Source organism: Streptomyces sp. WM6372 (assembly GCF_001279655.1).
In the GTDB taxonomy this organism is placed as follows: Bacteria; Actinomycetota; Actinomycetes; order Streptomycetales; family Streptomycetaceae; genus Streptomyces.
This window is the reverse complement of record NZ_LGDB01000186.1, coordinates 1-57,092: the sequence shown is the minus strand read 5'-3', so window position 1 is coordinate 57,092 and position 57,092 is coordinate 1. Positions and strand designations below refer to the sequence as shown.

Genomic DNA, 57,092 nt, shown 5'->3' with positions numbered 1-57,092 from the left:
CCGGAGTACGCCTGGCAGGCCAGGACGTCGCCCTTGCTCAGGTCGGACGTGTAGTCGTTGCCGGTGAAGCGGCGGATGTGCTTCTTCTTCACCATGCTCTCCACCTGGTCGCACATCCGGTGGAAGTCGGACTCGGTCCACCGGGTGACGTCCACGCCGTTGCCCTGCATCAGCAGGGCGAAGGACTCGTCCAGGCCGGAGAAGAGGGTGACCTTGCCGGCGAGGTCCGGGTGCCACAGGTCCCGGACGGATTTGATCTCCCGGCCCAGCGCCTTGCGGTTGTAGGCGATGCCGGTGATCCCCGACTGCCACGGGACGGTGTGCAGGCGGCCCTCGTCGAAGGCGGGGGACCGCAGCTGCGGGTCCAGGTGGGCGGCCACGTTGGGCTGCGCCGCACGGTCCATCTTCTGGGCCCAGCCCAGGTGGACGAAGCGGGCGGCCATCCAGTCGCTGACCACCACCAGGTCGTGGCCGGTCTCCTGGTGGTTCATCAGGGCCGGGCTGACCTTGCCGAAGAACTCGTCGTTGTCGTTGATCTCCTCGGTGTACCGGACCTCGATGCCGGTCTTCTCCGAGAAGGCGTCCAGCGTGGGCCGGCGCTCCTCGTCCTCGTCGTCGGTGTCGATGTACAGCGGCCAGTTCGAGAAGGCCACCCGCTTGTCCCGGTCGGAGCGGTCCGGTCCTCCCCGCCGGTCCTCGGGGACGAACGCGGCGGGCACACCGCAGCCGGTCAGGGCCGCGAACAGGCCGGCGGCACCGAGGCCGCGCAGCGCCGCGCGGCGGGAGAAGGCGAGTTCAGGCATGGGCAAAGCCTCGGGGAATGGAGGAGGGCGGGCAATAGACACATTGTCTACTGCCCGCCCTCTCAAGCCCCTTCGGTGATCGATGCGATCTCCGCGGAGACGGATCAGCCGTCGAGCGAGGTCATCACGTGCTTGATGCGGGTGTAGTCCTCGAAGCCGTAGGCGGAGAGGTCCTTGCCGTAGCCGGACTTCTTGAAGCCGCCGTGGGGCATCTCGGCGACGAGCGGGATGTGGGTGTTGATCCACACGCAGCCGAAGTCGAGGTTCTTGGACATCCGCATCGCGCGGCCGTGGTCCTTGGTCCACACGGAGGAGGCGAGGGCGAACTCGACGCCGTTCGCGTACTCCAGCGCCTGGGTCTCGTCCGTGAAGGACTGGACGGTGATGACGGGGCCGAAGACCTCGTTCTGGATGATCTCGTCGTCCTGCTTGAGGCCCGAGACCACGGTCGGGGCGTAGAAGTAGCCCTTGTCGCCGACCTGGTGGCCGCCGGCCTCGACCTTGGCGTGCGCCGGGAGGCGCTCGATGAAGCCCGCGACCTGCTTGAGCTGGTTCGGGTTGTTCAGCGGGCCGTAGAGCACGTCCTCGTCGTCCGGGGCGCCGGTCTTGGTGTCGGCAGCGGCCTTGGCGAGGGCGGTCACGAACTCGTCGTGGATGGACTCGTGCACGAGCACACGGGTCGCGGCGGTGCAGTCCTGGCCGGCGTTGAAGTAGCCGGCGACCGCGATGTCCTCGACGGCCTTGGCGATGTCGGCGTCCTCGAAGACGACGACCGGGGCCTTGCCGCCGAGCTCCAGGTGGACGCGCTTGACGTCCTTCGCGGCGCTCTCGGCGACCTGCATGCCGGCGCGCACCGAGCCGGTGATGGAGGCCATCGCCGGGGTGGAGTGCTCGACCATGGCCTTGCCGGTCTCGCGGTCACCGCAGATGACGTTGAAGACGCCCTTGGGCAGGACGGAGTCGATGATCTCGGCCATGAGGACGGTCGAGGCCGGGGTGGTGTCCGAGGGCTTGAGCACCACGGTGTTGCCCGCGGCGATGGCCGGGGCGAACTTCCACACGGCCATCATCATCGGGTAGTTCCACGGCGCGACCTGGGCGCATACGCCGACCGGCTCACGGCGGATGATCGAGGTCATCCCCTCCATGTACTCGCCGGCCGAGCGGCCCTCCAGGAGACGGGCCGCACCCGCGAAGAAGCGGATCTGGTCCACCATCGGCGGCAGCTCCTCGCTGGCCGTGAGGCCCAGCGGCTTGCCGGTGTTCTCCGATTCGGCGGCCACGAGCTCGTCCGCGCGCGCCTCGAAGGCGTCCGCGATCTTGAGCAGGGCCTTCTGGCGCTCCGACGGGGTGGTGTCGCGCCAGCCCGGGAAGGCGGCCGCGGCGGCGGCCATGGCGGCGTCGACATCGGCCTGGCCGGAGAGCGGGGCAGTGGCGTACACCTCGCCCGTGGCGGGGTTGACCACCTCGGTGGTCCGCCCGTCGGCGGCGTCCTTGAACTCTCCGCCGATGTAGTTGCGCAGACGACGCAGTTCGGTGGTCACTCCAGCCACACTCCTGATCACATGTCCAACGATTGAGACGAATCCCAATCCTAGCCCCTAGGCGGACGCTTTCGGCAGGGCCAGACGCCACGAACTACGAAATCAGTGAGATCACGGACCACAAACAACGGATTTCATCGATTCCGTCTTGCGGAACAGACGACTCCTCGTGCACAGTGAGGTCGTGGTCAGTCGAAGCGCAGATTCCAGGAACAGACAACCGTCCCCTTCGGTCGATGCTGTGTCCCTGGCGATCATCGAGCAACTGCAGGAGGACGGTCGCCGTCCCTACGCAGCGATCGGCAAGGCCGTCGGCCTGTCGGAGGCAGCCGTGCGCCAGCGCGTGCAGAAGCTGCTCGACCAGGGCGTCATGCAGATCGTCGCCGTCACCGACCCGCTCACCGTGGGCCTGCGACGCCAGGCCATGGTCGGCATCAACGTCGAGGGAGACCTCGACCCAGTGGCCGACGCACTGACCCAGATGGCCGAGTGCGAGTACGTGGTCATGACCGCGGGCTCGTTCGACCTGATGGTGGAGATCGTCTGCGAGGACGACGACCACCTGCTGGAGACGATCAACAAGAAGATCCGCGCGCTCCCCGGCGTGCGATCAACCGAAAGCTTCGTTTATCTGAAGCTGAAGAAGCAGACCTACATGTGGGGAACTCGATAGCCCGTGAGCCAGGACCTCTCCAAGACCGCGTACGACCACCTGTGGATGCACTTCACCCGCATGTCGTCGTACGAGAACTCCCCCGTCCCCACCATCGTGCGGGGTGAGGGCACCTACATCTTCGACGACAAGGGCAAGCGCTACCTGGACGGTCTCGCCGGACTGTTCGTGGTCAACGCCGGTCACGGCCGCAAGGAACTGGCCGAGGTCGCCTACAAGCAGGCGCAGGAACTCGCGTTCTTCCCCATCTGGTCGTACGCGCACCCCAAGGCCGTGGAGCTCGCCGAGCGCCTCGCCGACTACGCCCCGGGCGACTTGAACAAGGTCTTCTTCACCACCGGTGGCGGCGAGGCCGTCGAGACCGCGTGGAAGCTGGCGAAGCAGTACTTCAAGCTGCAGGGCAAGCACACCAAGTACAAGGTCATCTCCCGCGCGGTCGCCTACCACGGCACCCCGCAGGGCGCCCTGTCCATCACCGGCCTCCCGGCTCTGAAGGCCCCCTTCGAGCCGCTGGTGCCCGGCGCGCACAAGGTGCCGAACACCAACATCTACCGCGCCCCGATCTACGGCGACGACCCCGAGGCCTTCGGCCGCTGGTGCGCCGACCAGATCGAGCAGGAGATCCTGTTCGAGGGCGCCGACACCGTCGCCGCCGTCTTCCTGGAGCCGGTGCAGAACGCCGGCGGCTGCTTCCCGCCGCCGCCCGGGTACTTCCAGCGGGTCCGCGAGATCTGCGACGAGTACGACGTGCTCCTCGTCTCCGACGAGACGATCTGCGCCTTCGGCCGCCTCGGCACGATGTTCGCCTGTGACAAGTTCGGCTACGTGCCCGACATGATCACCTGCGCCAAGGGCATGACCTCGGGCTACTCCCCGATCGGTGCCTGCATCGTCTCGGACCGCATCGCCGAGCCGTTCTACAAGGGCGACAACACCTTCCTGCACGGCTACACGTTCGGCGGACACCCGGTGTCCTCCGCGGTGGCGCTCGCCAACCTCGACATCTTCGACAAGGAAGGCCTCAACCAGCACGTGCTGGACAACGAGGACGCCTTCTTCTCGACGCTGAAGAAGCTGCACGACCTGCCCATCGTCGGCGACGTCCGCGGCAACGGCTTCTTCTACGGCATCGAGCTCGTCAAGGACAAGGTCACCAAGGAGTCCTTCACGGACGAGGAGACCGAGCGCGTGCTCTACGGCTTCCTCTCCAAGGCGCTCTTCGAGAACGGTCTGTACTGCCGGGCCGACGACCGTGGCGACCCGGTCATCCAGCTGGCCCCGCCGCTGATCGCGGACCAGGGCACCTTCGACGAGATCGAGGGCATCCTGCGCTCGGTGCTCACCGAGGCGTGGACCAAGCTCTAGAGCTCGGGACCGGCCAGCGGCAAACGGTCCGAACCACACGGCCCGGATCCCCCGTTCGAGTGAGAACGCGGGGGTCCGGGCCGTGTGCTGTCACCATCCAAGACGTTCATCTCTTTACATCTCAGTGCGGCGCCAGTGACCGAACCGGTTCCGCTTCGTTCCCCCGGACGGAGGTGTACGCCATGGTGGCTCCACCGGACAACGCCCCACCGGACAATGACGTCCTCTGGGCACGGTCCGTTCACTACTCCCACACCGGTTCACCCGGCCTCATCGGGGTCTCGGTGGGCGTCCGCCAGGGCGAGATCCTGGCCCTGACCGGCCCGCGCGGCAGCGGGAAGACCACCCTGCTGCGCTGCCTGTCGGGGCATCTGGTGCCCGACCAGGGCGAGATCTGGTTCAACAGCGTGCCCGTCCACACCATGGGCGCGATGGCCCGCGAACGGCTGCGCCGCGACCGCTTCGGCTGGATCGGCCCCGACCCCGCGCTGCTGCCCGAGCTCAAGGTGTGGGAGAACGCCGCCCTGCCGCTGCTGGTCCTGGGCGCCTCCCACCGCACCGCCAAGGCCGCCGCCTGCGCATGGCTGGACCGGCTCGACATCGGCGCCTTCGCCCGCAAGCGCCCCGGCGCGCTGACCCGCGCCGAGTCCCAGCGGGTCGCCCTCGCCCGGGCCCTGGTCAAGGAGCCCGCGGTCGTCTTCGCCGACGAGCCCACCGCCCCGCTGCACCGCGCCGAGCGCGCCCTGCTGCTCCGTACGCTCACCACCGCGGCCCGCTCGCACGGGATCACCGTGCTGCTGGCCACCCATGACGAGGAGAGCGCGGCCGTCGCCGACCGCCGGGTCGAACTGCTCGACGGGCGGCCCGCCGCGACCGCGGCCGCCGTCAGCGGTGCCACCGGCATGGACGGTGTCGGCGGTGTCGGCGGTCCGCCCGACGAGACCCCGGAGGGCCAGGCCGCGTGCTCGCTCTCCGCCTAGCCCGCGGCTCCCGCCCGGCCGTCCAGCTGCGCCGGCTGCTCGTCGCCGCCGCCGGCGCCGGTACCGGATTCCTCCTGCTGTACGTGCTCGCCGGGGCCACCGCCCGGCCTGCCGGATCGTTCCCGCGCCTGCTGTGGGCCCTGGTCCCGCTCGCCGTCACCGTGCAGTTCGCGGTCGCCGTCGCCCGGACCGACCCCGCGACCCGGCCCCGTGAAGGACTGGACGCCGTCGGGCTGGGCCCCGTACGGCTGCTCCTCGTCGCGGTGGTCTCCACCGCGATCGCCTGCACCCTGGGCAGCGCCCTGGCCCTGGCGGCCTTCCTGCACCTGCGGGGCGAGTTGACGGGGCTGCCCTTCGACGGGGCCGGGGCCGGACTCCTGCACGCCGACCGGCCGCTGCCGGTGGCGGCCGCCCTCACCCTGCTGGCCCTGATCCCGCTGGCCGCCTGCGCCGCCACGGCCCTGGCCCTGCGCCCGCACCCGCCGCTGGCCCTTCAGACCGCCCTGCCCTGGGGCATCGCCCTCACCGCCTGCGGACTGGCGGTCGAGGCGTACGCGGGCCCCGGCGGCGCCGGGATGCCGGCCGGCTGGGCGCTCACCGCCGTCGGGCTCTCCCTCGCCGGCCCCGGAATCGCCTACGCCTGCGGGGCCCTGGTCCAGGCGGTCCGCCCGGGCGCCCTGCGGCTGCTGGCCGGGCGGGCGCTCCAGGAGGAGGCGCCCCGGCTGGGCCGGCCCCTCGGGGTGCTGTGCGCGGTCGGCGCGGGCGCCCTGACCGCCGCGGCCCTGCGCGAGCGGGGCGGCTTCGGCGTCCCGCTCGGCCCGCTGACCGGGCCGGCCTGCGCCCTGGTGGTGCTGTGCGCGGCCGCGACCCTACTCACCCGGGCCGTCGAGGTCCGCCAGGACCGCTCGGCCGTCCGGACGGCCCTGCGCGAGCTGGGCACTCCGCGCGGGGTCCTGCGTACGGCCGCGACGCTGCGCGCCACCGCGCTGGTGGCCGTGTGCGGACCGGTCGTATGGGGTGTGGCACAGCTGACCTCGCTGGCATTGACCCGCTGACAGGGGCAGCCCTTAGGGTGGGCCGAATGGTCAACGGATACATCGACACCGAGATCGAGACGCTCGCCGAATTCGACCGGGTCGCGGCCCGCGGCTCGCTCAGCGGCTACCGGGTCCAGTCGGTCAACCTCCTGGAGCGCACGTTCGCCCTGCTGTCCGCCGACACCTCCGCGGCCGTCTTCCTCGGCTGCGCGATGGAGCCCGACGCCTCGGCGAAGGTGCGCGCGGACGGCGCGCTCGTCTTCCCGCCCGTCCCGGACCTGCCCTTCGACCCGTACCGCGGCCTGCTGTACACCGCCGACGAGCTGTTCGCGGGTCTGTCCGACGGCTACGAGACCACCCCGGACGCCCAGTCGTACGCCTGGTTCCAGGAGACCAAGGCGGACGGCGACGTCTTCTCCTCGATGCTGCGGTCCGTCCACGACGACGCGATCTCCGACGCGCTCGACGAACACCTCGCCGGCGCCCGCGTGGTGGGCGTCATGGGCGGCCACGCGATGGCCCGCGGCGGCCTCGACTACCAGGGCGCGGCGGAGCTCGGGCGGAAGCTGGCCCGGTCCGGACTGACGGTGGCCACCGGCGGCGGCCCGGGCGCGATGGAGGCGGCCAACCTCGGCGCGTACCTGGCGTCCGCCCCCGACGAGGCCCTGGCGGAGGCCCTGGAAATCCTGGCCAAGGCGCCGTCCTTCGTCCCCTCGGTGTCCGACTGGGCGCGGGCGGCCTTCACCGTACGGGACCGCTGGCCCGGCGGCGGCGACTCGGTGGGCATCCCCACCTGGTTCTACGGGCACGAGCCGCCGAACGCCTTCGCCGGCCACATCGCCAAGTACTTCGCGAACGCCACCCGCGAGGACGGGCTGCTCGCCCGGTCGAACGCGGGCGTGGTCTTCCTGCCGGGCGCCGCGGGCACCCTCCAGGAGATATTCGACAACGCGACGCCGAACTACTACGAGTCGCGGGGCGAGCCGACGCCGATGGTGCTGGTCGGACGTACGCACTGGACCGAGCACCTGCCGGCGTGGCCGCTGCTCCAGGCCCTGGCGCGCGGGCGCGCGATGGAGTCGCGGATCGCGCTGGTCGACTCGGTGGACGAAGTGCCCGCCGTGCTCACGGCGATGAACGCGACGGACTGAACGCGACGGACCGGATGAAACAGCGGACGGCCCGAGGCAACTTCCCGGCCCGATCACACGTCTGCCATAGGTAATCAACTCGCAAAACCTGCCAGACGTGAACGGAGCCCTCGGTGCTCATAGGCCTGCTGACCGCGATCGCGGCGTCCATCTGCTACGGCACGGGATCCGTCCTGCAAGCCGTGGGCTCGCGCAGGGCGGCCCGGATGTCCCCGCCCGCCGCGGGGGTGACCGCGCACGGCGGCCCGAACCTCTCGTCCACCGCGAAGGCGGCGATGACGTGGGAGTTCATCGTCGGCACCATCCTGGACTTCGTGGGCTTCGGGCTGGGCGCGCTGGCCGCCCGGCTGCTGCCGCTGTTCCTGTCCCAGACGGTGATCAGCGCCAACCTGGTGATCACGGCCGTGCTCAGCGTGAAGATGCTGGGCATCCGGCTGACCCGCAAGGAATGGACCTCGATCGGCGTCGTCTGCGCGGCGCTGGTCCTGCTGGCGACGGCGGCGGGCCACGAGGGCGGCCACCACGCCCCGATGTCCACGCACTGGTGGCTGTTCGGGGTGACCCTGCTGATCATCGCGGGCGGCACGGTGGCCGTCCACCTCCTGGGTGCCCGGGCGGCGATCCTCGCGGGCCTGCTGTCGGGCCTGGCCTTCGGCGCGCTGGGCGTCGGCGTCCGGATCCTCGACGGCATCGACCCGTTCGACCTCGGCGCCCTGCTCGCCGACCCGGCGCTCTACGCCATCCTGCTGGCCGGCGTCGGCGGCATGTACCTGCACACGGTCGCCCTGCAGATCGGATCGGTGAACGGCGCGACGGCCGCGCTGGTCGTCGGCGAGACGGTCCTGCCGGGCGCGATCGGCGTCCTGTGGCTGGGCGACGCCTCCCGCCCGGGCCTGGCCTGGCTGGCGGTCCTCGGCTTCGTCCTGGCCGTCACGGGCGCGGTGGCGGTCGCCTGGTACGGCAACCACGACGGCGCGGAGGAAGCCCCCGCCGAGGAACCCAGCCCCCGGTCCAGCCCCGCCGGCGTCTGAGGGCGGACACCACGAGGCCCGGGACGCAGCCCCGGGCCCAGGTCGTCTCTTCCGGATCTTGCCGGGTCCGAAAGCGACGACCTAGCCCGCCGGAAGGACGACGACTTCCGCCGGGGTGAAGGACACGGCGACCCGGTCGCCCACGGCCGGCGCCCCGGCCAGCCCGCACTCCGCCTCCAGCACCGGCCCCGCCTCCGGCCTCAGCAGCAGCGCGACATGCGTGCCCCGGAACGTCCGCGACACCACCTCGCAGCGCAGCCCGGCAGCCGTCAGCACCACCCCGGCCGGCCGGATCAGGATCCGCCGCTCCCCCTCCGGCGAACCGGGCGGCACCTGCACCTTCCCCCACGCCGTGGCCGCGGCCCCGCCCACCACCGTCGCCGGGATCACGTTCTCGAAGCCGAGGAACCGCGCCACGAACTCCGAAGCCGGCCGCTGCCACACCTCCAGCGGGGTCCCGGCCTGCGCGATGCGCCCGTCCCGCATCACCACCACCCGGTCGGCCAGGGCGAAGGCCTCCCCCTGGTCGTGCGTGACGGCCAGCACCGTGGTCCCGAGCCGGGAGAACAGCCCCCGCAGCTCCACCACCAGCCGCTCGCGCAGCCCCCGGTCCAGCTGCCCCAGCGGTTCGTCCAGCATCAGCAGCCGCGGCGAAGGGGCCAGCGCCCGGGCCAGGGCCACCCGCTGCTGCTCACCGCCCGACAGCGAGGCCACCGAGCGGCCCTGGGCCCCGGGGAGCCCGACCAGCTCCAGCAACTGCGCGACCTGGGCCTCGTACGCCGCCCGGGCGGAGCCCCGCATGCGCAGCCCGAACGCGACGTTCCCGCCCACGTCCCGGTGCGGGAACAGCTGGTGGTCCTGGAACATGAGGCCGACCCCGCGCCGGTGCGCCGGCACCCGCGCCTGGTCCGCCCCGCCGAGCAGGACCCGCCCCGCCGAGACCGGCTGGAGCCCGGCCACCACCCGCAGCAGCGTGGACTTGCCGCTTCCGCTGGGCCCGAGCACGCATACGATCTCGTGCTCGGCGACCTCCAGGTCGACCGCGTCGACGACGGCGCGCTCGCCGAAGCGGACCGACACCCCGGCCAGTTCGAGCAACGTCATCAGAACTCTCCCGAGGTCTTGTCGGGGCGCAGCCGCTCCAGCACCAGCAGGGACACCGCGCACACCAGCATCAGAATCGTGCTCAGGGCCATCGCCTGCCCGTAGTTCATCTCGCCGGCCCGCCCCAGCAGCCGCGCCACGGCCACCGGCAGCGTCGGACGGTCGGGCCGGGCGATGAAGACGGTCGCGCCGAACTCCCCCAGCGACACGGCGAAGGCGAATCCGGCCGCGATCAGCAGCGCCCGCCGCACCAGCGGCAGGTCCACCTCCCGCCAGGCCCGCAGCGGCGACGCCCCGAGCACGGCAGCGGCCTCGCGCAGCCGCCCGTCCACGGCGCGCAGCACCGGCAGCATGGTCCGTACGACGAACGGCACGCCCACCAGCGCCTGCGCGAGCGGCACCAGGATCCACGAGGTCCGCAGATCCAGCGGCGGCTCGTCCAGGGTGATCAGGAACCCGAAGCCGACCGTCACCGCCGACACCCCCAGCGGGAGCATCAGCAGCGCGTCGAACCCGCGCACGAACCGGCCCGCGCGCCGGGTCAGTGCCGCGGCCGCGAGCCCCCCGATCAGCAGGGCGATGGCGGTGGCGGCGAGCGCGTACTGGAGGGAGTTCCAGATGGCCTCCAGCGGGGGCACCAGGAACGTTCCGCCGCCCGCGCCCACGTCCTGGAGCGCCCGGTAGAAGCCGAACCCGTACCCGCCGGGCGCATCGAGGGAGCGCTCCACCAGCACCGCCAGCGGGGCCACGATCAGCAGCGCCACCGTCAGCAGCACCCCGCCCAGCAGGGCGCGCTGGCCCGGACCGCTCGGCCGGTGCGCGGTCCGCGCCGGATCGACCAGCCGCAGGGCGGTCTCCCGCCGGCGCACGGTCCAGGCGTGGACGCCGAGGATCAGGCCGACCGCCACGAACTGGACCATCGTGAGGACGGCGGCCGTCGGCAGGTCCAGCAGCTGCGCGGTCTGCCGGTAGACCTCCACTTCCAAGGTGGCGTACGAGGGCCCGCCGAGGATCTGCACGACGCCGAAGGAGGTGAACGTGAACAGGAACACCATCAGCGAGGCCGCGGCCACCGCCGGCCCGAGCGCGGGCAGGGTCACCCGCCGCCAGGCGGCGAACCGCCCGGCGCCCAGCACCCGGGCGGCCTCCTCCTGGCGCGGGTCCAGCTGCGCCCAGAGCCCGCCGACCGTCCGTACGACGACGGCGTAGTTGAAGAAGACGTGCGCGAGCAGGATCGCCCACACGGTGGTGTCCAGCCGGACGCCCCACAGCTCGTCCAGCAGTCCGCCCCGCCCGACCAGCGCCAGGAAGGCGGTGCCGACCACCACCGTCGGCAGCACGAACGGGACCGTGACCAGCGCCCGCAGCAGCTGTTTGCCGGGGAACTCGAAGCGCGCGAAGACGTACGCGCCGGGGAGCGCGATCAGGAGCGTGAGCGCCGTGGACGCGAACGCCTGCCAGGTGGTGAACCAGAGCACGTCGGCGATGTCGGGCCGGGTCAGCACCTCGCCGATCCGGCCGAACTGCCAGCCCTCGTCGGTCTTGATCCCGCGGCCGACGATCGCGGCCACGGGGTAGGCGAAGAACAGCCCGAAGAAGGCGAGCGGTACGGCCATCAGCAGGAGCCGGACGGCCGTACCGCGCGCGCCCTCCTTCACGGGAGTGCTCTCGCGTCCTACTTCACGACGAGCGAGGACCATGCCTTGACCCACTGCTCACGGTTCTTGGCGATCGTCTCGGGAGCCACGTTCTCGGGCTTCTCGATGACCACGCCGTGCTTCGTGAACAGCTCCGGCAGCTTCGCGTCCTTGACCACCGGGTTCACGAACATCTGGAGCGGCATGTCCTCCTGGAACTTCTTGCTCACCAGGAAGTCGAGGAGCGCCTTGCCGCCCGCCTCGTTCTTCGCGCCCTTGAGCAGGCCCGCGAACTCGACCTGCCGGAAGCAGGTGCCGGTGGCCACGCCCGTGGGGGCCTCGGCCGGCTGGGGCTCCCCGTACAGGACCTCGACCGGCGGGCTGGAGGCGTACGAGACGACCAGCGGCCGGTCGCCCTTGGCCTTCTTGCCGCCCGCCGAACCGGAGAAGCGCTCGTTGTAGGCCTGCTCCCAGCCGTCGACGACCTCGACGCCATTGGCCTTGAGCTTGCTCCAGTAGTCCTTCCAGCCGTCCTCCCCGTACTTGCCGACGGAGGCGAGCAGGAAGCCGAGGCCCGGCGAGGAGGTCGCCGCGTTCTCGGTGACCAGCAGGTTCTTGTACTCCGGCTTGACCAGGTCGTCCAGCGTCTGCGGCGGGGCGAGCTTCTTGTCGGCGAAGTACGCCTTGTCGTAGTTGACGCAGATGTCGCCGGAGTCGATCGGGGTGACCCGGTGCTCCTTGTCGAGCACGTACTCGGGCTTCACGTCGGCCAGGCCCTTGGCCTCGTACGGCGTGAAGATCCCGTTGTCGAGGGCGCGCGAGAGGAGCGTGTTGTCCACACCGAAGAAGACGTCGCCGCGCGGGGAGCCCTTGGTGAGGATCTCCTGGTTGAGGGCGGCGCCCGCGTCCCCGGACTTCAGGACCTTGACGGTGTAGCCGCTCTGCTGCTCGAACTCCTTGAGGACCGTGTCGGTCACGTTGAAGGAGTCGTGCGAGACGAGCGTGACCGTCTTGGACTTCGGCGCATCGCTCGCGCCGGCCGCGGACTCGTCCTTGGTCTTGGCGCCGCCGCACGCGGCGAGCGTGCTGACACCGAGGGCCGCGGCCAGCGCCGCACCCGCGATCTTCCTGGTGGTGCTCACGGAACATTCCTCCTGGGTTGACCAGGAGAAGACGCGGCCCTGCCCGGGCGCTCCGGTGGAGCGGGCGCCCGGGCAGGGCGCAACAGCTTGAGGTGGTGACCGAACTTCCTACCCAGAATGACCTGGGCAAGGTTCAGAGGGTCTGCGGCCGCTGTGCTCGTCCTAGAAGCGTGGTGCCGCACTCTCAGCGCTGTGGCGCTCCCCTGTCGGAATATGAGTATTCAGATATACGCGGGTCAGCCTACCGCTCGCTCGCGGCGAGCTGACCGCAGGCGCCGTCGATCTCCTGGCCGCGGGTGTCCCGTACGGTCACCGGCACGCCGTGGCGGGCGATGGCCTCCACGAAGGCCTTCTCGTCCTCGGGACGCGAGGCGGTCCACTTCGAGCCCGGCGTCGGGTTCAGCGGGATCAGGTTGACGTGGACGCGCTTGCCCTTGAGCAGTCGGCCGAGGAGGTCGCCGCGCCAGGCCTGGTCGTTGATGTCGCGGATCAAGGCGTACTCGATGGAGATCCGGCGGCCGGACTTCTCGGCGTACTCCCACGCCGCGTCGAGGACCTCGCGGACCTTCCAGCGGGTGTTCACGGGGACGAGGGTGTCGCGCAGCTCGTCGTCCGGCGCGTGCAGCGAGACCGCGAGGCGGCACTTGAAGCCCTCGTCGGCGAAGCGCAGCATCGCCGGGACCAGGCCGACGGTGGAGACGGTGATGCCGCGCTGCGACAAGCCCAGGCCGTCGGGCTCGGGGTCGGTGAGGCGGCGGATCGCGCCGACGACCCGCTTGTAGTTGGCCAGCGGCTCGCCCATGCCCATGAAGACGATGTTGGACAGCCGGGCCGGGCCGCCGGGAACCTCGCCGTCGCGCAGCGCGCGCATGCCGTCGACGATCTGGTGGACGATCTCGGCGGTGGACAGGTTGCGGTCCAGGCCCGCCTGGCCGGTGGCGCAGAACGGGCAGTTCATGCCGCAGCCGGCCTGCGAGGAGATGCACATGGTGACCCGGTCGGGGTAGCGCATCAGCACGGACTCGACGAGCGTGCCGTCGTGCAGCTTCCACAGGGTCTTGCGCGTGGTGTCGTCGTCGCACGAGATGTGCCGGATGACGCTCATCAGGTCGGGCAGCAGTTCCTGCTGGAGCTTCTCCCGCGAGCCCGCCGGGATGTCGGTCCACTCGGCCGGGTCGTGCGCGTACCGGGCGAAGTAGTGCTGCGAGAGCTGCTTGGCCCGGAAGGGCTTCTCGCCGATCGCGGCGACCGCCTCGCGACGCTCCTCGGGCGTGAGGTCGGCGAGGTGCCGGGGCGGCTTCTTGGCCCCGCGAGGGGCGACGAAGGTGAGCTCTCCCGGGACAGGGCGGGCCATGGCTGGTACTCCTCGTAAGACGAAAGGCGCGCCGCAGAAGCAGCGCGCCTTTCAAGAGTAACCGCCCGGACCCACCCAAAGCCTTCAGACGTACGTCGTCCCAGCTCAGCGGGGTTGCCCTGGTGAACAGCCCGCCGGCCGGAAGCCGCGGGAGCCCCGTTTCAGCCGGTGCCGACGAACGCGGCGAGCAGCAGCCACACCACCGGGGCGGTCGGCAGCAAGGAGTCGAGCCGGTCCATGATGCCGCCGTGGCCCGGGAGGAGCGTGCCCATGTCCTTGATGCCCAGGTCCCGCTTGATCATCGACTCGCCGAGGTCGCCCAGCGTGGCGCTGACCGCGACCGCGAGACCGAGCAGCAGGCCCTGCCACCAGATGCCGCCGTCGATCAGGAACTCCATGCAGAGAGCGCCGGCCGCCATCGCGAAGGCCACCGCGCCGAACAGGCCCTCGCGGGTCTTGCCGGGGCTGATGCGCGGCGCCAGCTTGGTCTTGCCGAAGCGCCAGCCCACCGCGTACGCCCCGGTGTCGCTGACCACGGTCAGCAGCAGGAACGTGACCACGCGCTCCGGCCCGTCGTCCGCGGTGAGCAGCATCGCGACGAAGGTGGCCAGGAAGGGCACGTAGAACGCCGCGAAGACGCCCGCCGTGACGTCCTTGAGGTAGTCCTCGGGCGGTTCGGTCATCCGCCAGACCAGGACCGCCAGCGCGGTCAGGGCCATGGCCACCCAGGCACCCTCGGCCCCCCGGACGTATCCGGCGATGACCATGGCGGCGCCGCCGACCGCGAGCGGGACGAGCGGCGCCTTGATGCCCTTCTTCTCCTGGAGCCGGGAGGTGAGCTCCCACAGGCCCACGACGACCGCGACGACGATGACGCCGACGAAGACCGCCTTGACGATGAACAGCGAAGCGAAGATCACCGCACCGAGGCCGACACCGACCCCTATGGCGGCACGCAGGTCTCGCCCCGCCCGCTTCTTCGGCGGGGGCGTGGCGTCCTGCGGGGCCGGCGAGGGCGGGGGCGGGGGGCTGGGCATGGGCTCCTGCGGCGGCGTCTCGGCGCGGAACGGGGGGCCGCCGTCGGTGGCGGCCCCCCGATCGCGTGCTTCCCGGTCGTCGAAGTCACGGCCGGCGGCATCGGGCACGATGGGCATGGGCCGAGTGTGCGGGCCCACCAGCGCATCGTATGCGGGACCCGCCGGAACCGGCTCCGTGGCCCAGGGAGAGTCGTTCATCAGACCTCGAGGAGCTCGGCTTCCTTGTGCTTGAGCAGCTCGTCGACCTGCGCGACGTACTTCGCGGTGGTGTCGTCGAGCTCCTTCTCCGCGCGGCGCACCTCGTCCTCGCCGGACTCCTTGTCCTTGACGAGCTTGTCGAGGGAGTCCTTCGCCTTGCGGCGGACGGCGCGGATCGAGACCTTGGAGTCCTCGGCCTTGGTGCGCGCGACCTTGATGTACTCCTTGCGGCGGTCCTGCGTCAGCTCGGGGAAGGTCACCCGGATGATATTGCCGTCGTTGCTGGGGTTGACGCCCAGGTCGGAGTCGCGGATGGCCTGCTCGATGTTGCGCAGGGCGCTCTTGTCGAACGGGGTCACGATCGCCATGCGCGGCTCGGGCACCGAGAAGGAGGCGAGCTGGTTGATGGGCGTGATGGCGCCGTAGTAGTCCGCCACGATCTTGTTGAACATCGCCGGGTGCGCACGACCGGTGCGGATCGCGGCGAAGTCTTCCTTGGCGACGACGACGGCCTTCTCCATCTTCTCCTCGGCCTCGAGGAGGATTTCTTCGATCACCACGTGCTCCTGCATGTCAGATATGGATGGTTCAGGCGGGCGGGGCGGGCTCGGCCCAGTGGGGCCGGGCCCGGCGTCGGAACGCTCAGGCCCGGGTGCCCTGGTCGCTCACGAGCGTGCCGATCTTCTCACCCTTGACGGCGCGGGCGATATTGCCCTCGGCGAGCAGCTCGAAGACCAGGATCGGCAGCTTGTTGTCGCGGCACAGCGTGATGGCGGTGGCGTCGGCGACCTTGAGGTCGCGGGACAGCACCTCGCTGTACTCCAGCGCGTCGAACTTCACCGCGTCGGGGTTCTTCTTCGGGTCGGAGTCGTAGACCCCGTCGACGCCGTTCTTGCCCATGAGCAGGGCCTCGGCGTCGATTTCCAGGGCCCGCTGGGCGGCCGTGGTGTCGGTGGAGAAGTACGGCATGCCCATGCCGGCGCCGAAGATCACGACGCGGCCCTTCTCCAGGTGCCGTACGGCGCGCAGCGGGATGTACGGCTCCGCGACCTGGCCCATGGTGATGGCGGTCTGCACACGGGAGTCGATGCCTTCCTTCTCCAGGAAGTCCTGGAGGGCGAGGCAGTTCATGACGGTGCCGAGCATGCCCATGTAGTCGGACCGCGCACGGTCCATGCCGCGCTGCTGGAGTTCGGCGCCGCGGAAGAAGTTTCCGCCGCCGATCACGACGGCGATCTCCGCGCCGTCACGGACCACCGCGGCGATTTCGCGCGCGATGGCATGGACGACGTCGGGGTCGACGCCCAGTCCTCCACCACCGGAGAAGGCTTCGCCCGACAGCTTCAGCATGAAGCGGCGGCCCTTCTTGTCGTGGTCGCTCTTGTCGTCGGAAGCGGTGTGGGGGTCCACGCCCTGATTCATGGAGATCTCCTCGTGCACATACGAAGAAGGCCATTGCCGGTGGGTCCTCGCGGTTCCCTCTACGGCAATGGCCTCCTCGTCAGATCTGCGGTCGTTCCGCGCGCACGCGGACGACTGCTTCAGACCCTACCGGGGTCCGGTGTCCGTCGTTGTCAGGACGGACTCAGATGCCGACCTTGATGCGCGAGAAACGCACCAGGGTGACACCGGCCTCGTCCAGAACCTTCTGGACGGACTTCTTGGCGTCCAGCGCGTACGCCTGGCCAAGGAGCGTGTTGTCGCGGAAGAAGCCGTTGACACGACCCTCGACGATCTTCGGGAGGGCGGCCTCGGGCTTGCCCTCCGCGCGGGTGACCTCTTCGGCGACGCGGCGCTCGGACTCGACGACCTCGGCCGGGACGTCCTCGGCGGACAGCCACTTCGGCGCGAACGCGGCGATGTGCTGCGCGACGCCGCGGGCGACCTCGGCGTTCTCCTTGTCGAGCTCGACCAGGACACCGATCTGGAACGGCAGGTCGGGCATGGTGCGGTGCATGTACGACGCGACGTAACCGCCGGTGAACTGCGCGAAGCGGTCCAGGACGATCTTCTCGCCGAGGTTGGCGTTCGCCTCGTCCACGAAGGCCGTGACGGTCTTGCCGGGGGCGATCTCGGACGCGAGGAGCGTCTCGATGTCGGCCGGGGAGGTGGCGGCGACGTGCGCGGCCAGCTCGTTGGCGACGGCGAGGAACTTCTCGCCCTTCGCGACGAAGTCCGTCTCGCACTTCAGCTCGACGATGACACCGGAGGTGTTGTCGTCGGCGATGAGGGACACGACGGCACCGTTCTCGGCAGAACGGCCCTCGCGCTTGGCGACGCCCTTCTGACCCTTGATACGGAGCGCCTCGACGGCCTTGTCGACGTCACCGTCGGAGTCGACCAGCGCGTTCTTGCAGTCCAGCATGCCGGCGCCGGTGAGCTCGCGGAGCTTCTTGACGTCAGCGGCGGTGTAGTTCGCCATGAGTCTGTGATTCTCTCTCGAAGTCGTAGATCTACGGGTGAACGGCGGAGGAGCGCGCCCCAGGCGCGGCTCCCCCGCCGTCATCGTCCGTGCTGCGAGTGCCCGGCGGATGAACGCCGGGCTCTCTCAGAGGGTCAGGCCTGCTCGGTGTCGGCGGCCGGAGCCTCGACGACGGCCTCGGCCGCGGGGGCCTCGACAGCGGCCTCGGCCGGGGCGGCCTCAGCAGACTCGTCGGCGGAGTCCTTCTTCTCGCCCTCGAGCAGGTCGCGCTCCCACTCGGCGAGCGGCTCGGCGGCGGCCTTCTCGCCCGGCTTCGAGTCGCCGGTCGCAGCGCCGGAGCGGGCGATGAGGCCCTCGGCGACGGCGTCGGCGATCACGCGGGTGAGCAGGGTGACGGAGCGGATCGCGTCGTCGTTGCCCGGGATCTTGTAGTCGACCTCGTCGGGGTCACAGTTGGTGTCGAGGATCGCGACGACCGGGATGTGGAGCTTGCGCGCCTCACCGACGGCGATGTGCTCCTTCTTGGTGTCGACGATCCAGACGGCGCTGGGGACCTTCGACATCTCGCGGATACCACCGAGGGTCTTCTCCAGCTTGGTCTTCTCGCGGGAGAGGACCAGGAGCTCCTTCTTGGTGAGACCCGAGGCGGCGACGTCCTCGAAGTCGATCGCCTCAAGCTCCTTCAGACGCTGGAGGCGCTTGTAGACGGTGGAGAAGTTGGTGAGCATGCCACCCAGCCAGCGCTGGTTGACGTACGGCATACCAACGCGCGTCGCCTGCTCGGCGATGGCCTCCTGGGCCTGCTTCTTGGTACCGACGAACATGATGGAGCCGCCGTGGGCGACGGTCTCCTTGACGAACTCGTAGGCGCGGTCGATGTACGACAGCGACTGGAGCAGGTCGATGATGTAGATGCCGTTGCGCTCGGTGAAGATGAAGCGCTTCATCTTCGGGTTCCAGCGACGGGTCTGGTGACCGAAGTGGACGCCGCTTTCCAGCAGCTCCCGCATCGTTACGACGGCCATGGCCATCTCCTTGGTTTCTCGGTTTGGTTCCTGACGCCCCACCGCGTCCTGCCCCCGACGAAGGGGACCGAGAGACGCTTCCACCTGGCCTGAGCGGCTGGTGCTGGGGCGTGCGAAGTCGACCCGGTGACCCGGATCGCCGTAAGAAGTGTACGGGACCGGGCGGTATGCCAGGTGACGCCGTTGTCCACACCCGGCCGGTTGTCCACAGGCCCGCTCACGCTGCGCGACCGGGCGGCAACCTGGACGGTATGACGACACTGCTGCTCACGCTGCTCCTGACCCTGGCCCAGGCGCTCGTTCCCGGGGCCCGGCCGCTCCCGCCGCCCCTGGTGGTGGCCCGCTGGTGGGATCCGCCCCCGACCCCGTACGCGGCCGGGCACCGCGGGGTGGACCTGGCCGCCCCGGTGGGCGCGCCGATCAGGGCGGTCGGCCCGGGGCGGGTGTACTACGCGGGCCCGGTGGCCGGGCGCGGGGTCCTGTCCCTGACCCTCCCGGGCGGCCTGCGCACCACGTACGAACCGGTCCGGCCGCTGGTCGCGGAGGGCGAGGAGGTCACGACGGGCCAGGTGGTGGCGGTCCTCACGGAGGGCACGCACTGCGGCGGCCCCTGCCTCCACTGGGGCCTCCTGTCAGGCACGACGTACCTGAACCCCCTGACCCTCCTCCCGCGCCCGGCGCCACGACTCCTGCCGGACCCGGCCCCGCCGGCGTTCGGGGCCTCAGCCCCGCACGCCCCTCAGGGCCATGGCCACGGCGGCTTCGGTGACCACACCGGGATCCTCGGCGGCGCCCAGCTCGATGCGCCGCACGGCCGCGTCGACGACCCCCTGTAGCAGCATCGCCGCGAGCCGGGGCTGCTCGTGCCCGAGGGCGCCCAGCGCCTCCACGATCATCGCCACGAGCCCGCCGTGCGCGGCACGGATCTTCTCCCGCGCCCCCGCGTCCAGCTCACTGGCCGAGATCGCGACCACCGCCCGGTGCCGCCGGTCCCCGACCAGCCCCAGCTGGCTCCGTACGTAGGCCTCGATCTTGGCCTCAGGAGACCCGGCCCGCTCCATCGCCGCCTCGATCTCGGCGGCCCACACGGGGAAGTCCACCGCGCACAGCTCTTCGACCACGGCCGCGCGGGAGCGGAAGTACTCGTACACGGAGGACCGGGCGAGGCCGGTGCGCTCCGCCAGGGCGGGGAAGGTCAGCGCTTCCGTCCCGCCTTCGGACAACAGGGAGCGCGCGGCGTCCAGCAGGGCGCCGCGCTGCATCGACCGGTGCTCGGCCACGGAGGCCGCTCGAATCCTGGGCACACGTCCACTCTACGGAGGTGCCGCAAGCTCACCGGCCCACGTCCGCCAGCTTGGCCCGCAGCTGGAGCACCGACTTGGTGTGGATCTGGCTGACCCGACTCTCGGTGACGCCCAGGACGTTGCCGATCTCGGCCAGCGTCAGGCCCTCGTAGTAGTACAGCGTGACCACGGTCTTCTCGCGTTCCGGCAGGGTGTTGATCGCCCCGGCCAGGAGCCTGCGCAGCTCGCGGTCCTCGGCCACCTCCACCGGGTTGTCGGCGGCGGTGTCCTCCAGGGTGTCCATCAGCGAGAGGCGGTCGCCGCCCTCGCCGCCGACGTGCAGCAGCTCCTCCAGGGCGACCACGTTGGCCAGCGACAACTGACTGAACACGGCGTGGAGTTCCTCCACGGCGATGCCCATCTCGCCGGCGACCTCGTGCTCGGTCGGGGTGCGGCGCAGCTGGGCTTCGAGGGTGGCGTAGGCCCGCTCCACGGCCCTCGCCTTCTGCCGGACCGAGCGCGGGATCCAGTCCAGGGCGCGCAGTTCGTCGATCATCGCGCCGCGGATGCGGGTGATCGCGTACGTCTCGAACTTGATGGACCGCTCGATGTCGAACTTCTCGATGGCGTCGATCAGCCCGAAGACGCCGGAGGAGACGAAGTCGGCCTGCTCCACATTGGGCGGCAGGCCCACGCTGACCCGGCCGGCCACGTACTTCACCAGGGGCGAGTAGTGCAGGATCAGCTGCTCCCGCAGCCGCTCGTCACCGCTCTCCTTGTACGAGCGCCACAGCACCTCGAGGGACGAGGGCGCGGTGGTCCGCACGCTGCCGCGGGCAGCGGGGGGCACCGCAGCGCGGTCAGACCCTGAGGTGTGCTGGGGCATGCTTCGCCTTTGTCGGAGCGGGATTCCTTGGGAGCGTAGCGTGACGGAAGTGTCGCGGTGCGCGAAGAGTACGGGATCGCGCAGGGGCACCGGGGCGTCCTGACTCGCGCGGGCGACCCGGGACCGGCGCCTGGCGCTCGGTCCCGGCGGCTGCCACCGGGGAGACCGCGTCTCTCATCGGCTTCACTCTTTCACCGGAACACCCCAGGTCAATGACCGCCTCGCCGGGCGCCACCGGTTTGTGTGCCTCCTTCAGGTGATTGTGTGGTCAACTGCCAGACCTCGCCCTGCCGTTCGACGAACCCCAGAGAGTGAAGTTCGTACAGTCTGCCGATGACTTCATCGGTGCCGGTGCCGGCGGCGAGGGCCACTTGGTCCGCGTGCACGAGGCGGCCGGCCGCCGGCATGGCTTCGAGCACGCGGGCGGTGTCGCGGTCCAGCAGGTCCCGGGCGAGCACCGGGCCGCGCCGTTCTGGGGCCAGTTCGCCCATGCCGCCGACGAGCTCGACCACTTCGGCGGCGTCCGTGACGAGCACGGCCTCGCCGCGCAGCAGTTCGTGCACCCCGCCCGAGAGCCCGCTGGTGGCCGCGCCGGGGACGCCCATGGTGAACCGCCCGAGCTGCTGGGCCCGCCGGGCCGTCACCAGGGAGCCGCTGCGGTGGGCCGCCTCGACCACCACGGTGCCCCGGGTCAGTGCGGCGATGACCCGGTTGCGCAGCACGAACCGGCTCGGGGTCGGGTGGCTGCCGGGCGGCAGCTCCCCCAGCACCAGCCCCTGCGCGGCGATCCGGCCGAGCAACTCGGCGTGGCCGCGCGGGTAGGCGACGTCCACCCCGCAGGCGAGCACCGCGGCGGTGGCGCCGCCCGAGGCGAGGGCCCCTCGATGGGCCGCGCCGTCGACCCCGTACGCCGCTCCCGAGACCACCACCCAGCCCCGCTCGGCGAGTCCGGCGGCCAGGGTCTGGGCCATGTGCGCGCCGTACGGGGTGCAGGCCCGGGCGCCGACCACGGCGACGGAGCGCAGCGCCCAGGTCCGCAGGTCCGGCCGGCCCCGCAGCCAGAGCCCGATGGGCCGGGCGTCGCCGAGGTCGTCGAGCTGGGTCGGCCACTGCGGGGAGCCGGGGCAGACGAACCGCCCGCCGCTGCGGGCGGCCGCCGCCAGGTCCCGCCGGGGGTCGGCGAGCGCGGCCCGTCTGCGGTAGCCCACGAGCCTTTGCTCCCCCACCCCGGCCAGGGCCGCCGCCGCGGTGTCCGGACCGGTCAGCAGCCGTATCAGCCCGACGGCGCCGTGCTCGCGCAGCCACCGCCCGCCGTGCTCCTCCCCGGGCTCCAACACCCGGGTCAGCGCGGCCCGCGCCAGCAGCTCCGGGTCGTGCTCGGCCGCCGGGCCTGACCCGTCGACCGCCCCGAGCCCACTCGCCGCCCGCCTCCCGGCGGTCGGGTCGGGCTCGGCCGCCGGGCCGGCTCCGGGCGGCTGCCCGGGCTCCTCCGGGGCGCTCATGACTGCGCCCCCATGGCCAGGGCCGCCCCGCGGGCGATGCCGGTGCGCAGTTCGAGGGCGACGGCCACGTCCAGGGCCTCGGGGCGGTCCCGGCCGCGCAGGTCGGCCACGGTCCAGGCCACCCGCAGCACCCGGTCCAGCCCGCGGGCGGTGAGCAGTCCGCGCTCCAGATCCCGCTCGGCCTGGGCCAGCGCCCCGGGGGCCGCCTGCCAGCGGGTGCGCAGCTCGTGCCCGGGCACCTCGGCGTTGAGCCGCCACGGGGTGTCGGCGAGCCGGGCCGCGCTGCGCTCCCTGGCCTCCCGCACCCGGTCGGCGACGACCTCGGTGGACTCCCCGCGGCCCCCGCGCCCCAGCAGGTCGGAGCGGGTGACCGGCTCGACCTCCACCCGCAGGTCCACCCGGTCAAGCAACGGCCCCGACAGCCTGGCCTGGTAGCGCCGGATCACCGATGACGGGCATTCGCAGCCGGCCCCGAGCAGGGTGTGGCGCCCGCACGGGCAGGGGTTCGCCGCGAGGACCATCAGGAACCTGGCCGGCAGCCGCACCACCCCGGCGGCCCGGGCGATCACCACGTGCCCCGATTCGAGGGGCTGGCGCAGCGCGTCCAGCGCCTTGGTGCTGAACTCGGCGGCCTCGTCCAGGAACAGCACCCCCCGGTGGGCCAGGGAGACCGCCCCGGGTCGCGGTACCCCCGCTCCGCCGCCGACCAGGGACTGCATGGTCGCCGAATGGTGCGGTGCGCAGTACGGGGGCCGGGCGACCAGCGGTTCCCCGGGCGGCAGCACCCCGGCGACCGAGTGCACGGCCGTGACCTCCAGGGAGTCCTGCCGGCAGAGCGGCGGGAGGATCCAGGGGATCCGCTCGGCCAGCATCGTCTTGCCGGCTCCCGGCGGTCCGCTGAGGAAGAGGTGGTGACCCCCGGCGGCGGCCACCTCCAGGGCCCGGCGGGCGCCGTGCTGCCCGGCGACGTCGGAGAGGTCGGGGAAGTCCGGGGGCTCCCCCTCCCCGGCCCGGCCCGCGCCGCGGGAGATCCCGGTGCCGAGGCCCGCGCCCGGGACCACCAGCCCGGCCAGCATCGGATCGGGCCGCCCCGGCGGATCCGGTGGTTCCTCCTCGGGGACCTCCCCGTCGGTGAGCACCGCGATCAGCTGGCGCAGGCTGCGCACTCCCAGCACGCTGACGTCCGGGACGAGCATGGCTTCGGCGGCGCACTGCTGCGGCACCACCACGTTCCGGTACCCGGCGTCGGCCGCGGTGAGGACCGCCGGCAGGATGCCCCGCACCGGCCGCACCCGGCCGTCCAGCCCCAGCTCCCCGATGAGCACCAGATCGGCGATGGCGGCGGGCTCCACCACCTCGGCGGCGCCCAGCACGGCGGCCGCGACGGCCAGGTCGAACCCCGCACCCGATTTCGGTACGGAAGCCGGGCTCAGCCCGACCGTGAGCTTCTTCTGCGGCCAGGTCGCGCCCGAGTTCACGACGGCGGCCCGCACCCGGTCCCGGCTCTCGGTCAAGGTCTTGTCGGGCAGCCCCACCAGGGTGAAAGCGGCGAGCCCGGGCTCCAGATCCGCCTGGACCTCCACCACCACCCCGTCGACACCCACCAGGGCCACCGAGCAGGCTCGCGCGAACCCCATCACGCCACCCCCCGGACGTGCTCCACCACGGCCGCACCGCGCCGCGGCAGCAGGACTCCCACGAGGTCGATCCGCACCCCGCCCGGGGGCGGTCCGCCGTGGTCGGCGAGCCAGCGCCCGGCGAGCCGGCGCAGTCGCTCGGCCTTGCCGGGGCGGACGGCGGCCATGGGGTGTTCGAAATCCCCCGCCCGCCGCGTCTTGACCTCGCACACGACGAGGGCGTCCCCGTCCCGCGCGACGATGTCGATCTCCCCGCTGCGGCACCGCCAGTTCCGCGCGATCACCGTCATGCCGGCCTCGGTCAGCCGCCGCGCCGCGAGCTCCTCGCCGTACCGCCCCAACGCCTGCTGTGCCACGCCCTTCGCGTTCATCGGGCACCACCTCCGCCCCCGACGATCCCGCGGCCCCGCCCACCCTGTGGATCTTGGTGGACAGCGAGGGCATTGTGGACAACCCCCTCACCCTTGAGGGTGAAACCGGGAGGGCCGGGGCGGTGGGCGCGGGAGTGCGTACGGGCGGCGAAGGGCCGGGCGTCAGCTGCCCGGCAGCTCGAGATCGCTCTTGTTGAGCTCCTCGATGTTCACGTCCTTGAAGGTCAGCACCCGCACCTGCTTCACGAAGCGGGCCGGCCGGTACATGTCCCACACCCAGGCGTCGGCCATCGTGACCTCGAAGAACACCTCCCCCTGGACCGAGTGCACCTGCATCTCGTAGTCGTTCGTGAGGTAGAAACGACGTTCGGTCTCGATCACGTACTTGAACAGCCCGACGACGTCGCGGTACTCGCGATAGAGCTTCAGCTCCATCTCGGTCTCGTACTTCTCGAGGTCCTCGGCGCTCATGGCATGTTCCCCTTCAGCCGTGCGTCCCCCTATTGTGCGCCAGGCCCCTGCGCCCCTAAACGATTTCCGGGGCCAGGACCACCGGCTCACCCGGGGGACCGTCGTCGAGCAGCGTACGGAGCAGCTCGGCGAGTCTGGTCGGGTACACCGTCTCATGGGCCGAGAGAAGTTCCTCGGAGGTCCACCACCTTGCACCGCTGACGCTGCGTCGCTCCAGCTCGGTGAGCCCGCTCATCTCGGTCCGCGTCCGCGCGGTCCGGGCCAGGTAGTACCACTCGTCCTGCTCCCAGCGCCGCCCGTCGAACGGGAACGAGCAGTACCGCTGCCACAGCACCGGACCCAGATCCACCTCTGTGATCCCCGTCTCCTCGGCGAGCTCCCGCAGCGCGGCCTGCTCCCTGGTCTCGCCGCCTTCGAGCCCGCCGCCCGGGGTGAACCACCAGTGGTCCGCGGGATTGTCCGGTTCGAATCCGTGCAGCAGCAGGATCCGGTCCGCGGGGTCCAGCAGGATCACCCGGGACACCTTGCGGGGCCCGCCCGCGGCGGCCGCCTCAGCGGGCACCGGCCGGCTCCCGCCGCCGCCCGCGCCCCAGGACCCGTGCGACGGGCCCGTACGCGGCCCCCAGCACCACCAGTGCGGCTCCGGCCAGCACCGCGGCCACCTGGAGGCGCAGCGGCCCCGGCCGCGAGATCCCCCCGGGAAGGGAGGCGTACGTGGCGGGCCGCTCCAGCATCTTCACCGTGGGCCAGGCGAGGGCGTCGACCCGGGCCTGGACCGCGGACCGCGGCACGGTGCCCTGGCCGGCCTCCTGGAGGTGGGACCGGGAGTCGAGCGAGGCGGCGCGCCGGTCGCCCAGCAGGAAGAGGTTGCCCTCGGGCACCGTGACCTCGAAGGGAGTGTCGGAGGCCGGCACGGCGGCGCTGTTCGCGGGCTCCCCCTCGGGCAGGGCGTGCTCGAGGTACGGCTCGTCGAGCTCCTGGCCGTTGACGGTGAGGCGGCCGCCCGCCCCGCAGCACTTCACGGTGTCGCCGCCGACGGCGACGACGCGCTTGACCATGGGCGAGTCGCTCCACGCGTGGTCGATGAACACGACGACGTCGCCGCGCCGCACCTGACCGCCGTCGATGCGCTGGGCGATCACGCGGTCCCCGGGGTTCACCGTCGGCATCATCGAGTCGGTCGGCACCGTGTACGGCCGGTAGGTGAAGGCCCCCCAGGCGAAGGCGCCCAGGAAGAGGACGAAGCCGACGGCCACGGCGACTCCCGACAGCACGTTGCCGAGACCGCCGCGGCCGCCCTTGCCACCGCGTGTTGCTCCGGTACCGCGTATGCCCTCGGTACCGCTTGTCTGCGTATTCAGTGTTTCGCCCATTGCAGCGCCCCCACACTTCCGGGATCGACGACCTGGGCGGCACCCTACCTGCCGGTAGTCCCGCTGGTCAGCCTCCGCCGGCGCCACATCACGACCGGAACCGCTCCGGCCAGGCCCAGCGCGGCCGGACCGAGCCCGACGGGCGCGAGGCCGGCGGCCCCGAGGCCCAGCGCGGTCGCCTTGGTCTGGTTGCCGATGCCCGGCTGGTCGAAGGTGTCCGGGATGGGCAGGGTCGCCCAGCGGGTGATCGGCCAGGCCACGACCACGGCCCGCCCGACGACCTTGTCGACCGGCACGAAGCCCTGGGTGGAGTCCTGCATGTGGTAGCGGGAGTCCTGCGAGTTCTGCCGGTGGTCGCCCATCACCCAGATCTTGCCCTTGGGCACCGTGATCGGACCGAACGGGGCGTCGTCGCACGGGGTGTTGCCCGGGTAGATGTACGGCTCGTCGAGCTCCTTGCCGTTGACGACGACCGGTCCGCCCTTCTTGCACTCGACCGTGTCACCGCCGATGGCGATGGTCCGCTTGATCAGGTCCTTCTCGTCCGCGGACGGCATCAGGCCGATCTTGCTGAGGATCTGCTGCGCGAAGTTGGGCTCCGGGGTGGGCTCCCCGGCCAGCCAGCTCGCCGGGTCGTGGAAGACCACGACCTCGCCGCGCTCGGGCTCCGAGCCGAACCACGGGGTCAGCTTGTCCACGAGCACCCGGTCGCCGCGCTGCAGGGTGTTCTGCATCGAGTCGGACGGGATCGAGAACGCCTGCACCAGGAAGGTCTTGATCAGCAGGGCGAGCAGCAGGGCGATGCCGATGAGGAGCGGGAGCTCCTTCCAGAACGAGCGGTGCGGCTTCGCCTCGGCACCACTGTCCTCGGCCTCGCGCTCGGCATCGTCCGGCCGCTCCTCGCCTTCATCGCGACCGGATCGCGCGCCTACCGCCACATCCCCCACATCCACTCCTCAACCTCGCAGATCGCCGCCCGCGCCGAATCGCATACGGGCCCTCCCCTCCCTTAACGAGCGGGAGTTCCCTAAGGCGCGGGAGACCGAGGACACACTATGCGAACGGCGGCCCGGGGCGGCGCCGTCGGCGGCCGCGTCGCCCGCTCGGGGCAGGATCGGGAACCGAACGGAAGGTCACGGGCTGTTCGAGCTTGCGCCAGTGGTCGAACGGCCAGGCGATGACGACGGCTTGCCCCACGACGCCCTTCTCGTCGATGGTGCCGTCGAAGGCCTCGTCGAGGTGGAAACGGGAATCGGCCGAATTCGCCCGGTGATCGCCCATCACGAAGAGCCGCCCGCGGGGCACCCGTACCTCGAACCGGATTTCGGAGGGGGCGTTGCCGGGACTCACGTACGGCTCATCGAGCGCCGTCCCGTTGACGGTGACGCGGCCCTTGGCGTCGCAGCACACGACGGTGTCGCCGCCGACGCCGATGACCCGCTTGATCAGGTCCTGTTCGTCGGCCGAGGGCAGCAGGCCGATGAAGGTCAGCGTCTCCTTGATCTGCTTGACGCCGACCGGATCCTCGGGCGGGCGCGCGGCCTCGCCCTTGAGCCAGCCGCCGGGGTCCTTGAACACCACGACGTCGCCGCGCTCGATCTTGGAGCCGAACCACGGCGTCAGCTTGTCGACCAGCACCCGGTCGCCGATCCGGATCGTCTGCTCCATGGATCCGGACGGGATGAAGAAGGCCTGCACGAGGAAGGTCTTGAGGACGAGCGCTATGCACAGCGCCACGATGATCAGCAGCGGCACCTCGCCCACCCGGCGGGTGCGCCTGCGCCGCTTGACCCGCCGGGCCAGCCGGCGCCGCTCGGCCCGGCCGCCGCTCTCGGCCGCGACGGGTTGCGCCTTGGCACCTCGCCGCGACCCGGGCTCCCGCACCGGCCGCTCGGGGACCGCGGCGGGCTCGGGCGCGGCAGGCTCGGGCGCGGCGGGCCCGGGCGCGGCGGGCCCGGGCGCGGCGGGCCCGGGCTCCCGCCGGGGCCCGGGGCCGCCCGGAGTCTCGGGTGCACGCCAGAACGCGGGCGCGGGCTGGGGCGTCCGCCTCGGCTCGGGCTCCGGCTCCGGCTCGGGGATCCGGCCGCCTCTGGGCCGCCCCCGGCTACCCATGACCGCCACCGGAGGACGGTGTCGCCGTGGACACGGTCTCCGTACGGGCCGTGGGACTCGTGGGAGCCGACCCCCACCGCGAAACCGGCCAGCCGATCCAGTCGGCCCGCCCGATCACCTTCTCCACCGGCACCATCCCCCCGCCCGGTTCCCCCAGGTGGTCCCGGGAATCCCGGGACTGGGAACGATGATCACCCATGACCCACAGGGTCCCCAGGGGTACGACGATCCGGAAGGGCACCTTCGAGGGCGCGTCGCCCGGGTACAGGTACGGCTCATCCATCGGGACCCCGTTCACCTTGATCCGCCCGCCGGCGTCGCAGCACACCACGTCGTCCCCGCCGACGCCCACGACCCGCTTCACGAAGTCGGTCTCGGACGGCTCGCCGATCCCGAGTGCGGAGGCCGCGCCGTGCAGGGCCTCGCCGATCGGATTTCCCTCGGGCCCCTCGCGTACGAAGGACCCCGTGCCGTCGAAGACCACCACGTCCCCGTGCCGGGGCCGGTCGCCGAAACGGTACGCCAGCTTGTTCACCAGCACCCGGTCCCCGACCTGGAGCGTCGGCTCCATCGACCGGCTCGGGATCTTGAAGGGCTGTACGACGAAGTTGCTGACCAGCAGCAGGAAGCCCGTGCAGAGCACGCCGAGCACCGCGGCGCCCCGCACGGTCAGGAAGCCCCGCCACCCGGGCAGCGCACGGCGTCCCCACAACGCAAAACGCGGCCGCCCCTCCCCCGTTTCGGGGGAGGAGTGGCCGCGCTGTGTGAGCTCTGCTTCGGTGTCCATCGAGGGCGAGCCTATCCGGCCGCCTCCGGGACCCGGAGAGGAGATCAGCGGTCGCGCTTCTCCTTGATCTTCGCGGCCTTGCCGCGGAGCTCACGGAGGAAGTACAGCTTGGCGCGACGCACGTCACCGCGGGTGACGAGCTCGATCTTCTCGAAGATCGGGGAGTTCACCGGGAAGGTGCGCTCGACGCCGACGCTGAAGGAGACCTTGCGAACGGTGAAGGTCTCGGAGACGCCAGAGCCCTGGCGACGGATGACAACACCCTTGAACTGCTGGATACGGGAGCGGTTGCCCTCGATGACGCGGACGTGCACGTTGATCGTGTCACCCGGGCGGAAGGCCGGGACGTCGGAGCGGATCGAGGCGGCGTTGACGCCATCGAGCAGGTGAGACATGTTCTTCGTCTGCTTTCTTCGCACGACGCCACAGGCCGCCGGTGCGGGTTTCCGGAGAGAATTCGGGAGCCGCGACACTCGGCGGGCGACTGTCCCCCTGTGGCAGGGGCGCACGCGAGCACACAGCAGCCGCCTATTCTTCCACGGCCTCCGGCCTACGCCAAAATCGGCCGTCGGCGGTGGGCCGCCAGCCCAGGATGCTCAGGATCTCGCGGTCCTTCTTGTCGAAGGCGGAGGCCTCGCAGCGCTCGATCAGGTCGGGGCGGTGCCGCGCGGTGCGGCGGAAGGCCTCGTCCCTGCGCCAGCGGGCGATCTTCCCGTGGTGGCCGCTGAGCAGCACGTCCGGGATGCCCCGGCCGCGCCACTCCGGGGGCTTCGTGTAGACCGGCCCCTCCAGCAGGTTGGCCATCTCGCCGGGTGCGAAGGAGTCGTCGCGGTGCGATTCGGCGTTGCCGAGCACTCCGGGCAGCAGCCGGGCCACGGCCTCGGTGACCACCAGGACGGCGGCCTCGCCGCCCGCCAGCACGTAGTCGCCGATGGAGACCTCGTAGACCGGCATGCGCGTGGCGTACTCGTCCATGACCCGGCGGTCGATGCCCTCGTACCGGGCCGGCGTGAAGATCAGCCAGGGCCGCTCGGAGAGCTCGACGGCCAGTTCCTGGGTGAACGGGCGGCCGCTGGGCGTGGGCACGACCATGACCGGGCCGCGCGCGCCGGACTCGTATCCGTCGGCCAGGGCCTCGTCGAGGGCCTCGCCCCACGGCTCGGTCTTCATGACCATGCCGGGGCCGCCGCCGTACGGGGTGTCGTCGACCGTGTTGTGCCGGTCGTACGTCCAGTCCCGCAGGTCGTGGACGTGTACGTCGAGCTGCCCGCGGACCCGCGCCTTGCCGACGAGGGAGACGTTCAGCGGCTCCAGGTACTCGGGGAAGATCGTGACGACGTCGAGACGCATCAGGCTTCTTCCCCGGCCTCGGCCCCGTCGTCACGCGTGGAGACGATCTCGGCGCGGTCGTCGATCAGCCCGGGCGGCGGGGTGATGACGCAGCGCTGCTCCTCCAGGTCGATCTCGGCGACGATCTCCTCGACGAAGGGGATCATCACCTCGGTGCCGTCGGGACGCTCGACGATGAAGAGGTCCTGCGAGGGCAGGTGGGAGATCTCGGTGATCCGGCCGATCTCGGTACCGTCCTCCAGCACCACGTCCAGGTCCATCAGCTGGTGGTCGTAGTACTCGTCTTCTTCCTCGGGGAGCTCCGAGGGGTCGACGTCGGCGATCAGCAGGATGTTGCGCAGCCCCTCGGCGGCGGTGCGGTCCTTGACGCCGGCGAAGCGGAGCATCAGCCTCCCGCTGTGCACGCGGCCCGTCTCGATGGTCAGCGGACCCGCCGACGCCGGTTCGGTCCGCAGGACGGCACCGGGCGAGAGCCGAAGCTCCGGCTCGTCGGTCCGCACCTCGACGCTGACCTCACCCTTGATCCCGTGGGCGCGGCCGATCCGCGCGACTACCAGCTCCACCTAGTTCTCCTGTTCAGACGACGACGGGCCGGGGCGGGCACGAATGCCCTCCCCGGCCCGTGCCGGTGATTCACGTTCTCAATGAACCAAGTCTCAGCGGACCTGGTCCACGTCGACGAGGTCGACGCGGATCCCCCGGCCGCCGATGGCGCCCACGACGGTACGCAGGGCACGCGCGGTGCGGCCGTTACGGCCGATCACCTTCCCGAGGTCGTCCGGGTGAACCCGGACCTCGAGCACCTGCCCACGACGCAGGTTGCGCGAGGCGACCTGCACTTCGTCGGGGTTGTCCACAATGCCCTTTACGAGGTGCTCAAGAGCCTCCTCGAGCATGATCAGGCCTCGGTCGACTCGGCGGCGGCCTCAGCCTCGTCCGCCTTCTTGTCGGCCTTCTTCGCCTTCTGCGTGATGGCCTCGCCCTTGGTCTCGCCGATGCCCTCGAGGGCCTTGGCGAACTCGTCGAAGGAGCGACGCTTGCTCTCCTTCGTCTCCGGCTGCAGCAGCGGCGCGGGGGCCGGGAGGCCCTTGTGCGCCTGCCAGTCACCGGTCAGCTTCAGGATGGCGAGCACAGCCTCGGTGGGCTGGGCGCCGACCGACAGCCAGTACTGCGCACGCTCGGCGTTGACCTCGATGCGCGACGGGTTGTAGGTCGGGTGGTAGATACCGATCTCTTCGATCGCGCGACCGTCCCGGCGGGTGCGGGCGTCGGCGACGACGATGCGGTAGTGCGGCTGGCGAATCTTGCCGAGGCGCTTGAGCTTGATCTTGACTGCCACTGGAGTGGTGTCTCCTGAACTTGACGTGGTTGGGCACATGAGATGCCACGTGGGGTTGCGGTACTCGGGTGCCCGATGGACGCGTCAGCCGGAGGAGAGAGGGGTCCTATGCGACTGTCGAGTACAGCTAGCCATTGTGCCACATGCCTGCGGCGCTTCTCGCGGGGAGTCGGCCGGGCTCAGGAGGCGGCCGCCGAGACGGCGACCTCGGGGATGCGGAACGGCTTCATACAGCCGCCGCACACGATCGGCGCCTGGGCCAGCACGGAGGGGACCACCCGCACGTTGCGCCCGCAGTCGCAGACCGCCTTGACGCGGACACCGCCACCGGAGGAGCCGTGCCGGGCGGCCGGCCCGCGGAAGCTGCGCTTGGTGTCGGCGGCCGTCGCGGCCGTGTGCGCCTTCAGCGCGCGCTGAAGGCGCTCCATGGTGGGGCGGTAGCGCTTCTTCGCCTCGGGATTGAGCGAGACCAGGGAGAAGCCGCTGCTGGCGTGCGGCTCGTCGGAGTGGTCCAGCCCCATCTCCTCGGCGATCGCGAGGAATCTGCGGTTGTGGTAGCGGCCTGCCCGCGAGGTGTCGCGCACTCCTCGGGCGGCTGCGATGCCGTGGACTGCCTCGTGCAGCAGTCGCTCGAAGGAGAGCTCGGCGCCGCAGGCGGACGAGGACTCTCCGATCAGGGACTCGGGCGCGGCAAGGTCAGGCAGCTCGGGGTGGTACCGCTGAATGTCGGCCCACGCCTGCGCCAGCTCTGCGGCGAGAACAGGTGGTGTCGTGCTCACGTCGTGACAACGAGCCGGGGTGCCCCGGTGTTCCGATTCCGGGCCATTCCAAATTTTTTGCACGTACCAGTCAGTTCAGTCTCATGCGTCGCGACGAGGACGGGTGCGCCGATCCCAGGATGAGTCGGTACGTAACGTCGACCAACAGGACCGGCCCCCGGCGCGCGGCTCGTGCCGTGCGCGGGGGCCGGTCCCTGGTCAGACGGCGGCGATCAGTACGAGCGCGCGACGATCGCGAGCGTACCGGGGGCGTCGTCCGCCTCCGGAACCGACCCGTCCGCGGCGATCAGGCAGCGTACGGAGACGGCCTGCTCGCCCAGCTTGGCCTCGCCCTCGGGGCCGAGGTCGGCCCACGGGATCCGCGCCCAGCCGCCGGCGATGGCGGCCTCGGCGGCCTCCTCGATGGTGGAGACGTCGGAGGTACGGGCCAGGCGGCGCTCGCGGGACTCGCGCAGCAGCTGCGCCTGGTCCTCGTCGAGGACCTTGGGCAGCAGGTCGGCGAGGGCGTCGATCTGCACGGGCTCCTTGCCGCCCGGGATCCGGCGGGCCAGCATCGCGGTGCCGGCTTCCAGGTCGCGGGGGCCGATCTCCACGCGGACCGGTACGCCCTTGAGCTCCCAGTCCACGGCACGGCGGCCGAAGGGGGTGTCGACGCGGTCGTCGACGTGCACGCGGAGGCCGGCGGCCTTCAGCTGCGCGCCGAGCTCGCGGACCTTGGTGACGGCCTCGTCGCCCTTGATCGCCATGACGACGACCTGGATGTGCGCCAGGCGCGGCGGGACGCGGAGGCCGTTGTCGTCGCCGTGGGACATGATCAGACCGCCGACCATGCGGGTCGAGACGCCCCACGAGGTCTGCCAGACGAGCTCCTGCTTGCCTTCCTTCGACAGGTACTGCGTGTTGAAGGCCTTGGCGAAGTTGGTGCCGAGCTCGTGGCTCGTGCCCAGCTGCAGCGCCTTGCCGTCGCCCATCATGCCCTCGAGGGTGAGGGTGTTGATGGCGCCGGCGAAGCGCTCCTTGGCGGTCTTGCGGCCGAGCACGACGTCGATGCCGAGCACGTTCGTCATGAAGTCGCCGTACACGTCCGTGTGGATGCGGGCGGCGTAGTCGCGGGCGTCCTCGTACGTGGCGTGGGCGGTGTGGCCCTCCTGCCAGAGGAACTCACTCGTACGGAGGAAGACGCGCGGGCGCATCTCCCAGCGGACCACGTTCGCCCACTGGTTGATCAGAAGGGGCAGGTCGCGGTAGCTCTGGACCCACTTCGAGAAGTAGTCGTTGATGATCGTCTCGGAGGTGGGCCGGACCACGACCGGCTCTTCGAGCTCCTTGCCGCCGCCGTGCGTGACGACGGCGAGCTCGGGGGCGAAGCCCTCGACGTGCTCGGCTTCGCGCGTCAGGTACGACTGCGGGATGAACAGCGGGAAGTACGCGTTCTGGGCGCCCGCGTCCTTGATGCGCGCGTCCATCTCCTGCTGCATCCGCTCCCACAGCCCGTAGCCGTACGGTCGGATGACCATGGTGCCGCGTACCGGACCGTTGTCGGCCAGCTCGGCCTTGTTGATCAGATCCTGGTACCAGCGGGGGAAATCCTCCGCCTGGGGGGTGAGAACGGGTGCCTTTGCCATGGCGCGAATGGTACGGCGCCGGGCGCGTCGAGCGTGAATCGGGTGGCGCACTCCTCTGGACGCGGGGGCGAATGGGGAGTTCTCTGGCAACGGGGGCAAGGGGGCGACAAGGAATCAGGAGCGCTCTTTCGATGACACCGACGCCGACGGCGACGCTCGTCGCCCGGGACTGGGCGGAGATCCAGGAACGGATGCTGGTACCGCTGTACGAAGCGGTCTACGACCGGCTGGAGGTCGGGCCGGGCGACCGGCTGCTCGGCCTGGACTGCGGGGCGGGCCTGGCCCTGCTGCTGGCCGCGGGGCGGGGAGTAGCCGCCACGGGGGTGGAGGCGGACCCGGCGCGGCGGGCGCTGGCGCGCGAGCGGCTGCTGGAGGTGGTCCCGGCCCCGCCGGACGGCGCGCGCCCGTACGACGTGCTGCTGGCCTTCTCCCCCTCCGCGGCGGCCCTGGACGCGGCCCTGCCGGCGGTCCGGCGGGGCGGGGCGGTGGTGCTGGCCGACTGGGGCCCGGCCGAGCGGTGCACGGTGCCCGCGGTCCTGGGCGGCGGTCCCGCGCCGCGGGACCTGGACGCGGAGGTGGCGCGGGCCGGTCTCACGCCCGACGGATCGGGCCGGGTGTTCTGCCCCTTCGGGTACGCGGACGTGGACAGCGCGGTCCGGGGGCTGCTGTCGACGGGGCTGTACGAGGCCGCGTCCGATCCGGCGCAGGTCGAGAAGGAGCTGACCGAGGCGCTTCACCCGTACGAGCGGCCGGACGGCGCCGTGTGGCTGCCGAACATCTTCCGCTACGTGATCGCCCGCGTTCCGTAGCCGTGGCGGCCGCGGGGCCCGCGCCGCTACTTCGCCTCCTTCGAGAGGCGGGGGATGCCCGCGGCCTCGTAGGCGGCCGGCTCGTCGAGGGTCTCGTTCGCCAGCAGGGCCTCGGTCAGCGTGTCGAGTTTCGGCCGGTGTTCGCGCAGCAGCCGGCAGGCCTCCGCGTAGCACTCGTCGACGATGCGCCGCATCTCGTGGTCCACGACGTCGAGGGTGGCGGGGGCGGCCAGGAGCCCGTACGGACTCTGCGCGTCCGCCGGGATCGCGGTGAGGCGGCCGACGCGCTCGCTCATGCCCCAGCGGCCGACCATGCCGCGGGCGAGGTTGGTGACCTGTTCCAGGTCGTTCTCCGCGCCCGTGGTGATGACGTCGAACACGACGTGCTCGGCCGCCATCCCGCCCAGCGCCCCGATGATGCGGCCGCGCAGGTACTCCTCCGTGTACGAGTAGCGGTCCGCGTCGGGGGTCGAGAGGGTGACGCCGAGCGCCCGGCCGCGCGGCACGATCGTGATCTTGCGGACCGGGTCGGCGCCCGGCTGGAGCATGCCCAGCAGGGCGTGGCCGCTCTCGTGGTAGGCCGTGCGGCGGCGTTCCTCCTCCGGCATGACCAGTGACCGCGCGGCGCCCAGCTGGACCTTTTCCAGGGCGTCCATGAAGTCGGCCCGGGTGACCTGGCTCTGCTTGCGCTTCACCGCGAGGAGGGCGGCTTCGTTGGCCAGGTTGGCGAGGTCCGCGCCGGTCATGCCGGGGGTGGTGCGGGCCACCTGGTCGAGGTCCGCGTCGGCGGCGAGCGGGATGTCCCGGGTGTGGATGCGCAGGATGGCCTCGCGCCCGGCCCGGTCGGGCGGGGAGACCGACACCGTGCGGTCGAAGCGGCCGGGGCGGGTGAGCGCCGGATCGAGGACGTCGGGCCGGTTGGTGGCGGCGAGGACGACGACGCCCTCCGAGCCGGAGAAGCCGTCCATCTCGGTCAGGATCTGGTTCAGGGTCTGTTCGCGCTCGTCGTGGCCGCCCATGGCGGCCCCGCCGCCGCGGGCCCGGCCGATGGTGTCGATCTCGTCGATGAAGACGATCGCGGGGGCCACCTTCCGTGCCTCGGAGAAGAGTTCGCGGACCCGGGAGGCGCCCACGCCGACGATCATCTCGATGAACTCGGAGGCGGAGGCGGAGAAGAACGGCACCCCGGCCTCGCCCGCGACCGCCCGCGCCAGCAGGGTCTTGCCCGTGCCGGGCGGGCCGGCGAGCAGCACCCCGCCGGGCATCCTGGCGCCCAGGGCCCGGTACTGCTCGGGGTTCTTGAGGAAGTCCACTACGTCGTTGAGCTCGCCCTTGACCTCGTCGATGCCGGCCACGTCGGCGAAGGTGGTGCGCTTGCCGCCCTCCAGCTCGACGGGTTTGGGCGGCTGTTTGCGGCCCAGCCCGCCGACACCGCCCATGGCCGAGCCCATGCGGCGGGCGATGAACACCCACAGGAGGACCAGCAGCAGCATCGGGGCGAGCGAGATCAGCAGGTTGGCCAGGAAGCTGCGCTGCACGACGACCGGGGAGGCCGTGACGACGACGTTGTGCTTGCTGAGGTTCGCCCACAGGTCGTCGTCGGCGAAGGCCGGGCGCTGGGTGACGAACTTCGTGTAGTCGCCCTTGTCGCCGTCGGGCAGGGGCTGCTTGTTCTTCAGCTCGCCCTGGATGGCGTCGCCCTTGGAGTAGATCTTCGAGACGTTGCCGTCGGCGACCTGCTTGCTGAACTCCGTGTACGAGATGGTCGGCTCGTCGCCCTGGTTGAAGTACGACAGGGCCACGTTGGCGAGCAGGAAGACGATCAGTGCGGCGAGGACGAGTCCGCTCCAGCCCCCGGGCATCTTCCTCTTGGGCGGCGGCGTCGGCGCGCCCTCGGAACGCCAGGGCGTGTCGGCGCGTTCGCGAGGCGGTACGGGGGTGGGGCTGGGCACGTGGCCTCCTTACTGCCGTCCTCGTGGCCGACCATAAGGGATATAACGCCCGATTGCGCCCGCAGGACGTACGAGGAAGGGCCCTGGCGGGATGATCCCGCCAGGGCCCTTTCCGTACGTCCGTACGCCCTCGTCAGGCCGCGGCTTACTTCATGAACTTCTTGAACTCGTCCGGAAGGTCGAAGTCCTGGCCGGGCTGGCCGCCGCCGGCGGGAAGGCCGAACGGGCTGCCGGTCGCGGGCGGGGCGCTCTGCGGGCCCTGCTCGCGGCGGGCGGCTGCCGCCGCCTCCTCTTCCTTGCGCTTCATCGGGTTGCCGCTCTTGCGCTTGCCCTTGGCCTGCTTGATCTGCTTCTTCTGCCGGCCGGGGCCGCCGCCCATCCCGGGGATGCCCGGCATCCCGGGCATGCCGCCGCCCTGGGCCATGCGGGACATCATCTTGCGGGCATCGAAGAAGCGCTCGACGAGGTTCTTGACGGCGCTGACCTCGACGCCGGAACCCTTGGCGATACGGGCGCGGCGCGAGCCGTTGATGATGTGCGGGTCGTGGCGCTCGGCCGGGGTCATCGACTTGATGATCGCGGCGGTGCGGTCGACGTCGCGCTCGTCGATGTTGTTGATCTGGTCCTTGATCTGCCCCATGCCGGGGAGCATGCCGAGCAGCTTGGAGATGGAGCCCATCTTGCGGACCTGCTCCATCTGGGCCAGGAAGTCGTCGAGCGTGAACTCCTTGGGGCCCTTGGCCAGCTTGGCCGCCATCTTCTCGGCTTCGGCCTGGCTGAAGGTCTTCTCGGCCTGCTCGATGAGGGTGAGCATGTCACCCATGTCGAGGATCCGGCCCGCCATGCGGTCGGGGTGGAACGCGTCGAACTCGTCGAGCTTCTCGCCGTTCGAGGCGAACATGATCTGCTTGCCGGTGACGTGCGCGATGGAGAGCGCGGCACCGCCCCGGGCGTCGCCGTCGAGCTTGGAGAGCACGACGCCGTCGAAGCCGACGCCGTCGCGGAAGGCCTCGGCGGTGTTGACCGCGTCCTGGCCGATCATGGCGTCGACGACGAAGAGGATCTCGTCGGGGCTGACGGCGTCGCGGATGTCCGCGGCCTGCTGCATCAGCTCGGAGTCGATGCCGAGACGGCCGGCGGTGTCGACGATGACGATGTCGTACTGCTTGGTGCGGGCGTACTCGATGGAGTCCTTGGCCACCTGCACCGGGTCGCCGACGCCGTTGCCGGGGGCGGGCGCGTAGACCGCGACGCCCGCGCGCTCGGCGACGACGCTGAGCTGGTTGACGGCGTTGGGGCGCTGGAGGTCGCAGGCGACGAGCAGCGGGGAGTGGCCCTGGCCCTTGAGCCAGAGGCCGAGCTTTCCGGCGAGGGTGGTCTTACCGGCACCCTGGAGACCGGCGAGCATGATCACGGTGGGCGCGGTCTTGGCGAAGCGCAGCCGCCGGGTCTCGCCGCCGAGGATCGAGACGAGCTCGTCGTTGACGATCTTGAGGACCTGCTGGCCCGGGTTCAGGGCCTTGGAGACCTCTTCGCCGCGGGCGCGCTCCTTGACGTTCGCGATGAAGGAACGGACGACGGGGAGGGCGACGTCGGCCTCGAGGAGGGCGATACGGATTTCCCGCGCCGCAGCGTCGATGTCCTGCTCGGAGAGGCGGCCCTTGCCCCGGAGGGACTTGAAGGTCGCGCTGAGGCGGTCGGAAAGCGTATCGAACACGGTGGTCGCGATTCCTCGGGTCGGGGGCGTGTGGTCGCCCCCCAGGGTATCGGGCCCTCCCCCGGTCCGGGGACCCGCCTGTTTCCGGCCCCGGACTCCGCCCCCGGACGCCGTGCGGCGGGCCCCCGGCCCCGGGTCAGCGGAGGGCGGCCTCCAGGGTGGCGGCCAGGGCCGCCGCGGCGGCGGACGGCAGCGGTTTGCCGTCGGTGTCCACCACGTACAGGGAGTCCACCGCGTTGGCGCCCAGCGTCGAGACGTGCGCGCTGCGCACCCGCACCCCGGAGGATTCCAGGGCGCGCCCGATCCGGTGCAGCAGGCCCACCGCGTCCGGAGCCCGCACCTCCAGGACCGTGGCCAGCGAGGACACCTCCGGGACCACCGTCACCCGGGGCGGCGGCGGGACCACCCCGCGCCGCCGCGGGTACGCCGCCTCGCGGTCCGCCAGCTTCGCCGGGACGTCCAGCGAGCCGTCCAGCGCCCGGATCAGGTCCGTCCGCAGCCGCGCCGCCTCCGGCAGCGCCCCGTACTCCGCCGCCACCCGCCAGCGCAGGACGAGCACCTCGCCCGTCAGCTCGGCCAGCTCCAGCGAGCGCAGGTCCGCGGCCCGGACCGTGAGCCGGTGCAGGGCCAGTACGCCGGCCACCGCCGGGAGCACCCCCGGCTGGTCCGGGACCGCCACCACCAGCTCGACCCCGACCGCGTCGTCCTCCTCCTGGCGCGCGTGCAGCGCCAGGACCGGCTCCCCGGTGCGCAGCGCCTCCACCGCGAGGCGTTCCTGGTCGGTCGTCGCGATGGCCGGCTCCGCCGCGGCGGGCGGCGCGCCGCGCAGCACCGAGGCCACCCGCGCCACCAGGTCCGCCACCAGCGAGCCCCGCCACGTGCTCCACGCCGCCGGGCCGGTGGCCAGCGCGTCCGCCTCGGTCAGGGCGTGCAGGATCTCCAGCGTGCCGAGCGATCCCACGGCCTCCGCGACCGACCGGACCGTCGCGGGATCGTCGAGGTCGCGCCGGGTCGCGGTGTCGATCAGCAGCAGGTGGTGCCGTACGAGCACGCCCAGCACGGAGGCGTCCCGCTCGTCGAAGCCCACGCGTACGGCCACGTCGTGGGCGATCGTCTCGCCCGCCACCGAGTGGTCCCCCGGCCAGCCCTTGCCGATGTCGTGCAGCAGGGCGGCCATCAGCAGCAGGTCGGGCCGGCCGACCCGACGGGTCAGGGCGGAGGCCCGTACCGCCGTCTCCACCAGGTGCCGGTCCACCGTCCAGGTGTGGACGGGATTGCGCTGCGGCCGGCACCGCACCCGTTCCCAGTCGGGCAGCAGCCGGGTGATCAGCCCCTCCGCTTCCAGGGCCTCCCAGACCGCGACGGTCGGCTCCCCCGCCCCCAGCAGGGTCAGCAGCTGCTCCCGCGCCTCGGCGGGCCACGGCACGGGCAGCGGCTTGGCCTGCGCCGCGAGCCTTCGTACGGCGTGCAGCGAGACCGGCAGCCCGGCCTGCGCGGCCGCGGCCCCGAACCGCAGCGCGAGCACCGGGTCCCGGTCGGGCCGGGCGGCCAGGGCCAGGACGGCCTCGCCGTCGGACTCCACGACCCCCTCCGCGAGCGGCGCCCGCTCGGCCGCCGCGGCCCCCCGCGTCCCCAGCAGCCCGCGCAGCCTCGGCCGGGCCGCCCGGGCCCGCAGCACCCGCCCGACCTCCCGCCAGGTCACGTCCCCGGCGTACGCGACGACCCGCGCGGCCTCGTACACCTCGCGCAGCAGCGCGTCCGCGTCGAGCAGCCCGAGCTGGGCCGCGACCTGGTCCTGTTCCTGGAGCGAGAGCCGGTCGGTCGCCCGGCCCGTCACCAGGTGCAGGGCGTCCCGCGCGTCCAGCAGCCGCCGCCGGGCCTCGGCCAGCCCCTCGCGCGGGGCGTCCGCCAGCCAGGACGCGGCGACCGCCCGCAGCGCGGTGGCGTCGCGGAGCCCGCCGCGGGCCTCCTTGAGGTCGGGTTCCAGCAGGAAGCGCAGCTCCCCGGCCCGCTCGGCCCGCTCCCGGCACAGCGCGTGCAGCTGCGGGAGCCGCTTGGCGGCCTGGTTGCGCCAGTCGGCCAGCACCGAGGTGCGCAGGCCCGCGAGGAGCCCCGCGTCGCCCGCGACCGGCCGGGCGTCCAGCAGCCCCAGGTGCACCTTGAGGTCCTCGGCGGCGGTCTTGCGGGCCTCGGCCGGGGTCCGCACCGAGTGGTCGAGGGCCACGCCCAGGTCCCACACGGGGTACCAGATGCGGTCGGCCAGCGCGCTCAGCGCGCGCGGCTCCGCCTTGCCGTCGTGGAGCAGCAGCAGGTCGAGGTCGCTGCGCGGGGAGAGTTCGGCCCGCCCGTAGCCGCCGACGGCGACGAGGGTGGCGCCCCGTACCCCGGTCTCCCGCAGGGCCGTGCTGAACAGGGCGTTCAGCCAGTCGTCGGTCAGCCCGGCCAGCGCGGAACGCCGCGAAGGCCCGGACCGCGACTCCTCCTGGAGGAGTCGCAGCCGGGCCGCGGCGTAACCGCTGGGTCCCGAGGCGGACGGTTCGTCGGAATCACTCATCGTGGTCTCTTCGACGCTCGTCACCCAGGAGCTCCCGTCGCCTACAGCGCTTCCGCGCCGCGCTCGCCGGTGCGGACTCGGATGACCGCGTCCACGGGGACGCTCCACACCTTGCCGTCACCGATCTTTCCGGTGCGGGCGCCCTTGACCAGGACGTCCATCACCGATTCGGCGTCGTCGTCCTCGACGACCACCTCGATGCGGATCTTCGGTACGAGGTCCACGGTGTACTCGGCGCCGCGGTAGACCTCGGTGTGGCCGCGCTGGCGGCCGTACCCGCTGGCCTCGGAGACGGTGAGCCCCTGTACTCCGAACCGCTGGAGGGCGTCCTTGATCTCGTCGAGCCGGTGCGGCTTGACGATCGCGGTGATCAGCTTCATGCGTCAACCTTCTTGCTCGCGGCGGCAACGGGGGCGGGTGCGGCGGTGCTCCGGGAGGAGGCGCCGCCGCCGGCTCCGCTGAAGTCGTAGGCGGTCTCGGCGTGCTCGACCTGGTCGATGCCGGAGACCTCGTCGTCCTCGGTGACCCGCATCCCGATCGTCTTGTCCAGGAGGAAGGCCAGGATCGCGGACACCACGAGAGAGTAGGCGAGTACGGAGAAGACTCCGATGGCCTGCTTGCCGAGCTGCTCCAGGCCGCCGCCGTAGAAGAGGCCGGCCACGTCGGACTGGACGCCGCCGGTGGCGAAGAAACCGACCAGGAGCGAGCCGATGACTCCGCCGACGAGGTGGACGCCGACGACGTCGAGGGAGTCGTCGTAGCCGAACTTGTACTTGAGGCCGACGGCCATGGCGCAGACGACACCGGCGATGGCGCCGATGGCGATCGCGCCGAGCGGGGAGCAGGAGCCGCCGGAGGGGGTGATGGCGACGAGGCCCGCGACCGCGCCGGAGGCGGCGCCGAGGGTGGTGAAGGAGCCGTGGCGCAGCTTCTCGTACGCGAGCCAGGCGAGCATGGCGGCGGCGGTGGCGACCTGGGTGTTGACGAACATGACCGCGCCCACGCCGTCGTCGTTGCCGAGCCAGGAGCCGGCGTTGAAGCCGAACCAGCCGAACCAGAGCAGACCGGCGCCGAGCATCACGAGCGGGAGGCTGTGCGGGCGCATCGGGTCCCGCTTGAAGCCGACGCGCTTGCCGATGACCAGGATGACGCCCAGGGCCGCGGCGCCGGCGTTGATGTGGACGGCGGTGCCGCCCGCGAAGTCGATCACGCCGAGCTCGAAGAGCCAGCCGCCGGCGCCCCAGACCCAGTGGGCGACGGGGAAGTAGACGACGGTGACCCACAGGGCGGTGAACAGGGCCCAGGCGCTGAACTTCACGCGGTCGGCCAGGGCGCCGCTGATCAGGGCGGGGGTGATGACGGCGAACATCAGCTGGAAGACCGCGAAGACGTAGACCGGGATGGTGTACCCGTCCCACAGCTCGGTGATGCCGATGCCGCTGAGGCCGACGTAGTCGGAGGACCAGCCGATGAAGCTGCCGGAGTCCGTGCCGAAGGCGAGGCTGAAGCCGTAGAGGACCCAGAGGATCGTCACGATCCCGAGGCTGATGAAGCTCATCATGAGCATGTTGAGGCTGCTCTTGACGCGGACCATGCCCCCGTAGAAGAAGGCGAGCCCGGGGGTCATCAGCATGACCAGGGCGGAGCAGATGAGCATGAACCCGGTGTTCGCGGCAGAGAGCGTCGGGGCGTCTGCCGCGAGGGTCGTGATGGCTGATGCCATCGGCGTCTCCTCGTCGTCGGTACGTTCGCGTGCGGGCGATCGTGAAAACCTGAGCGGCGCAAGGCGTAAGGCCGGGGGTGGGGGCCTGGGGGCTGGCCGGTTATTGGCCCTGAGATTCGCGCAGGCCGGTTTCCGGCGGCGCCGCTGGGTGTTTCACGCCGATGACGAAGGCGTCCGGGCTGTTACAGCCCGATGAACACGGAAATCAACAATCGAGGAACCGCGACGGCGGGCAGCCGCCTCCGCGAGAGCGGCGCCGGTCGAGGCGCCAAAAGGTGGCCGGCCGCGGCAGCACCCGGGGTGACCTGGCTGGGGGAGCCTGATCGGGCTTCACGGGGTGACTGCCGCGGCCGGGGCCTTCGGGGGGCGGCCGCGCGGGCCGTCAGACGGCCTCCGCGGCTTCGGGGAGCCGGGAGGCGAGCTGGTCGGTCAGCTGGACCACGTCGGCGACGTCGCCGTACTCACGGGCGGCGGTGTCCACGGTCTTGCGGATCCGCGTATTGACCCGTTCGGAGCGCACCTTTTCCGCCACCTTCAGCGCGCGGTCCACGAGGACGACGGCCTGCTCGGGCTCGCGCCGGAGCAGGTGCACGGTGGCCATGCCGATCAGGTTGAGGCTGTACGAGCGCTGGTGCTCCTCGTCCTTCTCGAAGAGGTCCACGGCGCGCTGCATCACCGGTTCGGCGAGCGAGGCGTACATGGGGCTGCGCCCGGCCACGTAGGCCAGGTCGCGGTACGAGTGGGAGTTCTCGCCGTTCAGCTCGGCCTCGGAGAAGAACCGGATCCAGTCGGGTTCGGGCTCGCCGCCGAAGTCGACGTCGGAGAAGGTGTCCTCGGCCATCCGGACGGCTCGTTTGCAGCGGCTGGGCTGGCCCATGTTGGCGTAGGCGCGGGCCTCCATCGCATACAGCATGGCCTGGGTGCGCGGACCGGCGCAGTCGCGGCTGCCGTACTGCGCGAGGTGGACGAGTTCCAGGGCGTCCTCGGGGCGGCCGAGGTGGATCATCTGGCGGCTCATGCTGGAGAGGATGTACGAGCCGAGCGGCTTGTCCCCGCCCTCCTTGGCGGCGTGCAGCGCGAGGACGAAGTACTTCTGCGCGGTGGGGTGCAGGCCGATGTCGTAGCTCATCCACCCGGCCAGTTCGGCGAGTTCCGCGGCGACCTTGAAGAGCCGGCGCATGACGGGGGCCGGGTGGTTCTCCTGGAGCAGGTCGGTGACCTCGTGCAGCTGGCCCACGACGGCCTTGCGGCGCAGTCCGCCGCCGCACTGGGCGTCCCACTGGCGGAACATGACGGTGGTGGCTTCGAGGAGGCCGAGTTCCGGTTCGGAGAGCCGCGGCGGGCGGTGGCCGCTGAGGGCGCCGGGCGCGCCCGCCTCGCGGGGGCCCGGGTCGGCGGCTGCGACCGGGACGAGCCAGCGCTGCATGGGCTCGATGAGGGCGGGGCCGGCGGAAAGGGCCAGGGAGGTCCCCAGGAAGCCGCGGCGGGCCAGCATCAGGTCGCTGCGGGAGAACTCCCCGAGGAGCTCGACGGTCTGCGGGCCGGCCCAGGGCAGGTCGACGCCGGAGACGGAGGGCGTCTGGTGGGCGGTGCGCAGCCCGAGCTGCTCGATGGCGACGACGGAGCCGAAGCGCTCGGAGAACAGCTCGGACAGGATCCGCGGGACGGGCTCGCGGGGCTGCTCGCCGTCGAGCCAGCGGCGCACCCGGGAGGTGTCCGTGCTGATGTGGTGGGCGCCCATCTGCCGGGCGCGCCGGTTCACCTGGCGGGCGAGCTCGCCCTTCGACCAGCCGCTGCGGACGAACCAGGAAGTCAGTTGCTCATTGCGGGCCGCGGAGCCCGGGACCTCCGGCTCCACGCTCGTTCCGCTTGCGCCGTTGCCGCTCACTGGAACGCCCCCATCCACTCAGCCTCTTCACACGAAACCCTGGCTGGAGCGGCGAGCGCCGCCACGGACCTTCACAGATCCTCCACACGTTGCCTCCGGCATAACCACGGACGGCCCGCCTTCGGGGTTTGGTGCACTGAAAGTAATCCTACGATCACCCCCTCCGCGAGGTCGATTCCAGAAACGCCACCATTCGCCACCCCTTTGAATGAACTAGCCACCCGCCAGGCGCGATTCACTTGACACCGAGGCGAAAACGATCGGATGTACGGGAGTGCACCAGGGGCGCGCGCGGCGAGGAGTGCGCCGGGCAGCCCCTCCGGGCACCGGGCTCGCACCCGGCCCCGCATCCCGTCCCGCCGACGTCGTAACCACCTGCGCGTCCGACCCGTTGGAGGGGGCATGGGCATGGGCTTCACGATCGGCGGCAGCCGCGGCACCAAGGAGTTCCGTTCCGGCTCGCGGCGCCGCGGCCGGACGTCGGAGTGCACGGCGGTCGCGGAGTACACCGGGCTGTGGGGCTGGGATGTCGTCCCCGGCGCGCGCGCCGCGGCCCCCGCCCGCGGCTGCTCCTGCGGTCATACGAGCTGCAGCGCGCCGGGGGCTCATCCGCTCCCCCTGGCTCCGACCGTCCCGGCCGGCGCCACCCTCGACGAGGTCACCGAGACCTGGGGCGGATACCCCGGCGCGGCGGTGCTGCTCCCGGTCGGCCGGACCTTCGACGTCATCGAGGTCTCCGAGGAGGCCGGGCGCCGGGCACTGGTCCGCCTGGAGCGGATGGGCCTGCCGCTCGGTCCCGTCACCGCGACCCCGGACAGCCGGGCGCAGTTCTTCGTGGCCCCGGGCGCGGCGGCCGAGCTGCCGCAGCTGCTGTACCGGATGGGCTGGGACGACGCCGACCTCGACCTGCGGGCCCTGGGGCCCGGCGCCTTCCTGACGGCCCCGCCGTCCGACCTCGCGGGCCTGGGCCCGGTCGGCTGGCTGCGCCCGCCCGCGCTGGACTCCGCGGGCGGCCCGCCGCAGGCCCGGCTGCTGCTGGGCACCCTCGCATACATCTGCCACCGGCTCCGGCGGTAGGGAGCTACGACAGCGCCCCCGGGTTCCGGCCGGAACCCGGGGGCGCTGTCCTGCGTACGGGCCGCGCTCAGTCGCCGATCAGGGCGTCCACGAACGCCTCCGGCTCGAAGGGCGCGAGGTCGTCGGGGCCCTCGCCGAGGCCGACGAGCTTGACCGGGACGCCGAGCTCGCGTTGGACGGCGACGACGATGCCGCCCTTGGCGGTGCCGTCGAGCTTGGTCAGCACGATGCCGGTGATGTCCACGACCTCGGCGAAGACACGCGCCTGGGTCAGGCCGTTCTGGCCGGTGGTGGCGTCCAGGACCAGCAGGACCTCGTCCAGCGGGCCGTGCTTCTCCACGACGCGCTTGACCTTGCCGAGCTCGTCCATGAGGCCGGTCTTGGTGTGGAGGCGGCCGGCGGTGTCGATGAGCACCACGTCGGCACCCTCGGCGATGCCCTCCTTGACCGCGTCGTAGGCGATCGAGGCCGGGTCGCCGCCCTCGGGGCCGCGTACCGTACGGGCGCCCACGCGGTCGCCCCAGGTCTGGAGCTGGTCGGCGGCGGCGGCGCGGAAGGTGTCGGCCGCGCCGAGCACGACCGAGCGGCCGTCGGCGACGAGCACACGGGCCAGCTTGCCCGTGGTCGTGGTCTTGCCGGTGCCGTTGACGCCGACGACCATCACGACGCCCGGGGTGTCCATGCCGCTCTCGGTCTTCACGGCGCGGTCGAAGTCGGTGCCGACCAGGGTCAGCAGCTCCTCCTTGAGCAGGGTGCGCAGGTCCGCCGGGGTGCGGGTGCCGAGCACCTTGACCCGCTCGCGGAGCCGGTCCACGAGCTCCTGCGTCGGCACGACACCGACGTCGGCGATCAGGAGGGTCTCCTCGATCTCCTCCCAGGTGTCCTCGTCGAGGTGCTCGCGCGAGAGCAGCGTGAGCAGCCCCTTGCCGAGCGAGTTCTGCGACCGGGCGAGGCGGGCGCGCAGCCGGACCAGGCGGCCGGCCGTGGGCTCGGGCACCTCGATCTCGGGGGCGGCCGGGGCCTCGGGCTCGGCGACGACGGCGGGCGCCTCGGGAGCCGCAGCCTCCGCTTCGGGGAGGACGACCTCCTCGATCGTGCGGCGGGGCTCTTCCGCCGTCTCTACGGCGTCCTCCCCCACCTGCGGTTCGGCGGGCGGGGCAGTGATGGTCGGCGTGCTCGGCGGTGCCGAGGGCGGCAGCTGCTTCTTCTTGCGGCTGCTGACCACGAGCCCGCTGATCGCGCCGACCGCGACCAGGGCGATGACTACAGCAAGGATGAGGATGTCCATAACCCGTCCAGTATCGGCCACGGCGGCCCCGGACCCCCGTCTCCGGCGGTTCCGGCCGGGCCGTAAGCCTCCATTTGTGGACTTGGCGGCACATCTACGATGATGGGCGACTTACCCGTACGTCCTGCCCACCGGAGTACCGCATGCCTGCCGAGCCCGCCGACGGCGCGATACAGACGCCCACCCAGAGCTCCGTCGACGTCTCGGCCGAGACCTCGGCCGAGACGTCGGTGGAGACCCGCGGCCTGGAGCCCGTCCCGGACGGCGAGCGCAGCGGCCGGGTCCGCGAGCTCGTGCCCACCTGGGTCGCCGCCAACATCAGCGTGCTGCTGCTGACCATGGGCGCCGGCCTGGTGATCTTCAACAAGCTCAACATCTGGCAGGTGCTCGTCGTCGCGATCGCCGCGCCGGTCGTCTCGTACGGGATCGTCGGACTGATCTCGATCGCCGGGAAGCGCGGCGGCGCCCCCGGCATGGCGCTCTCGCGGGCCGTGTTCGGCCAGCGCGGAAACCTCTTCCCCGGCGCCCTGATCTGGGTCGCCCGCTGGGGCTGGGAGACCATCAACGCGGTCAGCGGCGCCTTCGCCATGCTCACCGTGCTGGACCTGCTGTTCGGCGTGCGCAAGAACACCGTCCTGATCATGGTCACCCTGCTGCTCTTCGTCGGCTGCACCTTCCTGGTGTCCGGTCTCGGCATCAGCGCGCTGCGCGTGTGCTCGACCTGGTCGACGTACCTCTTCGGCGCCTTCAGCGTGCTCGTGCTCGGCTATCTGGTCGCGGAGACCGACTGGTCCGCCGTCTTCGACAAGCCGGCCGGCTCGACGGCGATGATGATCGCCGGCATCGGAACCATCGCCGCGGGCGGCATCAGCTGGGTCCCGTCCGGCCCGGACTTCACCCGCTACCTGCCGCGTACGGCCTCCGCCAAGGGCATGGTCGGCGCGACGATCGGCGGCGCGGCCGTCGTCGTGATCCCGATGGTGCTCATGGGCGCGGTCATGGCGGTCGGCACCCCCGACCTGGCCACGGCGCAGGACCCGGTCTCCTTCATCGGCAATCTGCTGCCCGTGTGGATCGCGGTGCCGTACCTGCTGATCGCGCTCGTCGGCATGCTGCTGATCAACTCGATGTCGATGTACTCGGCGGGCTTCACGGCGCAGACCCTCGGCATCAAGGTCCCGCGCGCGGCGGCCGTCAGCGTCAACGCCGTCATCAGCCTGGTCTTCGGCTTCCTGCTGATGGTGGTCGCGACCAGCTTCTTCGGCTCGTTCATCTCCTTCCTGACGCTGCTGGCCGTGGCGTTCTCCGCGTGGATCGGCGTCTTCGGCGTCGACATGCTGCGGCGGACCTCGTACGACGGCGCCGCGTTGCTGGACACCACCCGCACCAGCGCCTACTGGTACCGGGGCGGGTACGCCTGGCAGGCCATGACCGCGTGGGGCGCGGCCCTGGTCGTGGGGCTGCTCTTCACCAAGGTCGACTGGTTCGGCGGGCCGCTCGCCGGCACCTGGATCGGGCAGAACGGCCTGGGCTGGGCGGCCGGCATCGTCACGTCCGGCGTGCTGTACGCCGTACTGCCGCGCACGGCGGTTCCGACGGCTCCCGCGGCCGGGTCCGGGGCCGGGGCCGAGGCCGGGGCCGAGGAGCCCGCGCTCGCCCCCGCCGGATCCCTGTCCAACTGACGCCACGTCAGCTAACGTCCCCCTTCGCCCGCGCACCCACATCCGGCGAAGGGGGACTTCTCCATGCCCATCACCGTGGCCCGGTTCAATCTGGTCGACCCGAACGGCACCCCCGAGACCCTCTCCGCCCGTTACAAGGCCGCGCTGGAGATGGCGAGGTACGCGGACGACCGCGGCATCGACACCGTCCAGACCGAGGAGCACCACGGCGCGGCCAACAACTGGCTGCCCTCGCCGTTCGCCTTCGCGGGCGCGGTCTTCGGCGCCACCCGCCGGATCGCCGTCACCGTCTCGGCGATCATCGGCCCGCTGTACGACCCGCTGAAGGTGGCGGAGGACATCGCGGTCCTCGACCTGCTGAGCGGCGGCCGTCTCGTCACGGTCGCCGGCATCGGCTACCGCCCCGAGGAGTACGAGCAGCACGGCGTCGAGTGGGGCCGGCGCGGCCTCCTCCAGGACGAGCTGCTGGAAACCCTGCTGCGGGCGTGGACCGGCGAGCCGTTCGAGTACCGCGGCCGTACCGTACGCGTCACCCCGCGGCCCTTCACGCAGCCGCACCCACTGCTCCTGGTCGGCGGCAGCTCCAAGGCCGCGGCCCGGCGCGCGGCCCGGCTCGGGCTGCCCTTCTTCCCCAGCGCGCACCTGCCGGAACTGGAGGCGTACTACCAGGCGCAGCTCGCGGAGCACGGGACGGAGGGCTTCTGCATGATGCCCGCGGCGGAGACGCCGCTGCTGCACATCGCGGAGGACCCGGACCGGGTCTGGGCCGAGTACGGCGACCGCTTCCTGCACGAGGCGGGCATGTACGCGTCCTGGCAGTCGAAGGACATCCGCAGCGCCGTACGGTCGGCAGCCCGCTCGGTGGCGGAGCTGCGCGCGGAGGGCGTGTACCGGGTGCTGACCCCGGACGAGGCGGTCGCGTACGCGCGGGGGGCGGGCGAGGCGGGGAACCTGGTGCTGCACCCGCTGTGCGGCGGGATGCCGCTGGACGAGGGCTGGCGCAGCCTGCACCTGTTGTGCGAACGGGTGCTGCCCCGGCTCAAGGACTGAGCGGGGGCAGCACCTGCCGTAAGAGGAGAGGGGGCGGTGGCGGGGGTGGTTACCCCATCTCCTCCAACGCCTTGCCCTTGGTCTCCGGCACCCATTTGAGGATGAACGGGATCGAGAGCAGGGCGAAGAACGTGTAGATCATGTAGGCGCCCGAGAGGTTCCAGTCGGACAGCGACGGGAACGTGACGGTGATGACCCAGTTGGCGATCCACTGGGCCGCGGCGGCCACACCGAGGGCGGCGGCGCGGATGCGGCCGGGGAACATCTCGCCGAGCAGCACCCAGACCACCACGCCCCAGGAGAGGGCGAAGAAGAGGACGAAGAAGTTGGCCGCGACCAGGGCGGTGATGCCCTGCGCGTGCGGCAGGGAGATGTCGTCGCCGGTTCCGGTCTTGAACGAGAACGCCCAGGCCGCCGTGCCCAGCGACAGCGCCATGCCCACGGAGCCGATGAGGGCGAGCGGCTTGCGGCCGAGCCGGTCCACGAAGATCATCGCGATCACCGTGCCGATGATGTTCACGACCGAGGTCTCGAAGGAGTACAGGAACGAGGAGCTCGCGTCGATGCCGACCGACTGCCACAGCGAGGAGCTGTAGTAGAAGATCACGTTGATGCCGACGAGCTGCTGGAAGACCGAGAGGCCGATGCCGATCCAGACGATGGGCAGGAAGCCGAAGCGCCCGCCGAGCAGGTCCTTGAAGGTGGACTTCACTTCGGAGCGCATGGAGTGGTCGATCTCGCGGACGCGGGCGTCGGCGTCGATGCCCGAGCCCTCGACGTCGCGCAGGACCTCCTTGGCCTTGTCCGTGCGGCCGACCGAGACGAGGAAGCGCGGGGACTCCGGGATGGCGAAGGACAGCAGGCCGTAGAGCACGGCCGGGACGACCATCACGCCGAGCATCCACTGCCAGGCTTCCAGGCCGCCGATCTCGCCGCGCTGGTCGCCGTCGGCGAGGTTGAGGATGCCCCAGTTGACCAGCTGCGAGACGGCGATGCCGATGACGATGGCCGCCTGCTGGAAGGAGGCCAGCCTGCCGCGGTAGGCGGGCGGGGAGACCTCGGCGATGTAGGCGGGGCCGATGACCGAGGCCATGCCGATGCCGAAGCCGCCGATGACGCGCCAGGTGGCGAGGTCCCAGAGGGCGAACGGGAGGGCCGAGCCGATGGCGCTCGCGGTGAACAGGACGGAGGCGATCTGCATGCAGCGGATACGGCCGATCCTGTCGGCGATGCGGCCGGCGGTGGCGGCGCCGAGCGCGCAGCCGATCAGGGCGGCGGCGATCACCTGGGCGAGTGCGGCCGATCCGACGTCGAAGCGGTCGCGGATGGCCTCCACGGCGCCGTTGATGACGGAGCTGTCGTAGCCGAAGAGGAAGCCGCCCATGGCAGCGGCCGCGGTGATGAAGATGACGTGGCCGAGGTGGTCGGGGTGGGACGCGCTTCCACCGCCTGACGCGGGTGCGTTCGCTGTGCTGGTCAAGGTGCGCTCCTGGGCCCGGCGGCGACGGCGGGCTGTGTGGGGGTCTCGTTGTTGCTTGCTCGTGTTCCTCTAGTGGCGCACAGCAAACTGCTTGCCACCACCTGAACGTCAACACGGCACAGCAGAGCCTATGGCTTCACTTTCTGAAGTCAATAGGCGAGATGAACCCGATTCTTCACAGAGCCGACCCTGGAGCGATCGCGGGTTGTGTTCATTAAGTGAAGCGAAAGGTCAACGAAGACGTTGACTGATGACCTTGGAGACGCCGTCTCCCTGCATGGAGACGCCGTACAGCGCGTCGGCGACTTCCATCGTCCGCTTCTGGTGCGTGATCACGATCAGCTGCGAGCTCTCCTGGAGCTCCTCCATGATCCGGATCAGCCGCTGCAGGTTGGTGTCGTCGAGCGCGGCCTCGACCTCGTCCATCACGTAGAACGGACTGGGCCGCGCTTTGAAGATGGAGACCAGCAGGGCGACGGCGGTCAGCGAGCGCTCGCCGCCGGAGAGCAGCGAGAGCCGCTTGACCTTCTTGCCCGGCGGGCGGGCCTCCACGTCCACGCCGGTGGCCAGCATGTTGTCGGGATCGGTGAGGATCAGCCGGCCCTCGCCGCCGGGGAACAGCCGCGAGAACACCCCCTCGAACTCCCGGGCCGTGTCCCGGTAGGCCTCGGTGAACACCTGCTCGACGCGCTCGTCGACCTCCTTCACTACCTGAAGGAGATCGGCACGGGTCTTGCGCAGATCCTCCAACTGCTCGCTGAGGAAGCGGTGGCGCTCCTCCAGCGCCGCGAACTCCTCCAGGGCGAGCGGGTTGACCTTGCCGAGCTGCTGGTACGCGCGCTCGGCGGCCTTCAGCCGCTTCTCCTGCCGGGCCCGTACGAAGGGCCCCGGCTCGGCGTCGGCGTCCGGGTCCTCCCCCTCGGCGGGCGGGCTCGGCGGTACGGGCTGGTCCGGCCCGTACTCGGCGACGAGGCTCGCCGCCTCCATCCCGAACTCCTCCAGCGCACGCGACTCCACCTGCTCGATGCGCAGCCGCTTCTCGGCGCCGAGCACCTCGCCGCGGTGCACGGAGTCGGTGAGCTTGTCGAGTTCGCCCTTGAGGTCGCGGCCGCGGCCCCGGGCCTCGCCGAGTTCCCGTTCGCGCAGGCCCTTGGCGTGCTCGGCGGCGGCGCGCTCCTGCTCGGCCCGGCGCAGCGAGACCTCCAGGTGCGCCAGGAGCTGCCGGGCTCCGTCGGCGACGGCACGGGCCACCTCGGCCTCGTGGCGCAGCCGGGCCCGGCGGCGCTCGGCGCGGGCGCGGGCCTCGCGTTCGGCGCGGGCGCCGCGGTCCAGGGAATCGGCCCGCCCGGCCAGCCCCTTGACCCGCTCCTCGTGGGTCCTGAGCTGGAGCCGGGCTTCCATCTCGGTCTGGCGGGCGTTGGCCCCGTCGGCGGCGAGCCGGTCCCGTACGGCGGTGTCCGGCTCCTCCTCCATCGGCATCTCCTCAGCGATGGCCAGCCGTTCCGCGCACTCCTCGACCTCGGCCAGCGCCTGCTCCAGCGCGTCCTGGGCCTTGGCCGCCGCCGCGGCGCTGCGCTCGGCCTCGCCCGCCGCGCCCTTCGCCTGCCCGGCGAGGCGCCCCAGCTGCTGCGCCACCCCGGCCCGGGCCTGCTCCCCGGCCCGGCGCCGCTCGCCGATCTCCTCGACCCGCGCCACGAGCTCCCGCCGCAGCGCGTGGGCCCGATCGCGCGCCGCGCCGCGTTCCGTGCACTCGGCATCCAGCCGGACCAGCTCGTCATCCGCCTCGTCGACGGCGGCCTGCACCTCGATCAGGCTGGGGGCCCCGGCGGACCCGCCGTGCGCGAGGTGCGCACCGAGCACGTCCCCGTCCGGGGTCACGGCGACGAGATCGGGCCGCGCCCCGACCACCCGCTCGGCCTCGTCGAGCTCCCCGACGACGACGTAATCCCGCAGGACCCATCCCACGGCCCGCACCAGCCCGGCGTCCCCCTGCACCAACCCCCCGGCGGGTACGGGCCCCTGCCCGGACCCGTCCGGGGACGGAGCCGGCCGCACCGACACGGCCCCGGGGGCGGGGCGCGGAGCGGAACCCCGCTCGTCCCGCGCCGCGGGGAACGCGGAAGCCCCGGCGGGCGACGCCGGCCCGGTGCCCGGGGCGGAGTCTCCGGCAGGCGGCGTCTGCTCAACCGGCGTCTGCGGGCCGCCGCCTGGGGCGGTACCCCGCTCCGCCCCGTCCGGCCCCGCCGCCATGTGCCGCGCGGGGGCCGGTTCCGAGCCCTGGTCAAACCCGTCCGGCCCTGCCGTGGTGCCCGTGGCCACCGCCTGGCCCGGGAAGGGGATCCCCGACGGTGAACCCGCCGGAGGCTGGGCATCCGCATCCACATCCGCATTGCCATTGCCATTGCCATTGCCGTCGGCGTCGGCCTGGCCGGGGATCGGGATCCCGGTCGGCGCGTGCGTGATCAGGAGGGTGGCCCGGCCCGCGTCCGCCTCCCTCAGGTGCCGGATGGCGGCGGCCGCCGCGCCCGGTGAGGACACCGCCAGCGCGTCCGCCGCCGCGCCCAGCGCCGCCGCCACCGCGACCTCGTACCCCGGGGTCACCGACAGCCGCTCCGCCGCCGGCCCCAGCAGCCCCGCCAGCCGCTCCCGTGCAGCGAGCAGCGCCCCCGTGCCGTCCTTCCTCCGCAGCCCGAGCGCCAGCGCGTCCCGCCGCGCCGACACCGCCGCCCGTGACGTCTCCGCGGCAGCCACCGCGTCCCGCGCCTGCGCCAGCGCGGCCTCCGCCGCCGCGAGCTCCGCCCGCGCCGCCGCGTACTCCTCGTCCACCGCCGGGTCTTCGAGCCCGCCGACCTCCTCGGCCAGCGCCTCGTACTCCGCCTGGGCGGCCCCGGCCCGGGACTCGGCCTCGTCCCGCGCCGCCACCAGCCGGTCGATCTCCGCCTGCGCCGCCCCGGCCCGGGACCGGGCCGCGCCCACCCGCCCCTTCAGCCGCGCCAGCCCCTCGCGCCGATCGGCGATGGCCCGCGCCGCGTCCCGCAGCCGCCGCTCCTCCGCGGCCAGCGCCCGCTCCAGCTCCGCCCGGTGCTCGACGGTGTCCTCCAGCGCCCGCGACGCCGCCTCCAGCGCGGCCGTCAGCTCTGCCTCCTGCTCGCGGATCCGCGCGGCCTCCCGCTCCATGTCCTCGGGATCGCGGCCGCGCCGCTCTTCCTCGGGCGCCGCGGCCGAGGCCGACTTGACCCGCGCGTCGGCCAGGGACGCGGTCCCCCGTACCCGCTCGGCCAGCTGCGACAGCTCGTACCAGGTCTGCTGCGCCCGCTGGAGCCGCGGCGTCAGCTGCCGCACCGTTTCCTCAAGTTCCGCCTCGCGCCGCAGGGCCTGCGCGAGCTGCGCCTCGGCCGCCTCCTTGCGCTCCTTCAGCGCCGCCTCGTCCGCGATCTCCGCGTCGAGAGCGCCCCGCAGCGCCACCAGGTCGTCGGCGAGCAGCCGCAGCCGCGCATCGCGCAGGTCGGCCTGGATGACCGCCGCCCGCCGGGCCACCGCCGCCTGCCGCCCCAGCGGCTTCAGCTGGCGCCGCAGTTCCTCGTTGAGGTCCTGCACGCGCGCGAGGTTGGCCTGCATCGCGTCCAGCTTCCGCAGCGCCTTCTCTTTGCGCTTGCGGTGCTTGAGTACGCCGGCCGCCTCCTCGATGAAGGCGCGCCGGCCCATCGGATCGGCGTGCAGGACGGAGTCCAGCTGTCCCTGGCCGACGATGACGTGCATCTCGCGGCCGATGCCCGAGTCGGAGAGCAGCTCCTGGATGTCGAGCAGCCGGCAGGTGTCCCCGTTGATCTGGTACTCGCTGCTGCCGCCGCGGAACATGATGCGCGTGATCGTGACCTCGGCGTACTCGATCGGCAGGGCGCCGTCGGAGTTGTCGATGGTCAGTGACACCTCGGCCCGTCCGAGCGGCGGCCGCCCAGTGGTGCCGGCGAAGATGACGTCCTCCATCTTGCCGCCGCGCAGGGATTTGGCCCCCTGCTCCCCCATGACCCAGGACAGCGCGTCCACCACGTTGGACTTGCCCGAGCCGTTGGGTCCGACGACACACGTGATGCCGGGCTCGAAGCGCAGGGTGGTTGCGGAGGCGAAGGACTTGAAGCCACGCAGGGTCAGGGACTTGAGGTGCACGCCGCCGGACTCTACCTTTTGCGTTCGGTTTCACCCATGAAGGTGCAGGGCACACCTGACGTCAAAGGAATCGGCCCCCCACCTGGCCCAATGCGCTCGGGCACCAAGGGCACGGCCGGCGGCCGGGGCGGCCAAGAAAGAAGGGACGCCGAAGCGTCCCTTGCAGATCATGCTGGGGGCTGGAGTCGAAGCGACGAATAGAGCGCGGATCAGGTGAGCGCAGGCTCCGCCTGGGGTACGTCGATGTCGATGCGGTCCAGCAGCGAGTCTCCGTGCTGAGCGGCGGCCGCGTTCAGCGCGTCATTTTCGGACTGAATCCGTACGAGCTCGGACTCGAGGTCCTGGACGCGCTGCTGAAGCCGTCGCATCTCGGCGAGGAGTCGCGGATCGGAACCGCCGACGTAACCGAGAAGCGCCTTTGCCATGATGGATGGTCCTCCACACTGAGTGACCGACCGAAGCGGTGTGGGTCGTGAGGGAATCGCACCCGCGGATGTCCGGCAGCGACTGTCAGTCACTGCACTTACTAGTGCCAGCACTGCCAAACAGCTCAGGTGCGCGGGGCTTCCAGCGTCTCACCAAAAAGTTTGACGGTCAACACGATCACACCCCGTATCGGCGGGCAGCCCGGCTCTCCCAAGGGGCGTGGAGATCATCCGCTGCTTCGAGCCTTCCACGGAACGCCGCCCCCGGCAACGCGTCGACGGCGGAACGCGCAGATCCGGCCGGGTGCGGACCCCCCGGAGATGTGATCAGTACATGATCAGCCGATCGGTCAGCGGATCGCGAACCCGTCGTAGCCACCGCGCGGTGTGCCCCAGATCTCTGTCACTCCGTCGACCCTCCCGGGCGTGTCGGCGGAGCGGAGCCAGTCGAGCAGCCGGTGGCAATTCTCACGTTGACCTTCGGCCACCACCTGTACTCGCCCGTCGTCGAGGTTGAGCGCGAATCCGACGACTCCGCCGATCTCCAGTGCATTGGCCCTGGTGAACCAGCGGAAGCCCACTCCCTGTACACGGCCGCGCACCCACGCGGTCATGCGCACGTCTTCGTTCATGCGTGAACGCTAACGGGGCCGCGTCTTTCGCCCCACATCGCCCCGGCGCCCCATCGCGTACAGTCGCGCACCAGTGAACTCACCCATTTGGGTGAGTAAGGGATGATCTTGAGCTGCAAGGAAGGCACGTCGCCGATGGGACGCCACCGACTTCACGCCGCGCCGGGCCGCGACGGCAACCGCCGCACCCTCGTGCGCACCGCCCTGCTGGGCGGGGCCGTGGCCGTGGTCCTCGGCACGGCGGCGGTGACCACCGGCATGGTGCCGGTCGGCACTTCCTTCCCCTATGTCGGCGTCAGCGCCGACGGCTCGACCGGGAAGACGCAGGCCGAGGCCGGGGCCGACGCCGACGCCCCGACGCGTCCGGACCCCGGGAACGAGCAGCAGACGGGCGGTCTCGCCAACCTCTCCGGCCGCGCCTCCGCGGGCCCCGACGCGGGCAGCCCGCCACCCTCGGCCTCCCCCTCGCCGTCCGCCTCCCCTTCCCCGTCGGCCCCGGCGAGCCCCTCGGCCTCGCCCACCCCCTCGGCCTCGCCCACCCCGTCGGCCTCCGCATCCCCCTCCGCCAAGGTGCAGGCGAAGCCGCAGAAGAGCCCGCCGCCGGTACCGGCCCCGGTGCCGGTGCCGCCG

The 57,092-nt window shown here is 71.7% G+C and carries 50 protein-coding genes, 2 pseudogenes and 1 riboswitch (1 of these 53 running past the window's edge); of the genes and pseudogenes, 12 read left to right on the top strand and 40 right to left on the bottom strand.

Translation table 11 applies throughout. The features are described 5' to 3' along the window. Positions 1–803, bottom strand: the 5' portion of a protein-coding gene (locus tag ADK52_RS19490) for an ABC transporter substrate-binding protein (protein WP_053691108.1). Its footprint begins 376 nt before the window's first position; only the first 803 of its 1,179 coding nucleotides appear in the window; the start codon lies at positions 801–803; its stop codon lies beyond the left edge, outside the window. Between the two features lie 104 nt (positions 804–907). Continuing rightward, a complete protein-coding gene (locus tag ADK52_RS19485) occupies positions 908–2,347 on the bottom strand; it encodes a gamma-aminobutyraldehyde dehydrogenase (protein WP_053691107.1) in 1,440 nt (479 codons plus the stop codon). Between the two features lie 169 nt (positions 2,348–2,516). Here ADK52_RS19485 and ADK52_RS19480 point away from each other — a divergent pair, with 169 nt between their 5' ends. The 6 genes from ADK52_RS19480 (at position 2,517) to ADK52_RS19455 (ending at position 8,584) form a co-directional block, all read left to right on the top strand. Next, on the top strand, positions 2,517–3,020 hold the full coding sequence (locus ADK52_RS19480) for an Lrp/AsnC family transcriptional regulator (protein ID WP_030298396.1): 504 nt from the start codon (positions 2,517–2,519) through the stop codon (positions 3,018–3,020). Positions 3,021–3,023: 3 nt separating this feature from the next. After that, a complete protein-coding gene (locus ADK52_RS19475; protein WP_030162551.1) occupies positions 3,024–4,385 on the top strand; it encodes an aspartate aminotransferase family protein in 1,362 nt (453 codons plus the stop codon). 182 nt (positions 4,386–4,567) lie between these two features. Beyond that, positions 4,568–5,365: an ABC transporter ATP-binding protein gene (locus ADK52_RS19470; RefSeq protein WP_053691106.1), complete on the top strand. Its 798-nt coding sequence runs from the start codon at positions 4,568–4,570 to the stop codon at positions 5,363–5,365. Continuing rightward, positions 5,347–6,420, top strand: coding sequence for a hypothetical protein (locus ADK52_RS19465; RefSeq protein WP_053691105.1), 1,074 nt, complete (start codon positions 5,347–5,349; stop codon positions 6,418–6,420). The genes ADK52_RS19470 and ADK52_RS19465 overlap by 19 nt, the downstream gene beginning before the upstream one ends. Positions 6,421–6,446: 26 nt before the next feature. Beyond that, positions 6,447–7,553: an LOG family protein gene (locus tag ADK52_RS19460; RefSeq protein ID WP_053691104.1), complete on the top strand. Its 1,107-nt coding sequence runs from the start codon at positions 6,447–6,449 to the stop codon at positions 7,551–7,553. 113 nt (positions 7,554–7,666) lie between these two features. Continuing rightward, on the top strand, positions 7,667–8,584 hold the full coding sequence (locus ADK52_RS19455; RefSeq protein ID WP_053691103.1) for a hypothetical protein: 918 nt from the start codon (positions 7,667–7,669) through the stop codon (positions 8,582–8,584). Between the two features lie 81 nt (positions 8,585–8,665). Here ADK52_RS19455 and ADK52_RS19450 read toward each other — a convergent pair whose 3' ends face one another. From ADK52_RS19450 to rpsB, 9 genes are all read right to left on the bottom strand, one after another. Continuing rightward, positions 8,666–9,688 carry an ABC transporter ATP-binding protein gene (locus tag ADK52_RS19450; protein ID WP_053691102.1) on the bottom strand — a complete coding sequence of 341 codons (1,023 nt, stop codon included), beginning with the start codon at positions 9,686–9,688 and terminating at the stop codon, positions 8,666–8,668. Continuing rightward, positions 9,688–11,304 (bottom strand): ABC transporter permease, encoded by a 1,617-nt coding sequence (locus tag ADK52_RS19445; RefSeq protein ID WP_053691132.1) that lies wholly within the window; start codon positions 11,302–11,304, stop codon positions 9,688–9,690. The genes ADK52_RS19450 and ADK52_RS19445 overlap by 1 nt, the downstream gene beginning before the upstream one ends. 59 nt (positions 11,305–11,363) lie before the next feature. Further along, the gene (locus ADK52_RS19440) at positions 11,364–12,467 is read right to left on the bottom strand and encodes a thiamine ABC transporter substrate-binding protein (RefSeq protein WP_053691101.1); all 1,104 of its coding nucleotides are present in this window, start codon (positions 12,465–12,467) and stop codon (positions 11,364–11,366) included. Positions 12,468–12,554: 87 nt separating this feature from the next. Further along, a riboswitch (TPP riboswitch) is annotated at positions 12,555–12,682 on the bottom strand. A 26-nt stretch (positions 12,683–12,708) separates the two neighbouring features. After that, positions 12,709–13,821, bottom strand: a complete 1,113-nt coding sequence (rlmN, locus tag ADK52_RS19435) for a 23S rRNA (adenine(2503)-C(2))-methyltransferase RlmN (RefSeq protein WP_053691100.1) — start codon at positions 13,819–13,821, stop codon at positions 12,709–12,711. Between the two features lie 161 nt (positions 13,822–13,982). Next, entirely contained in the window at positions 13,983–15,056 is a 1,074-nt protein-coding gene (locus ADK52_RS19430) for a phosphatidate cytidylyltransferase (protein ID WP_053691099.1), read from the bottom strand. Beyond that, positions 15,056–15,613 carry a ribosome recycling factor gene (gene frr / locus ADK52_RS19425; RefSeq protein ID WP_030162526.1) on the bottom strand — a complete coding sequence of 186 codons (558 nt, stop codon included), beginning with the start codon at positions 15,611–15,613 and terminating at the stop codon, positions 15,056–15,058. Before frr ends, ADK52_RS19430 begins: the two co-directional genes overlap by 1 nt. An 85-nt stretch (positions 15,614–15,698) precedes the next feature. After that, positions 15,699–16,478 carry a UMP kinase gene (gene pyrH, locus ADK52_RS19420; protein WP_030162523.1) on the bottom strand — a complete coding sequence of 260 codons (780 nt, stop codon included), beginning with the start codon at positions 16,476–16,478 and terminating at the stop codon, positions 15,699–15,701. A gap of 163 nt (positions 16,479–16,641) precedes the next feature. Further along, positions 16,642–17,478, bottom strand: a complete 837-nt coding sequence (tsf, locus tag ADK52_RS19415) for a translation elongation factor Ts (RefSeq protein WP_053691098.1) — start codon at positions 17,476–17,478, stop codon at positions 16,642–16,644. Between the two features lie 134 nt (positions 17,479–17,612). Then, positions 17,613–18,503 (bottom strand): 30S ribosomal protein S2, encoded by an 891-nt coding sequence (gene rpsB, locus ADK52_RS19410; RefSeq protein WP_053691097.1) that lies wholly within the window; start codon positions 18,501–18,503, stop codon positions 17,613–17,615. 251 nt (positions 18,504–18,754) lie between these two features. Between rpsB and ADK52_RS40235 the strand changes: the two genes are divergently transcribed. Continuing rightward, positions 18,755–19,339: a M23 family metallopeptidase gene (locus tag ADK52_RS40235; protein ID WP_078988457.1), complete on the top strand. Its 585-nt coding sequence runs from the start codon at positions 18,755–18,757 to the stop codon at positions 19,337–19,339. On the opposite strand, the gene ADK52_RS19400 is transcribed toward ADK52_RS40235, so the two are convergent. The 18 genes and pseudogenes from ADK52_RS19400 to proS all read right to left on the bottom strand — a co-directional run bounded on the left by ADK52_RS19400 (position 19,226) and on the right by proS (position 34,018). Continuing rightward, positions 19,226–19,783 carry a TetR/AcrR family transcriptional regulator gene (locus ADK52_RS19400; RefSeq protein ID WP_053691096.1) on the bottom strand — a complete coding sequence of 186 codons (558 nt, stop codon included), beginning with the start codon at positions 19,781–19,783 and terminating at the stop codon, positions 19,226–19,228. The genes ADK52_RS40235 and ADK52_RS19400 overlap by 114 nt on opposite strands. Positions 19,784–19,835: 52 nt before the next feature. Next, the gene (whiG, locus tag ADK52_RS19395) at positions 19,836–20,672 is read right to left on the bottom strand and encodes an RNA polymerase sigma factor WhiG (protein ID WP_053691095.1); all 837 of its coding nucleotides are present in this window, start codon (positions 20,670–20,672) and stop codon (positions 19,836–19,838) included. A gap of 209 nt (positions 20,673–20,881) precedes the next feature. After that, positions 20,882–22,174, bottom strand: coding sequence for a DNA-processing protein DprA (gene dprA, locus ADK52_RS19390; protein ID WP_078988456.1), 1,293 nt, complete (start codon positions 22,172–22,174; stop codon positions 20,882–20,884). Next, the gene (locus tag ADK52_RS19385; protein ID WP_053691094.1) at positions 22,171–23,811 is read right to left on the bottom strand and encodes a YifB family Mg chelatase-like AAA ATPase; all 1,641 of its coding nucleotides are present in this window, start codon (positions 23,809–23,811) and stop codon (positions 22,171–22,173) included. Before ADK52_RS19385 ends, dprA begins: the two co-directional genes overlap by 4 nt. Beyond that, on the bottom strand, positions 23,811–24,182 hold the full coding sequence (locus ADK52_RS19380; protein WP_053691093.1) for a YraN family protein: 372 nt from the start codon (positions 24,180–24,182) through the stop codon (positions 23,811–23,813). The genes ADK52_RS19385 and ADK52_RS19380 overlap by 1 nt, the downstream gene beginning before the upstream one ends. A 162-nt stretch (positions 24,183–24,344) precedes the next feature. Further along, a complete protein-coding gene (locus ADK52_RS19375) occupies positions 24,345–24,653 on the bottom strand; it encodes a DUF2469 domain-containing protein (RefSeq protein ID WP_006139554.1) in 309 nt (102 codons plus the stop codon). 55 nt (positions 24,654–24,708) lie between these two features. Then, entirely contained in the window at positions 24,709–25,215 is a 507-nt protein-coding gene (locus ADK52_RS19370; protein WP_053691092.1) for an NUDIX hydrolase, read from the bottom strand. Next, a complete protein-coding gene (lepB, locus tag ADK52_RS19365; RefSeq protein ID WP_078988455.1) occupies positions 25,205–26,026 on the bottom strand; it encodes a signal peptidase I in 822 nt (273 codons plus the stop codon). The genes ADK52_RS19370 and lepB (ADK52_RS19365) overlap by 11 nt, the downstream gene beginning before the upstream one ends. Positions 26,027–26,070: 44 nt before the next feature. Next, positions 26,071–26,964 (bottom strand): signal peptidase I, encoded by an 894-nt coding sequence (gene lepB, locus ADK52_RS19360; protein ID WP_053691091.1) that lies wholly within the window; start codon positions 26,962–26,964, stop codon positions 26,071–26,073. Further along, positions 26,936–27,910, bottom strand: a pseudogene (gene lepB, locus ADK52_RS19355) (signal peptidase I); the annotation flags it as partial. The gene lepB (ADK52_RS19360) and the pseudogene lepB (ADK52_RS19355), both read right to left, overlap by 29 nt. A 220-nt stretch (positions 27,911–28,130) precedes the next feature. Continuing rightward, entirely contained in the window at positions 28,131–28,925 is a 795-nt protein-coding gene (gene lepB, locus ADK52_RS19350; RefSeq protein WP_078988454.1) for a signal peptidase I, read from the bottom strand. Between the two features lie 44 nt (positions 28,926–28,969). Continuing rightward, positions 28,970–29,320, bottom strand: a complete 351-nt coding sequence (gene rplS / locus ADK52_RS19345) for a 50S ribosomal protein L19 (RefSeq protein WP_008737520.1) — start codon at positions 29,318–29,320, stop codon at positions 28,970–28,972. A gap of 133 nt (positions 29,321–29,453) precedes the next feature. Further along, entirely contained in the window at positions 29,454–30,275 is an 822-nt protein-coding gene (gene trmD, locus ADK52_RS19340) for a tRNA (guanosine(37)-N1)-methyltransferase TrmD (protein WP_053691090.1), read from the bottom strand. Continuing rightward, positions 30,275–30,838, bottom strand: coding sequence for a ribosome maturation factor RimM (gene rimM / locus ADK52_RS19335; protein WP_053691089.1), 564 nt, complete (start codon positions 30,836–30,838; stop codon positions 30,275–30,277). The genes trmD and rimM overlap by 1 nt, the downstream gene beginning before the upstream one ends. A 93-nt stretch (positions 30,839–30,931) precedes the next feature. Further along, the gene (locus ADK52_RS19330; RefSeq protein ID WP_030011889.1) at positions 30,932–31,171 is read right to left on the bottom strand and encodes an RNA-binding protein; all 240 of its coding nucleotides are present in this window, start codon (positions 31,169–31,171) and stop codon (positions 30,932–30,934) included. A gap of 2 nt (positions 31,172–31,173) precedes the next feature. Then, positions 31,174–31,614, bottom strand: coding sequence for a 30S ribosomal protein S16 (rpsP, locus tag ADK52_RS19325; RefSeq protein WP_030162461.1), 441 nt, complete (start codon positions 31,612–31,614; stop codon positions 31,174–31,176). Positions 31,615–31,793: 179 nt separating this feature from the next. Further along, a complete protein-coding gene (locus tag ADK52_RS19320; protein WP_030298455.1) occupies positions 31,794–32,393 on the bottom strand; it encodes a hypothetical protein in 600 nt (199 codons plus the stop codon). A gap of 212 nt (positions 32,394–32,605) precedes the next feature. Next, positions 32,606–34,018, bottom strand: a complete 1,413-nt coding sequence (gene proS / locus ADK52_RS19315) for a proline--tRNA ligase (RefSeq protein WP_053691088.1) — start codon at positions 34,016–34,018, stop codon at positions 32,606–32,608. Between the two features lie 131 nt (positions 34,019–34,149). Between proS and ADK52_RS19310 the strand changes: the two genes are divergently transcribed. Further along, positions 34,150–34,827: a hypothetical protein gene (locus ADK52_RS19310; RefSeq protein WP_053691087.1), complete on the top strand. Its 678-nt coding sequence runs from the start codon at positions 34,150–34,152 to the stop codon at positions 34,825–34,827. Between the two features lie 26 nt (positions 34,828–34,853). Here ADK52_RS19310 and ftsH read toward each other — a convergent pair whose 3' ends face one another. The 6 genes from ftsH to ADK52_RS19280 all read right to left on the bottom strand — a co-directional run bounded on the left by ftsH (position 34,854) and on the right by ADK52_RS19280 (position 44,661). Further along, positions 34,854–36,689 (bottom strand): ATP-dependent zinc metalloprotease FtsH, encoded by a 1,836-nt coding sequence (gene ftsH / locus ADK52_RS19305; RefSeq protein WP_053691086.1) that lies wholly within the window; start codon positions 36,687–36,689, stop codon positions 34,854–34,856. Positions 36,690–36,924: 235 nt separating this feature from the next. Further along, the gene (gene ffh / locus ADK52_RS19300) at positions 36,925–38,496 is read right to left on the bottom strand and encodes a signal recognition particle protein (protein ID WP_053691085.1); all 1,572 of its coding nucleotides are present in this window, start codon (positions 38,494–38,496) and stop codon (positions 36,925–36,927) included. A gap of 136 nt (positions 38,497–38,632) precedes the next feature. Next, on the bottom strand, positions 38,633–41,074 hold the full coding sequence (locus tag ADK52_RS19295; RefSeq protein ID WP_053691084.1) for a [protein-PII] uridylyltransferase: 2,442 nt from the start codon (positions 41,072–41,074) through the stop codon (positions 38,633–38,635). A 17-nt stretch (positions 41,075–41,091) separates the two neighbouring features. After that, positions 41,092–41,430 carry a P-II family nitrogen regulator gene (locus ADK52_RS19290; RefSeq protein WP_053691083.1) on the bottom strand — a complete coding sequence of 113 codons (339 nt, stop codon included), beginning with the start codon at positions 41,428–41,430 and terminating at the stop codon, positions 41,092–41,094. Next, positions 41,427–42,773 (bottom strand): ammonium transporter, encoded by a 1,347-nt coding sequence (locus ADK52_RS19285; protein WP_053691082.1) that lies wholly within the window; start codon positions 42,771–42,773, stop codon positions 41,427–41,429. The genes ADK52_RS19290 and ADK52_RS19285 overlap by 4 nt, the downstream gene beginning before the upstream one ends. 382 nt (positions 42,774–43,155) lie before the next feature. After that, positions 43,156–44,661, bottom strand: coding sequence for a hypothetical protein (locus tag ADK52_RS19280; protein WP_063783892.1), 1,506 nt, complete (start codon positions 44,659–44,661; stop codon positions 43,156–43,158). Positions 44,662–45,069: 408 nt separating this feature from the next. Between ADK52_RS19280 and ADK52_RS19275 the strand changes: the two genes are divergently transcribed. Continuing rightward, positions 45,070–45,738, top strand: a complete 669-nt coding sequence (locus ADK52_RS19275) for a bifunctional DNA primase/polymerase (protein ID WP_053691127.1) — start codon at positions 45,070–45,072, stop codon at positions 45,736–45,738. A 67-nt stretch (positions 45,739–45,805) separates the two neighbouring features. Here the strand turns inward: ADK52_RS19275 and ftsY are convergent, their stop codons facing one another. Next, positions 45,806–47,026 (bottom strand): signal recognition particle-docking protein FtsY, encoded by a 1,221-nt coding sequence (gene ftsY / locus ADK52_RS19270; protein WP_053691080.1) that lies wholly within the window; start codon positions 47,024–47,026, stop codon positions 45,806–45,808. A 143-nt stretch (positions 47,027–47,169) separates the two neighbouring features. On the opposite strand from ftsY, the gene ADK52_RS19265 reads away from it, so the two are divergent. Then, a complete protein-coding gene (locus tag ADK52_RS19265; protein ID WP_053691079.1) occupies positions 47,170–48,708 on the top strand; it encodes a cytosine permease in 1,539 nt (512 codons plus the stop codon). A gap of 63 nt (positions 48,709–48,771) precedes the next feature. Beyond that, positions 48,772–49,758 carry an LLM class flavin-dependent oxidoreductase gene (locus ADK52_RS19260; protein WP_053691078.1) on the top strand — a complete coding sequence of 329 codons (987 nt, stop codon included), beginning with the start codon at positions 48,772–48,774 and terminating at the stop codon, positions 49,756–49,758. Positions 49,759–49,807: 49 nt separating this feature from the next. Here the strand turns inward: ADK52_RS19260 and ADK52_RS19255 are convergent, their stop codons facing one another. From ADK52_RS19255 to ADK52_RS19240, 4 genes are all read right to left on the bottom strand, one after another. Beyond that, positions 49,808–51,238: a sugar porter family MFS transporter gene (locus tag ADK52_RS19255; RefSeq protein ID WP_053691077.1), complete on the bottom strand. Its 1,431-nt coding sequence runs from the start codon at positions 51,236–51,238 to the stop codon at positions 49,808–49,810. 231 nt (positions 51,239–51,469) lie between these two features. Then, on the bottom strand, positions 51,470–55,405 hold the full coding sequence (locus tag ADK52_RS19250; protein ID WP_053691076.1) for an AAA family ATPase: 3,936 nt from the start codon (positions 55,403–55,405) through the stop codon (positions 51,470–51,472). A 209-nt stretch (positions 55,406–55,614) separates the two neighbouring features. Further along, the gene (locus ADK52_RS19245; RefSeq protein ID WP_030162422.1) at positions 55,615–55,830 is read right to left on the bottom strand and encodes a hypothetical protein; all 216 of its coding nucleotides are present in this window, start codon (positions 55,828–55,830) and stop codon (positions 55,615–55,617) included. A gap of 350 nt (positions 55,831–56,180) precedes the next feature. Then, positions 56,181–56,462, bottom strand: coding sequence for an acylphosphatase (locus ADK52_RS19240; protein WP_053691075.1), 282 nt, complete (start codon positions 56,460–56,462; stop codon positions 56,181–56,183). Positions 56,463–56,597: 135 nt separating this feature from the next. Here ADK52_RS19240 and ADK52_RS19235 point away from each other — a divergent pair. Continuing rightward, positions 56,598–57,092 (top strand): annotated as a pseudogene (locus ADK52_RS19235) (CAP domain-containing protein); the annotation flags it as partial.

Coding starts and splice junctions, on each gene's coding strand:
- ADK52_RS19470 (WP_053691106.1), top strand. CDS start 4,568: ATGGTGGCTCCACCGGACAACGCCCCACCGGACAATGACGTCCTCTGG.
- ADK52_RS19460 (WP_053691104.1), top strand. CDS start 6,447: ATGGTCAACGGATACATCGACACCGAGATCGAGACGCTCGCCGAATTC.
- ADK52_RS19450 (WP_053691102.1), bottom strand. CDS start 9,688: ATGACGTTGCTCGAACTGGCCGGGGTGTCGGTCCGCTTCGGCGAGCGC.
- ADK52_RS19445 (WP_053691132.1), bottom strand. CDS start 11,304: ATGGCCGTACCGCTCGCCTTCTTCGGGCTGTTCTTCGCCTACCCCGTG.
- rlmN (WP_053691100.1), bottom strand. CDS start 13,821: ATGGCCCGCCCTGTCCCGGGAGAGCTCACCTTCGTCGCCCCTCGCGGG.
- ADK52_RS19430 (WP_053691099.1), bottom strand. CDS start 15,056: ATGAACGACTCTCCCTGGGCCACGGAGCCGGTTCCGGCGGGTCCCGCA.
- pyrH (WP_030162523.1), bottom strand. CDS start 16,478: ATGAATCAGGGCGTGGACCCCCACACCGCTTCCGACGACAAGAGCGAC.
- tsf (WP_053691098.1), bottom strand. CDS start 17,478: ATGGCGAACTACACCGCCGCTGACGTCAAGAAGCTCCGCGAGCTCACC.
- rpsB (WP_053691097.1), bottom strand. CDS start 18,503: ATGGCCGTCGTAACGATGCGGGAGCTGCTGGAAAGCGGCGTCCACTTC.
- ADK52_RS40235 (WP_078988457.1), top strand. CDS start 18,755: ATGACGACACTGCTGCTCACGCTGCTCCTGACCCTGGCCCAGGCGCTC.
- whiG (WP_053691095.1), bottom strand. CDS start 20,672: ATGCCCCAGCACACCTCAGGGTCTGACCGCGCTGCGGTGCCCCCCGCT.
- dprA (WP_078988456.1), bottom strand. CDS start 22,174: ATGAGCGCCCCGGAGGAGCCCGGGCAGCCGCCCGGAGCCGGCCCGGCG.
- ADK52_RS19385 (WP_053691094.1), bottom strand. CDS start 23,811: ATGGGGTTCGCGCGAGCCTGCTCGGTGGCCCTGGTGGGTGTCGACGGG.
- ADK52_RS19380 (WP_053691093.1), bottom strand. CDS start 24,182: ATGAACGCGAAGGGCGTGGCACAGCAGGCGTTGGGGCGGTACGGCGAG.
- ADK52_RS19375 (WP_006139554.1), bottom strand. CDS start 24,653: ATGAGCGCCGAGGACCTCGAGAAGTACGAGACCGAGATGGAGCTGAAG.
- lepB (WP_078988455.1), bottom strand. CDS start 26,026: ATGGGCGAAACACTGAATACGCAGACAAGCGGTACCGAGGGCATACGC.
- lepB (WP_078988454.1), bottom strand. CDS start 28,925: ATGGACACCGAAGCAGAGCTCACACAGCGCGGCCACTCCTCCCCCGAA.
- rplS (WP_008737520.1), bottom strand. CDS start 29,320: ATGTCTCACCTGCTCGATGGCGTCAACGCCGCCTCGATCCGCTCCGAC.
- trmD (WP_053691090.1), bottom strand. CDS start 30,275: ATGCGTCTCGACGTCGTCACGATCTTCCCCGAGTACCTGGAGCCGCTG.
- ADK52_RS19330 (WP_030011889.1), bottom strand. CDS start 31,171: ATGCTCGAGGAGGCTCTTGAGCACCTCGTAAAGGGCATTGTGGACAAC.
- proS (WP_053691088.1), bottom strand. CDS start 34,018: ATGGCAAAGGCACCCGTTCTCACCCCCCAGGCGGAGGATTTCCCCCGC.
- ADK52_RS19310 (WP_053691087.1), top strand. CDS start 34,150: ATGACACCGACGCCGACGGCGACGCTCGTCGCCCGGGACTGGGCGGAG.
- ftsH (WP_053691086.1), bottom strand. CDS start 36,689: ATGCCCGGGGGCTGGAGCGGACTCGTCCTCGCCGCACTGATCGTCTTC.
- ADK52_RS19290 (WP_053691083.1), bottom strand. CDS start 41,430: ATGAAGCTGATCACCGCGATCGTCAAGCCGCACCGGCTCGACGAGATC.
- ADK52_RS19285 (WP_053691082.1), bottom strand. CDS start 42,773: ATGGCATCAGCCATCACGACCCTCGCGGCAGACGCCCCGACGCTCTCT.
- ADK52_RS19275 (WP_053691127.1), top strand. CDS start 45,070: ATGGGCTTCACGATCGGCGGCAGCCGCGGCACCAAGGAGTTCCGTTCC.
- ftsY (WP_053691080.1), bottom strand. CDS start 47,026: ATGGACATCCTCATCCTTGCTGTAGTCATCGCCCTGGTCGCGGTCGGC.
- ADK52_RS19265 (WP_053691079.1), top strand. CDS start 47,170: ATGCCTGCCGAGCCCGCCGACGGCGCGATACAGACGCCCACCCAGAGC.
- ADK52_RS19260 (WP_053691078.1), top strand. CDS start 48,772: ATGCCCATCACCGTGGCCCGGTTCAATCTGGTCGACCCGAACGGCACC.
- ADK52_RS19245 (WP_030162422.1), bottom strand. CDS start 55,830: ATGGCAAAGGCGCTTCTCGGTTACGTCGGCGGTTCCGATCCGCGACTC.
- ADK52_RS19240 (WP_053691075.1), bottom strand. CDS start 56,462: ATGAACGAAGACGTGCGCATGACCGCGTGGGTGCGCGGCCGTGTACAG.